The organism is Massilia sp. UYP34 (genome assembly GCF_056279385.1).
This window is the reverse complement of sequence record NZ_JBWBRF010000018.1, coordinates 1-57671: the sequence shown is the minus strand read 5'-3', so window position 1 is coordinate 57671 and position 57671 is coordinate 1. Positions and strand designations below refer to the sequence as shown.

Here is a 57671-nt window from a genome sequence, read left to right as displayed (position 1 = left end):
GCCGGTCGAGGTCTCGACGTTGAAGCGCTGGTCTTCGCGGCGCTGGACGGTCGTGACTTCCTGGCCCAGGTGGAAGGTCGGCTCGAACGGTTCGATCTGCTTGAGCAGGTTGTCGGTCAGTTCCTGGCCGGTGCACACCGGGACGGCAGGGATGTCATAGATTGGCTTGTCCGGATACAGTTCCACGCACTGGCCGCCGACGGCGGGCAGCGAATCGATGACGTGGGCCTTGATTTCGAGCAGGCCGAGTTCGAACACCTGGAACAGGCCAACCGGGCCCGCGCCGATGATCACGGCATCCGCTTCGATGGCGCCGGCGAACGAACTGTTGGGAGCGATGCTGCCCGCTTCGTGGGTGGCACTGATAGTCATGCGCTTACTTCCTGTGATTTTTGATTGGTGAGGCGATGGCAGCCAGCACTGCCATGCAGAACGACCCCGGGCCGGCGCCGAACGGGCGGCGCAGCGGCGGTATCAGCGGGCCAGTTGGTCGAGCTTTTCCTTGACGTCTTTCCAATCGTCCGCGTCTGGCAGGGCCGGCTTGGTCTTGGTGATCGACGGCCAGAAGCGCGCGAGATCGGCGTTCAGCTTGATGAACTGCTGTTGGTCGCTAGGCACGTCTTCTTCGGCATAGATCGCATTCACCGGGCACTCGGCGACACAGACGGCGCAGTCGATGCACTCGTCAGGGTCGATGGCGAGGAAATTCGGGCCTTCCCGGAAACAATCTACCGGGCATACATCGACGCAGTCAGTGTAACGACAACGGATGCACGATTCGGTGACAACGTGGGTCATAACAGTCCTATCAATTGGTGGGATGTCGCGTCGCCGGGCGCGTGACGGGAATTACCCGAAATTGGCCGGCCGGACAGAGCAAAGCACTGTATTTTAGGGCAATTCGGCTTTTCTCACAAACTCGCCTATATACACAATCTACATAAGCAAATGAATGAAAAATCCGCACGAGCGTGCGGTTTTTTTGGCTGTCAAGCTGCCCTGCGTTGGTCGTTGACCGGGATAAACAAACCACCCCGGCAGGTAACGTCACGACCGTGCGTGACCGCCAGATCCGGCCCCGCCGGCCCGGCGCAGGTAGTCGAGCAGGTGTTGCCACTGGCCGCCGCTGCCGTCCTCGTGCAGGGACACCGTGTGGCAGCGCTCGCCGTCCTCGACCGTGATTTCCCAGCGCGGCAGGTCGGCGCCGACCTGGCAGGCGGGGGCGGCGCCGAAGAAGTCGAGGCGCCGCAGCAGCGTCTCGAGCGCCGGCCCGTCGGCCAGGCGGGCCGTATCGAGCTCGTAGGATTCGGCCAGCCCGGCAAAGCCGCCGCAGGCGCGGGCGCTGATCTTCATGCCAGCATCGACGGTTCGGCGGACGAATCGGACGGGGAGGCGGACGGGCCGGGCAGCGCCGGCCCGTGGCGGCCATGCTCGAAGCACCAGCGCGCCAGCAGGCGCGCCTCGCCATCCAGCACGCGCTCGGCGCAATCGTATTCGGCCAGCTGCATGGTGCCGCAGCAGGCGCGCCGGTCTTGGCGCGCGCCGGGGGCGTCGCAGACCCGCGCCGCCAGGGGCAGCCCGGGAACGAAGGACGCCGCCGCGTCGGGGGCGCCGCCATGGCCGGCCTCGACGACTTCGCGCCGGCTGAACTGGTGGCGGATGGCGTCGGCATAGGCGGCCGGCCTGCCGTCGCTGGTGACGGCCTGGAGCATGGCGTTGACCACGTCGGCATAGGTGGCGGCTTCGTCGGGCGCCGCGATCAGGGCGCGCAGCAGCACGCCGCTCAGGTAGCCGGCCACCCGGTGCAGGACGGCGGCGCAGTCTTCGCGTCCGGGATCGCGCTCATGTGCGAACAGGTCGGCCAGCACATCGTAGACGGCGCCGGTGAACACCTGCGAGATGGCGTGCACCTGGGTGCCGGCCTCGCTCAGCTTGAGGTCGTTGTCGGCATTGCGCAGGCCGGTGCTGTTGCCGAGCGCCAGCCCGAACTGCTCGGCGATGTCGGTCAGGAAGGATTTGTCGTGCAGGTCGGCCTTGGTCTGGGCGATCACCGCTTCGCACTGGTCGAGCTGGGACAGGGCCAGGAAGATCGCGGTGAGGTCGCCGAAGGCTTCGTGCAGGCCGCCGGTCTGGGGCGGGGCGTCGGCCTGCAGCCAGCGCGGCTTGATGCCGTCGAGCACCGCGTGGGCGGTCTCGTGCGACACGATGTCGAGCGAGCGGCAGGTGAACACCCGTTCGCTCGCGCCGTTGGGAATGAAGTCGCCGAACTTGAGGCAGGCCTGGTTGCGGCTGTAGAAGGCGTTCATGACGTTCGGCAGGCCGTGCGGGAAGACCAGCAGCGGCTGCGTGTCGGTACTGCTGTTCCATTGCCAGGGCAGCGGCATGGCGCTGCCGGCGGCGGCCAGGGCGCGCTGGTACATGGTGAGCGTCTGGCGCACCACGACGAAGGTATGGACGGCGTCGAACTGCGGCGTGTCGGGCTGGGTGACGAAGTCGCCGAAGGCATTGGGCTCGACCGCAGGAATGCCCGGCTCGCCGGGGGCGATGCGGGCGTCGCGCGGGCCGGCCAGCACCACGCCGGGCAGGAAGGCCTTGCGGGTGCCGATTTCGCTGACCGAGGGATCTTGCTTCCAGATGAGGACGCGGGCGCCGAAGGCGTGCGGCGGTGGTTCAGTGGCCGATGGCGCGGCCGGATCGGGGAGCTCGGGTTCTTCGAGCAGGCGCGCGGCGCGCTGCTGCTGGCGGTAGGGGGCGCTCGGGGTGGGGACAAAGCGCACCGGAGGCTGCGCGACCGGCGGCGCATCGGGGTCGCTCGGCAACAGGCGGTTCGGCTGCACGACGGGGCTTTCCATATTGATTCCTCGCGTAAATGACGGGCTGGCGCCTTCATCCTCGCGCTCCCTGCTGGGCACGCTTTGATACCCGTCAAGCCTGTGTGCGCTCGGGCTGTTGTAGCGAGCTCTGGCATAGCCCGGCCGCAACTGGCATCATGGCGGATTGTTTGCAATCGATTCAGGAAGGATCAGTCAGATGGCGGAAATCAGCATCGTCCAGCAGCACAGCCTGAGCCCGGACGCGGCGCGTTCGGCGGCCGAGAAGGTGGCGCAGCGTATCGCGGCCGAATACGGGCTGGAATGCAAGTGGGACGGCGATGTGCTGCGCTTCGAGCGCAGCGGCGTGGAGGGCATGTTGACCCTGGAAGACCGGCGCGCCGCGATGCGCATCCGCCTGGGCTTCTTCATGGGCGCGTTCGCGCCGGCCATCGAGGCCAAGGTGGCGGAAAAGATGCGCAAGACCTTCGCCGCCGCCGCGTAGGGTCGGCGGCTGCGCCGCCGACGCGGTGATGGTTGGCGGCGAGATCATCCGGCGCGGCGCCGGAGCGGCTGGCAATCGCCGCGTCGGCGGGAAACCCGCCGACCCTACCGGTGCGAACCTGGATAGCGATCAATCCGTGGCGAACGATCAGCCCTTCAGCCCTTCAGCTCGTCGATCAGGTCGACGTACTGCTGCTGGGCTTCCTCTTGCGAGGTGCCCTTGAGGCCGGCCCAGGCGTCGTACTTGGCGCGCGCCACGAAATCGGTCATGCCAGGACGCTCGCCGCTCACGTCGCCGCTCGAGCCCTGCTTGAACAGCGCGTAAATCTTCAGCAAGGTCATGTTGTCGGGACGCTCCGACAGGTTCTTCGAATCGATCTGGGCCTGGTTGAACTGTTCCTGCAAGCTCATGGAAACTCCTGTGATGGTTGATTGCGATATTGTCGCTAGGACAACGCGGCAGGCATCTTAGCCCAGGAGACGGGCGGGCGCGGGACATCGGGCCGCACTTTAGAGGAGATGTTCAAAAGCCGGCGCCAGGACGGCGCACGGAGAAACCGTCGCCCCATGCGCCGTCACGGACGGCGCATGGGGCGCGTTTTACTTTTCAATCACCCGCGCTCAGACGGCCAGCAGGTCGACGTCGAAGATCAGGGTGGCGTTCGGCGGGATCACGCCGCCGGCGCCGCGTGCGCCGTAGCCCAGGCTGGCCGGGATGGTCAGGCGGCGCGAACCGCCGACCTTCATGCCCTGCACGCCTTCGTCCCAGCCGCGGATCACGTGGCCGGCGCCGAGCGCGAACTCGAACGGGTCGTTGCGGTCCTTGCTCGAATCGAACTTGGCGCCCAGGCTGCCGTCGTCGTTGCGCAGCCAGCCGGTGTAATGCACGGTGACGTGCTGGCCGGCCTTGGCCTCGGCGCCGTCGCCGGTGACGAGGTCTTCGTATTGCAGGCCGGAATCGGTGGTGATGGTGGACATGGTCTTCCTTGTTGTTCAGATAGAACGACGATTGTAGTCCATGGGTCCGGAAAGTGCCATCACGTAAAATGGCGGCATTGATCCCATCCCGCCATGCCATCAGGAGAAACCATGCTGCAAAGGAAAGCCCGATGAACGGTGTATTGACTGCCTGCCGGCGCGCCTTGCGCGCGCAGTTCAGCGGCCGCATGCTGCTGCTGTCGCTGGCGCCGCTGCTGCTGGCGCTGAGCCTGTGGAGCGTGGGCATGTGGCTGGGCCTGCAGCCGCTGCTCGACTGGCTGCACGGCATGTTCGTCGAGTACGGCGGTTTCGAGACCAGCGGCAGCATGCTGGAGATGGTCGGCCTGGGCATGCTCAAGGTGATGGTGGTGCCGCTGCTGGCGATCGTGCTGCTGCTGCCGCTCAAGATCGGCTCGGCCCTGCTGTTCGTGGGCGTGGTGGCGATGCCGGCCATCGAAGCCTATGTCGGCAAGCGCCACTTTCCCCAGCTTGCCAGGAAGGAGGGCGGCTCCTTCTTCGGCAGCGTGGCGATCAACCTGGGCAGCGTCGCCGTGTTCGCCCTGCTGTGGTTGTTCACCCTGCCGCTGTACGCGGTGCCGCCGCTGGCCTGGCTGGTGCAGGCCAGCCTGTGGGCCTGGGTGACGTCGCGCGTGATGACCTACGACGCGCTGGCGGCCCACGCCACCCAGGCCGAACGCCTGGCGCTGATGCGCCGCCGCCGCCCGGCCCTGCTCGCCATCGGCTTCGTCACCGGCCTGGCCGGCGCGCTGCCGGGCATCGTCTGGATGGGCGGCGCGGTGCTGTCGATCGTGCTGTTCCCGATCCTGGCCCTGGTGTCGCTGTGGCTGTACGTCATGATCTTCCTGTTCGCCGGACTCTGGTTCCAGTATTACTGCCTGCAAGCACTGGAAGAACTGCGCGCGGAAGCGGCGACGCAGCCCGCGTGATCCCCTTTTCGACATGGATCAAACTTGGCTGTGCACCGAAGGCATTTCCAGCGCGTTAAATATTGGTAGCTATAACTACCGGGGGTGCTTGCTTGAATTGCACGCTTCAATATCACTCAGCCAAGACCTCGTTGTTTTTTTGCGAAAATATTCCAAGCGCAGCAAATTTGTTAAACGGCGCCTCGCGTAGGACGTATTGATGTGGTGGAATATTGCCTACGGATGGTGCGGTCTGGAGTGGGATCGCACCGTACGCGAACTAACAAAGATCACGATCACTCGAACGGACCAGCAGCACCACGGATGGCGAGCAGGTTGGCGGGGATTGCTAGCGTTTTGATTCAGACCGGTTAAGCCATCATGGAAAGTATTCGCCGTCAACGACGGCCAAGCAATGTGTCCGACAAACGTGCCGCCAACGAGCGCAGTGAGCCGACCTTCGAGCCGAGCTTCGGCGAGGCGGTCGCGACTTCCGCGGCGCCGGAGGGCGCCAGTGCCGCGAGCGCGGCCGTGGAGGGCGCGCCTGCGCTCGCGGCCGGCGGCAATGACGTCCCCCTGTACGAAGCCTTTCCGCACCTGGCGGGCAACGGCGGCATTCCCGCCGGCCCGGCGGGCGAACCCGGCGACGACGAGCCAGCCCCGCGCAAGCGGCGCTGGAAGCTGTGGCTGGTGCTCGGCCTGCTGGCGCTGACCGCGCTGCTGGCGGCCTGGGTGGTGCTGGAGACGCGCACCTCGCGCCTGCAGGCGAAAATGTTTGCCGACATGGCCAGCGAGCTGACCTTCCGCATGGAAAACGGTCCCAGCGAGGCGATCCGCTTCCCGGCCGCCAGCCCGTATGACACCCGGCTCGGCTATGCCGGCCTGCCGCGCTACCTCGAGCGGCTGCAGACGCGCGACTATGCGATAGCAAGCCAGGCGCGCATCTCGCCGCAGATGCTCAAGATGGCCGACCTCGGCCTGTATGCGACCTACCACGAGAAAACCAAGGTCGGCCTCGAGATCCTCGATTGCCGCGCGCAGCCGATCTATACCTCGCGCTTCCCCGAGCGCTTCTACGACAAGTTCGACGCCGCGCCGCCGCTGTTGGTGCAGAGCCTGCTGTTCATTGAGAACCGCGAACTGCTCGACGCCAGCAATCCGCGCCGCAACCCCGCGGTCGAATGGGACCGCTTCTCGAAGGCGGTGTTCGACAAGAGCCTGTCCAGCGTCGGCCTGGGCGGCGCCGGCCGCGTGGCCGGCGGCAGCACGCTGGCGACCCAGATCGAGAAGTACCGGCATTCGCCTGAAGGTCGCACCAGCTCGACCACCGACAAGATCATCCAGATGGCCTCGGCCACCCTGCGCGCCTACCAGGACGGCGAAGACACCACCGGTGCGCGCCGCCAGATCGTGCTCGACTACCTGAACACGGTGCCGCTGTCGGCCAAGTCCGGCTATGGCGAGGTGAACGGCATCGGCGACGGCCTGTGGGTCTGGTATGGCCGCGACTTCGCCAAGGTGAACGAGATGCTGAAGGGCCCGATGACGAGCCCGGACGCCGTGCTGGCCTACAAGGAAGCGCTGTCCCTGATGATTGCCCAGCGCCGCCCGGCCTATTACCTGGGCGCCGGCGAGCCCGACCTCGAAATCCTGACCGACAGCCACCTGCGCGTGCTGGCCCAGGCCGGCGTGATCTCGCCCCAGCTGCGCGACGCCGCCCTGAGCGCCAAACTGCAGCCGGCCCTGCACAGCGGCGTGGCGCCGCCGCCGGCCGACGCCTTCGTGTCGCGCAAGGCGGCCAACGCGGTGCGCAACCACCTCGGCTTCCTGATCGGCGACACGCGCCTGTACAACGTCGACCGCCTCGACCTGTCGGTGGTCTCGACCCTGGACGGCACTGCCCAGCAGGCGGTGACGGCGGCCCTGCGCCAGCTGTCCGACGCCGAGCACGCCAAAGCGGCCGGCCTGACCGGCAAGGGCATGCTCGGCAATGGCGACCCGGCCCAGGTGGTGTACAGCTTCACGCTGATGGAGCGGGGCGAGCACGTCAACTACCTGCGGGTCCAGACCGACAACTACGACCAGCCGCTCGACATCAACGAAGGCGCCAAGCTCGACCTCGGCTCGACCGCCAAGCTGCGCACGCTGGTGACCTATCTCGACATCGTCGACCAGCTGCACAAGCGCTTCGCGCCGCTGGACAAGATCGGCCTGCACGGCGTCGAGGTCGATCCGAAGGACCGCCTGTCGCTATGGGCGCTGGAATACTTCCAGACCCTGCCGGACGGCGCCGACCGCGGCCTGAAGCCCATGCTCGACGCCGCCATGGCGCGCCGCTACTCGGCCAGCCCCGGCGAGCGCTTCATGACCGGCGGCGGCCTGCACACGTTCGGCAACTTCAGCAAGCTCGACGACAGCAAGATCATGGACGTGCACCAGGCCCTGCGCCAGTCCACGAACCTGGTGTTCGTGCGCATGATGCGCGACGTGGTGCGCTACTACATGTTCCAGCTGCCGGGTTCCTCGGCCCAGCTGCTGGCCGACGCCAACGATCCGCGCCGCGCCGCCTACCTGGCGCGCTTTGCCGACAACGAAGGCAAGGATTTCCTGGCCAAGTTCTGGAACAAGTACAAGGGCAAGACCCCGGCGCAGATCGAAGCGCTGCTGTTCTCCGGCGTGCGTCCGCTGGCCTCGAAGCTGGCCGCGGCCCACCGCACGGTGGCGCCCAACGCCACGCTGGACCAGTTCGGCGCCTTCATCCACGCGACCCTGCCGTCGGCCAACGAGGTCGATCCGGAACGCATCCCGAAGATGTACGAGATGTACGATCCGCGCAATATGTCGCTGGCCGACCGCGGCTACGTGGCCTCGGTGCATCCGCTCGAACTGTGGCTGGTGAGCTACCTGCGCACCCACCCCAAGGCCACCTGGTCCGAGGTGACGGCGGCCAGCGTCAAGGAGCGCCAGGAAGTCTACCAATGGCTGTTCAAGACCAGCCGCAAGAACGCCCAGGACAAGCGCATCGCCGGCCTGCTCGAGGTCGAGGCCTTCCTCAAGATCCACGCCCAGTGGAAAAAGATGGGCTACCCCTTCGATTCGCTGGTGCCGTCGTACGCGACCACGCTGGGCGCCTCGGCCGACCGTCCGGCCTCGCTGGCCGAGCTGATGGGCATCATCGTCAACGGCGGCGTGCGTAAACCCATCGAGCGCATCGATTCGCTGCACTTCGCCAAGGACACGCCGTACGAAACCCTGGTCAAGCGCAACAAGGGCGGCGGCAAGCAACAGGTGCTGGCGCCCGAAGTCGCGCGCACCGTGGCCGACGCCATCCAGGGCGTGGTCTCGGACGGCACCGCCAAGCGCGTCAAGACCGCCTTCGTGCAGGCCGACGGCAGCGTCATCGCGCTGGGCGGCAAGACCGGCACCGGCGACCAGCGCTTCGACGTGTATGCGCGCGGCGGCCGCCTGGTCGAATCGCGCTACGTGAACCGGTCGGCGACGTTCGTGTTCAATATCGGCGAACGCTTCTACGGCAGCATGACGGCGTATGTGCATGGCCCGCAGTCGGAACACTACGACTTCACCAGCGCGCTGCCGGTGCAGCTGTTGGCGACGCTGGCGCCGAGCCTGATGCCGATGATCGAGCCGGCGCCGCCGGGCGCGACGCCGGCGGCGCCGGCCCAGCGCCAGTGCGTGCGCTGAAGCCAGGCCGGGGCGCGCGCGGCGGCGCGCAGGTGAAAGGCCTGCGCGCGCGCCTGCAGAATTTCAGCATCGTCTCGCTGCGCGACCTGGTCGTGGCCTCCGGCCCGACCATCCTGCTGGTCGGCGCGGCGCTGCTGCTGGCCTACTGGTGGGTCGATCCGGCGCCGCCGCGCAGCCTGCGCCTGGCCACCGGCCAGGAAAACTCCGCCTACGAAACCTTCGGCAAGCAGTACGCCGCCGTGCTCGCGCGCGACGAGATCAAAGTGACGCTGGCGCCGACGCTCGGCTCGCGCGACAACCTGCGGCGCCTGCTGGCGGGCGAGGCCGACGTCGCCTTCGTGCAGAGCGGCTCGACCGACGGCGAGACGATGAACGCCGATGCCGGGGACAGCGCCGGGCGCCAGGACCTGGTGTCGCTGGGCAGCCTGTTCACCGAACCGGTGTGGCTGTTCCTGCGCGCGGACGCCGACATCACGAAGCTGACCGACCTGCGCGGCAAGCGCATCAACCTGGGCCCGGAAGGCACCGGCGTGCCGCGCCTGCTGCGCCAGGTGCTCGACGCCAACGGCATCGCGCCGCTGGAGGTGCGCATCGGCGACCTGGCCGATACGCCGGCCACGGTGGAGCTATTGGCGGGCCGTATCGACGGCCTGGTGTTTGCGTCGGCGCCGGAAGCGCCGCTGATCCAGATGCTGCTGCAGACGCCCGGCGTCAAGCTGTTCGACTTCGCCCAGGCCGAGGCGTACACGCGGCGCCTGCCGTTCCTTACCCACGTGGTGCTGCCGCGCGGGATCGTCGACCTGGGACGCAATATCCCGGACCAGGATTACCACCTGATCGCGCCGACCGCGACCCTGGTGGCGCGCGAGGAAATCCATCCGGCCCTGGTGGGCCTGCTGGTGAAGGCCGCCACCGAGATCCACGGCGGGGCAGGCTGGTTCCAGCAGCAGGGCCAGTTTCCGTCGCCCAAGTACACCGAGATCCCGGTGGCGCCGGAAGCCGCGCGCTACTACCGCGACGGGCCGCCCTTCATGCAGCGCTACCTGAGCTTCTGGCTGGCCAACCTGGCCGAACGCCTGTGGGTGGTGGTGGTGGCGCTCACCGCGCTCCTGATTCCGCTGTCGAAGATCGTGCCGCCGATCTACGTGTGGCGGGTGCGCTCGCGCGTCTACCGCTGGTATGGCGAATTGCGCGCGATCGAGCAGGCGTTCGAGGACAGCGGCGCGGCGCCGGACGACAAGGTGCGCACCGACTTGCAGCGACGCCTGGACAGCCTCGAAGACCGCGTCAACCACATCTCGGTGCCGCTGGCCTACGCGGACGAACTGTACCGGCTGCGCAGCCATATCCACCTGGTGCGCGAACGCGTACGCGGCTGGCAGCAGGATGGCGCGGCCGGCGACGCGGACCGAGAAGCAGACGGAGAAGCGAACCGAGAAGCAGGCCGCGAAGCAGACCAACACGCAGCGCCGGGCCATCCGGCGCGCGGAAACGGCTGATTCGTCCGCTGCCTGCGATCCCCGGCCCGATTAGGCCCAACCCTAGCTGACCCGTTCGTTGCGACGGCGCGGGACGCCGCGCTCGTACCATGCCGGCGCCCCGGGAACGAGCGCTGCGCGCACCTCGCGGCGCAGGGTGGTGGCGGGAATCGCGTCGGCCGCCAGCCGGCGCAGGCGCCGCACGTCGGCGTGCCGGCCGCGCGCCGCCAGCACGTCCAGGATGGCGTTCACGTCCTGCACATAATTGTGGATTTCGGCCGGAATGCTGGGCGCGCCGGTGAACCGCTGGCGGCGCGCGCGGAAGGCGTCCATCAGGTAGTCGGCATGCTGGCGGATGTTTTCTTCCGGGTTCGGCATCAGGCGTTCGGCCAGCGCGGCGTCGCCGGCGGCGATCACCTGCGGCAGCACGACCCGGATGCAGGAAGCGGCCAGCGCCGGCGCCAGCGCTTCCAGCTTCACGAACAAGTCGCGCGTGCGCACCGGCTGGTCGCACGCATGGTCGATCGAGACCACGTCGAGCAGGTGGTCGCGGTTGCCCTGGCCGGCCAGCAGCAGGGCGGTATTGCGCTCGCGTACCGCTTCGAGCGCCACCGCCGCCGGCGGATGGGCCTCGGCCAGCATGGCCCAGTCGGCCAGGGCGTAGGAACGGCGCACGCCTTGCAGGGACGGGTCGTGTTCGAGCGCGTGCTCGTGGAACCAGGCCAGCGCTTGCAGCGCGGCGTCGTAGCGGCCCTGGTCGGCCAGTTCTCGCGCCGTCGCCAGGCGTTCGATGGGGGTGCTCATCCCGACACCGGGCTGCCCGCTCATGCCCCGACCCACGGCAATCCCGCCTTGCACCAGCCGCCGATCGTCTTGCGATGGCCTTCGCCATCCTTGTCGCCCTCGAAGCCCTCGAGAATGTCGAAGGCGTTCGCATAACCGAGTTCGGTCGCCACGCGGGCGCTGTGGCGCGAGCGCACGCCCGAGCGGCACAGGAACAGCAGGGTGTCGTCCTTGTTCGCCACGCGTTCGAGCTGGGCGCCGAAGTCCGGGTTCGGCACGCCGCCCGGATAGGTGGCCCACTGCACCGCCGCGTGCTGGGCGTCGGGGATGGCGACCCGGCCCACCCAGTCGCGTTCGGCATTGGTGCGCACGTCGACCAGCTTGACCTTCGGGCTGCTTTTGAGCAATTCGAACGCCTCTTGCGGGGTCACTGCACCGGCATAGGGCTGGCCTGCGCCACGTTGGCGCGCTTCCTCGAGAATATTTTCTATCGTCATAATGTTGGTTCCGTTTTTGGGCATTCGGTTGCGCTGCACCACGATGGATCAGTGTATCCTGCTCTGGAATGGTGCATCGGCATGTTTTTGCACTTGATTGGTGCATCCAGTCTGCACTGACAATCTTTCGGCAAGTCTGCCGATCGACGCGATTTTATGGGTAAACTGGCCGGTCCCCCAAGAGCGATTTATGCATGGCCTCATGCAAACGAGATGGCACGGGGTGTGTCACCAAGTTGGCATGCTTCCTGCTTCAACATGATGCAAGTTGTCGGTCTCAGGACGCGACATCCTTTTTTCAATTAGGAGATTCCGAATGGCAAAGTCCGCCGCAGATGTAATGCAACTGGTCAAGGATAACGAAGTCAAATTCGTTGATTTACGCTTCGCCGATACCCGCGGCAAGGAACAACACGTCACGGTCCCGGTGTCGCACTTCGACCTGGACAAATTCGAATCCGGCCACGCCTTCGACGGTTCGTCGATCGCCGGCTGGAAGGGTATTGAAGCCTCGGACATGCTCCTGCTGCCGGACCCGAACACCGCCAACCTCGATCCGTTCATGGAAGAGACCACGCTGTTCATGCAGTGCGACGTCATCGAACCGTCGGACGGCAAGGGCTACGACCGCGATCCGCGCTCGATCGCCAAGCGCGCCGAAGCCTACCTGAAGTCGTCGGGCATCGGCGACACCGCCTACTTCGGCCCGGAACCAGAATTCTTCATCTTCGACTCGATCCGCTGGAAGATCGACATGTCGGGCTGCTTCGTCAAGATCGATTCGGACGAATCGTCGTGGGCGACCGACAAGGAAATCGAAGGCGGCAACAGCGGCCACCGTCCGACCGTCAAGGGCGGCTACTTCCCGGTGCCACCGGTCGATTCGTTCCAGGACATGCGCTCGGAAATGTCGCTGATCCTCGAATCGATGGGCATCCCGGTCGAAGTGCACCACCACGAAGTGGCCGGCGCCGGCCAGAATGAAATCGGCACCAAGTTCTCGACCCTGGTCGAGCGCGCCGACTGGACCCAGAACATGAAGTACGTGATCTGGAACGTGGCCCACAGCTACGGCAAGACCGCGACCTTCATGCCGAAGCCGATCAACGGCGACAACGGCTCGGGCATGCACGTGCACCAGTCGATCTGGAAAGACGGCAAGAACCTGTTCGCCGGCGACGGCTATGCCGGCCTGTCGGAAACCGCGCTGTTCTACATCGGCGGCATCATCAAGCACGCACGCGCGCTGAACGCGATCACCAACCCGGGCACCAACTCGTACAAGCGCCTGGTGCCCGGCTACGAAGCCCCGGTCAAGCTGGCCTACTCGGCCCGCAACCGTTCGGCCTCGATCCGCATCCCGCACGTGGCAAACCCGAAAGGCCGCCGCATCGAGACCCGCTTCCCGGATCCGCTGGCCAACGTCTACCTGTGCTTCGCCGCGCTGATGATGGCCGGCCTGGACGGCATCCAGAACAAGATCCACCCGGGCGAAGCCGCGACCAAGGACCTGTACCACCTGCCGCCGGAAGAAGACAAGCTGATCCCGACCGTCTGCGCCTCGCTCGAGGAAGCGCTGGAAGCGCTGGACAAGGACCGCGAGTTCCTGACCCGCGGCGGCGTGTTCAGCGACAGCATGATCGATGCCTACATCGAGCTGAAGATGAACGAAGTGCAGCGTCTGCGCATGACCCCGCACCCGGCCGAATTCGACATGTACTACTCGTCGTGATCGGTTGATCAATACTGTTGTGCCTGCGCATCGCCAAGCTTGACGGCGATGCCACGAAACGCGGGGAAAGCCATGGCTTTCCCCGCGTTTTTTGTTGCTTCGGGTATAGTCGGGCGCGACTACAATGCATCTTCCCGCTGATGCAAGCTACCGAGTGATTGGAATGACAAACATCGTTTTTCACGGCGCCGTGGCCATGTTCGCCCTGCTGTTTGGCGCCTCGGCCCAGGCCCAGATCTACCGCTGTCTCGATGCCAACGGCCGCCCCCTGTACACCGACACCAAGGTCGGCAAATGCCAGCTGATCGACACCGGCTACAGCTCGCCGCCGGCTTCGGCGCCGATCCCGGCCCCGCGTTCGTCCGGCGGGTCGGGTTCGGCCAGCTCGCCGAGCCCGGCCGCCGCCAGCGCCCCGTCGGGTTTCCCGCGGGTGGACAACGTGGTGCAGCGCGCGCGCGACCAGGAGCGGCGCGACATCCTGGGCGACGAGCTGCGCATCGAGGAACGCAAGCTGGCCGACCTCAGGAAGGAATTCAACAACGGCGAGCCCGAGCGCCAGGGCAACGAGCGTAACTACGCCAAGTACCAGGCGCGGGTGGCGTCCCTGCGCGACGAGATCAACCGGACCGAACGCAATATCGAGGCGCTGCGGCGCGAGATCGGCAATATCAGATGACCCTGCCACCTTTGAACGACGCCTCCGCCTTTGACGCGGGCGATCCGGCGCGCTACGCCGGCCTCGACCTGCTGGCCTCGGCCGTGCTGCTGACCGGCGCCGACGGCGAAGTGCTGTATGCGAACGCCGCCGCCGAGAACCTGATGGAGCTGTCGCTCAAGTCGCTGCAGCGCCATCGGCTGCCCGAGCTGTTCCAGAACGGCGCCGAGCTGGCCGCCCTGATCTGCCAGGCGCTGGCCCACCATTACGCCGACCTGCGCCAGGACCTGACCCTGCAGCGCAACAACCGCGAGCCGCTGCACGTGAACAGCATCGTCAGCGCGCTGGGCGACGGCACCCTCCTGATCGAGCTGCGCGAGAACGTGCAGCAGTTGAAGCTCGACCGCGAGGAGCGCATCCTCGACCAGAGCCAGGCCAACAAGGAACTCATCCGCAACCTGGCGCACGAGATCAAGAACCCGCTGGGCGGCATCCGCGGCGCGGCGCAGTTGCTGGAACTCGAACTGCCGCCGCACCACCTGCTCGAGCTGCAGGAATACACGCAGGTGATCATCAAGGAAGCCGACCGCCTGCAAACCCTGGTCGACCGGTTGCTGGCGCCGCACCGCAAGCCCCACATCGTCGGCGACGTCAATATCCACGAGGTGTGCGAGCGGGTGCGCAGCCTGATCCTGGCCGAATTCTCGCAGGGCTTGACGATCAAGCGCGACTACGACGCCTCGATCCCGGAATTTCGCGGCGATTTCGAGCAGCTGATCCAGGTGGTGCTGAACATCGCCCACAACGCCGCCCAGGCCCTGGCGAGCCGCATGGCGCAGGGCGACGCCGAGATCACGTTACGCACCCGCGTGGCGCGCCAGGTCACCCTGGCGAAGGTTCGTTACGGGCTGGCATTAGACTTGCATATCATCGACAATGGACCGGGCATCGCGCCCGATATCCGCGACCGCATTTTCTATCCGCTCGTATCCGGGCGCGACGGCGGGAGCGGCCTCGGGCTGACGCTGGCGCAAACCTTCGTGCAGCAGCACCTGGGGGTGATCGAGTGCGAAAGCCGGCCTGGACTGACGGATTTCCGTATCCTGCTGCCCCTGCCATAAGCGCGGGCGAGCGGGGCGCCGACCAGTCCTTTATTGAATCCATGTTGCGGGAAGCACGAATACATGAAACCAATCTGGATTGTCGACGACGACGCATCGATTCGCTGGGTGCTCGAAAAAGCCCTGGCGCGCGAAAGCCTGGAGACCCGCAGCTTCGCCAACGCGCGCGAGGCCCTGACCGCCTTCGAAACCGACACCCCGCAGGTGCTGGTGTCGGACATCCGCATGCCGGGCGAATCCGGCATCGACCTGCTGCAGGCCGTCAAGGCCCGCCATCCCGGCCTGCCGGTCATCATCATCACCGCCTTCTCGGACCTCGATTCGGCGGTGTCCTCGTTCCAGGGCGGCGCCTTCGATTACCTCGCCAAACCCTTTGACATCGACAAGGCGGTGGCGCTGATCCGGCGCGCCCTGGAGGAAAGCCTGCGCGAGGCCAGCGTCGAGGCGCTGCCGGCCGAGACGCCCGAGATCCTGGGCCATGCGCCGGCGATGCAGGAGGTGTTCCGCGCCATCGGCCGCCTGTCGCAGTCGAACGTGACCGTGTTGATCACGGGCGAATCGGGGACCGGCAAGGAACTCGTGGCGCGCGCCCTGCACAAGCACAGCCCGCGCGCGCAACAGCCCTTCATTGCCCTGAACACCGCGGCGATCCCGAAGGACTTGCTGGAATCGGAACTGTTCGGCCACGAGCGCGGCGCCTTCACCGGCGCCCAGGCGATGCGGCGCGGCCGCTTCGAGCAGGCCGAGGACGGCACGCTGTTCCTGGATGAAATCGGCGACATGCCGTTCGATCTGCAGACCCGGCTGTTGCGCGTGCTGTCCGACGGCCACTTCTACCGCGTGGGCGGCCACCAGCCGGTGAAAGCCAATGTGCGCGTGATCGCCGCCACCCACCAGAACCTCGAGCAGCGCGTGCGCGACGGATTGTTCCGCGAAGATTTGTATCACCGCCTGAACGTGATCCGCCTGCGCCTGCCGAGCTTGCGCGAGCGCAGCGACGACATTCCGGTCCTCACGCGCCACTTTCTGGTGCAGAGCGCACACCAATTGGGCGTCGAGCCGAAGCGCATGAGCGAGCAGGCGATGCGTTTCCTGGCCGGCCTCGAATTGCCGGGCAACGTGCGCCAGCTGGAGAACCTGTGCAACTGGATCACCGTGATGGCGCCCGGCCAGACGGTCGAGATCAAGGACCTGCCGCGCGACCTGACCCAGGGCCAGGCGGGCGCCGGCGCGAATCCGGTGCCGCTGGCCGACGGCGTGGTGGGGACGGGCGCGTTGCCCGTGGCCGGCGCCGGCGTGGGTGCGGGCGGGTATGTGATGCAGGCCGCGGCGCAGGCGCCGGCTTCGCCCGATGGCTGGATCGACCTCCTGGAGCTGCAGGCCGCCGGCATGCTCAGCGCGGGGCAGATGGACGTGATGGACATCCTTGGGCGCCAGTTCGAATCGGCCCTGATCAGGACAGCCCTCAAGCATACGCACGGCCGCAAGAACGACGCCGCGATGCGGCTCGGGATCGGGCGCAACACCATCACGCGCAAGATCGTGGAACTGGGGATCGACGGCGCGCGCGAAGAATAGCCTCGTCGTCAAGCCTGGTGGTGAAAAGGGCGGCCGGTGGTGTAAGCTCCAGCATCGCCTGCTCTACCTTTTCACCTCATTTTTCACCCCATGCTGATCAACTGCGTCGCCTACCAGGAAGGCAAGAAACTATCCGATATCCCGGTCGAGGATATCAGCGAATACCTGAAACAGGACGACACCTTCGTCTGGGTCGCCCTGCGTGATCCGGCGAGCGCCGACATCGCCCTGATGCAGGAAGAATTCGGCCTGCACGAACTGGCGGTGGAAGACGCGATGCGCGGCCACCAGCGGCCCAAGCTCGAGGAATACGGCGACTCGCTGTTCGTCGTGGCCCAGATCGTGGAGCTGGCCGGGGACGAACTGAACGTCGGCCAGCTGGCCGTGTTCGCGGGCGAGAACTACGTGCTGTCGGTGCGGCGCGACGCCAGCCAGGGTTTCCTGGGCGTGCGCGCGCGCGCCGAGCGCGAGCCGCATCAACTCAGGAAGGGCGCCGGCTTCGTGCTGTACGCGCTGGTCGACGCCGTGGTCGACCGCTATTTCCCGGTGGTCGACATGCTCGAATCCGAGCTCGAATCGATCGAGGACCACATCTTCGGCATGCAGGGCAAGCAGCGCGCCAACGTCGAGCGCCTGTACGAACTGAAGCGCAAGGCGCAGATACTGCGCCACGCCGCGGTGCCGCTGATGGACGCCGTCGGCCGCCTGTATGGCGGCCGGGTGCCGGGCGTGGTGGCCGAGACCCAGGATTACTTCCGCGACGTGCACGACCACCTGTACCGCATCGCCGGCCGCCTGGACGCGGTGCGCGACACGATCAACACCGCGATCCAGGTGACGCTGTCGATGGTGGCGATCGAGGAGAACGAAGTCAGTAAAAAGCTGGCATCGTACGCCGCCATCTTCGCCGTGTTCACGGCCTTCGCCGGCGTGTGGGGCATGAACTTCGAGCTCATGCCGGAGCTGAAGTGGAAGTGGGGCTATCCGCTGGCGCTCCTGACCATGGTGGGCGTGTGCGCCTACCTGTACCGCCGCTTCAAGAAGGCCGGCTGGCTGTGATGAACGCGTGGACGGCTCTGCCGGTCAGCGTCGATCGGCCGTCGCCGCCGCGCCGGCGCAGGCCAGCGTCACCAGCGCGATCGCCAGCCATTGCACGGTGGTGAGCCGTTCGCCCAGCAGCAGGAAACCCGCCAGCGCCGCCACCGCGGGGCCGGCGCTGACCAGGATGCCGAACACGCGCCGCGGCAGGCGCCTGAGCGCCTTCATCTCGAGCGTATAGGGCAGGGCGGACGACAGCAGCGCCACCGCCAGGCCGCCGCCCAGCACCGCGGGCGTCAGCAGGTCGCCGCCGGCGTGGATCACGCCGAACGGCACCACGAACACGCAGGCCGCCAGCAGCCCCCAGGAGACCGCCTGGCCGCCGTCCAGCATGGATACCCGCTTGCCGAACACGATGTACATCGCCCAGCAGAACGCCGCCGCCAGCGCATAGACCACGCCGGCCGGGTCGAGCGCGGTCGCCGCGTTCGCCGCGTCGCGCACCGGCAGCAGCAGCCACAAGCCCGCGCCGGCGAGGATCACCCACAGGAAGTCGCGCGCATGGCGCGAGGACAGGATGACCACCGCCAGCGGCCCGGTGACTTCGATCGCGACCGCGATCCCGAGCGGAATGCGTTCGAACGAGCGGTAGATGAACAGGTTCATCGCCCCCAGCATCACGCCGTAGATGACGAGATCGGGCACATCGGCGCGGCGCAGCGAAAAGCGCCACGGCCGCACGATGGCCAGCAGGATCAGGGCCGACAATCCGACCCGCAGCGCCACCACGCCGGCGCTGCCGACCGCCGGGAACAGGCCCTTGGCCCAGGCGGCGCCGGCATTGACCGACACCAGCGAACCCAGGATCGCCAGCGCCGGCGCAGCGACGCCCTGGGCGCTGGCGGCGCGGTCGCTCACCTGCTCGTTCACCTGGCCGCCATCGCCCTGGCCACCGCCTCGGCCACGCGGATGCCGTCCACCGCGGCCGACATGATGCCGCCGGCATAGCCGGCGCCTTCGCCGGCCGGGAACAGGCCGCGCGTGTTCAGGCTTTGCAGGTCGTCGTTATTGCGCTTGATGCGGATCGGCGACGAGGTGCGGGTCTCGACGCCGGTAAGCACCGCGTCTTCCTTGTAGTAGCCCTTGATCTGCTTGTCGAAGGCGACGAAGGCTTCGCGCAGCGCCAGGATCGCGTAATCCGGCAGCGAGGTCGCCAGGTCAGTCAGGTGCACGGCCGGCCGGAACGACGGCGTCACCGAACCGAACTCGGTCGAGGGCCTGCCTTTGACGAAGTCGCCCATCAGCTGGCCCGGCGCGTCATAGGTGCCGCCGCCCAGCACGAAGGCGCGCGATTCGAGCTCGCGCTGGAAGTCGATCCCGGCCAGCGGGTGGCCCGGATAGTCGTCGGGCGTGATGCCGACCACGATCGCGCTGTTGGCGTTGCGCTCGGCGCGCGAATACTGGCTCATGCCGTTGGTGACGACGCGGCCTTCCTCGCTCGAGGCGGCGACCACGGTGCCGCCCGGGCACATGCAGAAGCTGTAGACCGAGCGGCCGTTCGAGGCGTGGTGCACGATCTTGTAGTCGGCCGCGCCGAGCAGCTTGTTGCCGGCGTTGGGGCCGAAGCGGCAGACGTCGATCAGCGACTGCGGGTGCTCGACCCGGAAGCCGATCGAGAACGGCTTGGCTTCGACGTACACGCCGCGCTCGTACAGCATCTGGAAGGTGTCGCGCGCGCTGTGGCCGATCGCCATCGTCAGGTGGCGGGTCGCGATCTCTTCGCCGCTGGCCAGGCGCACGCCGACCACCTGGCGCACGCCGCCGGTCTCTTCGATCAGCACGTCGTCCACGCGCGTCTCGAAACGGATCTCGCCGCCCAGGCGGACGATCTCGGCGCGCATCTGCTCGACCATCTTGACCAGGCGGAAGGTGCCGATGTGCGGCTTGCTGACGTACATGATTTCTTCCGGCGCGCCGAAGCGCACGAACTCGGTCAGCACCTTGCGGCCGTGGTGCAGCGGGTCCTTGATCTGGCTGTACAGCTTGCCGTCCGAGAAGGTGCCTGCGCCGCCCTCGCCGAACTGCACGTTCGACTCGGTGTTGAGCTTGCGCTTGCGCCAGAAGCCGAAGGTATCGACGGTGCGCTCGCGCACGACCTTGCCGCGCTCCAGGATGATCGGGTTCAGGCCCATCTGCGCCAGGACCAGCGCCACGAACAGGCCGCAGGGGCCGGTGCCGACCACGATCGGACGCGGGGTGCCGGGGGCCGGCTTGTTCACCTGCACGAACTTGTAGCCGACGTCGGGCGAGGGCATCACGTGCTGGTCGGTCGCAAGGCGCGCCAGCACGGCCGCTTCATCACGCACGTCGGCGTCGATCGAATAGGTCAGCACGATGGCGGCCTTCTTGCGCGCATCGTAGCTGCGCTTGTAGACGCTGAAGTCGACGAGGTCGGCGTCGGGCACGCCGAGGCGGGCCAGGATGGCGTCGCGCAGGGCCGCTTCGGGGTGGTTCAGGGGGAGTTTGAGTTCGTTGATACGGAGCATGGGGAGTGGTTGCTGGTGAGGCAACAAGATAGGGGGCGAACAAAAGCGTCATTTTACTTGCCGTCATCAAAGCCGTGTGGGGAAAGCGGCGGCCATGGATGGCCCTGGCGCGGGGCCGGGGATCCGGCGTGACCCCCGACATGAGACTGGGTAGCGCGTGAGCGTAAGGACGGACCTTCTTTCCCTTGATTTGGTCGTAGAACAAATATACTTATGCTGGAAACGATGATCGAAATGCAACAAAAATTAGTCAAATTCGATATTTGTCCGAACAATATTTGCATCTGAATACGCGTCTGCAATGTAAATACGGCGTTTATATGCCGAGACTTACTTTTGACAGAATATTGCGAGAAGGCCCAGGTTTGGTGCGTCAGGCGGCCAACATTGTGCGTCTTTGCACCAGTTTGGCTGAATTTAATTTGCAGGCATTTTGTTGTCACAGGGGGAGTGTTGTATATATGCATACTGTCAATGTGTGTCATTGACACAATAAGTTATGCCATGGTCTTATGAATTTAGGCAATTCCACGGCGTTATCAAATAAATGAATATGTCGTCAGTTGCCTAGAGAGAGAAAAGTTACGAATGCAGTAACTGTAGGATTACAACTAAAAACCAACACCAGCCGCTTCACGAGGGCGGCCGACAAGAGGACAGGAAAATCGCATGTTGAAAAAAACCGTATTGGTCCACGCGCTGAGCATCGCCTTCGGCGGCGCCGCACTGGGCCTGGCCGTGATGTCGCCCGCGATGGCGCAGTCGAACGCTTCCGGCAGCGTGTTCGGCACCGTCGCTCCGGGCAGCAATGTCCAGATCCTGATCGAGAACCCGGACATCGGCATCCGCCGCACGCTGACCCCGGACGCCCAGGGCCGCTTCGTGGCCAGCTCGCTGCCGAGCGGCGTCTACCGCGTGACGCAGGTGCGCGACGGCGCCAACGTGGCGACGGTCGACGTCGAAACCGGCATCGGCCGCAACGGCGAGGCGATTTTCGCCAGCGCCCCGGCCGCCGGCGGCACCCAGGTCGTGCAGGTGAGCGGCCGCCGCGCCACCATCGACACCAGCAGCGCCGGCAGCAGCGCCACCTTCAACGCCCGCGAGCTCGCCTCGCTGCCGATCGGCCGCAACGTTGAATCGATCATCCAGCTGGCCCCGAATACCACCACGGCCGACACCCGCTTCGCCGGCGGCGCCTCGTTCGGCGGCGGCGCGGCCTCCGAGAACTCGTACTACATCAACGGTTTCCCCGTCACCAATCCACTGACCGGCCTGGGCGCGGCCCAGCTTCCGTTCGGCGCGATCGCCGAAGCGCAGGTGCTGACCGGCGGCTTCGGCGCCGAGTTCGGTCGCTCGATCGGCGGCGTGGTCAACATCGTCACCAAGAGCGGCACCAATACCTGGGAAGCCGGCGGCCTGGTGACCTGGGAGCCGAAATCGCTGCGCGCGACGCCGTATGACATCTACTACGGCCGCACCGGCACCCCGAACAACGCCGCCACCGACGGCACCCTGCGCCTGGCGCGCGCCGAGAACACCGTCGACCGCAAGGTGTATGGCGCCTACGTCGGCGGCCCGATCATCAAGGACAAGCTGTTCTTCTTCGCCGCGGCCGAAAAGCACGACACCGAAGAAGGCCTGGTCAACGGCTTCCGCGTCGCCACCAACAACGGCGCCGTCGGCTGGCGCGACCGCGACACCAAGGTCGAGCGCTACATGGCCAAGCTCGACTGGAACATCAGCGACAACCACCGCCTCGAATTCACCACGATGGGCGACACGCCCGAGGTGATCCGCGCGGACAGCGGCTTCGACTACGCCACCCGCACCCGCACCGGTGTCGTCTCTTCGACCCAGCGCCTGGTCAACGTCGACAACAACGGCGCCAAGCTCAACACCCTGCGCTACGTCGGCAACCTGACCGACGACCTGACCGTCACCGCGCTGTATGGCCGCGCCAAGTCGCCGCACGAGAACTACTTCACCGGCTACAGTCCGGACCTGTTCCAGATCTCGTCGACCGTCGACGCGCGCGCGCCGGGCCTGAGCTATGCGAATCCGCAAAACATCAGCGGCAACATCCTGGCCCCGGGTTCGGAAGACATCGTCGACTCGGGCCGCTTCGACGTCGAATGGCGCCTCGGCCGCCACACCCTGCGCGGCGGCTTCGACCAGACCAAGGTCGAGTCGGTCGCGGCGGGCGATCTGCGCGCCGGCGGCGGCATGTGGACCTACTTCCGCGCCTCCAACCCGAACGCGCAGATCGCGGGACCGAGCGGCGTGCTGATCCCGTCGCCGGCCAGCACCGGCAGCCCGCTGGGCAGCCAGGGCTACTACGTGACCCGCGACCTGTTCTCGACCGTCACCAATTCGTTCGGCGAGCAGAGCGCCTGGTACCTGGAAGACCGCTTCCAGGCGACCCCGAACCTGCTGCTGACCCTGGGCGTGCGCAACGAATCGTTCAAGAACCAGAACGACACCAAGACCACGTTCCTGGAGATGAAGAACCAGATCCAGCCGCGCCTGGCCGCGGTGTGGGACGTCAACGGCGACGCCAGCCTGAAGGTGTACGGCACCCTGGGCCGCTACTCGGTCCCGATCCCGACCCATATCTCGGTGCGCGGCGCCGGCCGCTCGACCTACACCGCCCAGTACTTCACCTATACCGGCACCGACGCCAACGGCGCGCCGACCGGCCTGGTGCAGCTGAGCCAGCCGCTGTCGAGCAACAACGAGTACGGCCAGGACAAGGTGGTCGAGACCCTGGCGGCGCGCGACATGGATCCGCAATACCAGGACGAGCTGACCTTCGGCTTCGAGAAGGCCTTCTCGCCATCGCTGAACTTCGGCGCCAAGGGTATCTACCGCAAGATGCGTTCGACCATCGACGACTTCTGCGACGTGCGTCCGTTCGAGCGCTTCGCCGAAGCCAACGGCATCGCGATCACGAACCCGCTGTGGGGCAACACCTGCCAGACCTTCAACCCGGGTGAAGACAATGAGTTCCTGGTCGACTTCGCGGGCGACCCGTCGCGCCTGACCCAGGTGAACCTGACCGCGGCCGACCAGGGCTTCGACAAGCCGAAGCGTACCTACAAGTCGATCGAGACCTTCCTGGAGCATCCGTTCCGCAATGGCTGGTACGCCAAGGCCAGCTATACCTGGTCGAGCAACAAGGGCAATACCGAAGGCCAGGTGCGTTCGGACAACGGCCAGGCCGACGTCGCCGTCACCTCGTCGTGGGACTATCCGGAGCTGATGGAAGGCGCGTACGGCTACCTGCCGAACCACCGCAAGCACCAGCTCAAGGCCTTCGGCTTCTACGAAGTCACGCCAGAGATCGTCGTCGGCGCCAACGTGCTGATCGCCTCGGGCCGTCCGCGCAGCTGCATCGGCAGCGCCGCCAATCCGGGCGACTCGCCGAACTATGCGAACCAGACCTTCTACTGCGGCGGCCTGACCCGTTCGCAGAACGTGCTGACCCCGCGCGGCACGGTGGGCAACCTGCCGTGGGAACACCGCTACGACCTGAACGTGGCCTACAAGCCCAACTTCGTCAAGGGCCTGCAGTTCCGCGTCGACGTGTTCAACGTGTTCAATAGCCAGGTGGTGCGCAACGTGACCGAGGCCTACAACAACGGCGCCAACGTCAGCGGCCTGTACCAGACCCCGCTGTCGCTGACCTCGCCACGTTATGCACGCTTCTCGCTGATGTACGACCGCAAGTTCTGATCCTGAGCGGCGGCCGCGAGGCCGCCGCCAGCCAGCGGGCCGCTCTCCGGGGCGGCCTTTTTCATGGCGTCGTCGCGTTCGCCATCGGCGACCAGCCGCCGCGTCGATCATGGCCGATCGGCGTCACCGCCCCTTCCTGCTGCATCCCACTGCTCGCCCCATTGCCATGCATCGCTATTGGCATGCCAAATCGACGCACTTCGTTTTTGCGTTGGATCAACAAATCACGTTTTCATTCTTGCAATTCCAGTGGCCGGCCGTACCGGAATCGGGCGCCGGCAGCCGAGTCGCGCTTTCCTTCGCAATGCACGATGAGTAGGGAGAATGTCCTTTATTGCCTAATGGTAAATTAAAATAACAAAATTATCTTTATGCGACATTGCTCCAAACCTTATGCGGCCGAAGTATCGATTTCCCCTTGTCTGTACTGCTTGCCAAGCCGGTCTTGCGGTGACGAAACAATCTGTCTTTTCATCTGCGATTTGGGGCGACTGATGGCCAATTGTGTGCGTTGATGCGCAATTTTGGCGACGTTTATTCGGTTGGCGTAATTCTTCGCGGTTTGCCAGAGCTAGTGTTGTTTGTATGCATACCAAAGGAAGCTGTGTCATTGACACAATAAGTTTCTGCGTGGTTCCATCCGAAAGTGCCTTTTGGTCGAAACATGCGCTAAATGAATATTTCGTCAGTGGGCCCAAGAGAGGAAAGGCAGCCAAGGCTGCCGAGATCGTGATTCGTATCCAACCATCCGGGGCCGTTCGACCAGAACAGCCGGGAATAAAACAGGAAATCACACATGTTCAAGAAAACCGTTCTAGTCCACGCCCTGACGCTGGCATTCGGCGGCGCCGTGCTGGCCATCGGCGCCATGGCGCCGGCCATGGCGCAGTCGAATGCCACGTCGGTGGTGTACGGCACCGTCGCCCCGGGCGCCGACGTGCGCATCGTGCTGGAAAACCCGGCCACCGGCCTGCGCCGCAGCGTGACGCCCGATGCGCAGGGCCGCTTCCAGGCCACCGCGCTGCCCACCGGTTCGTATACCGTCACCCAGTACCGGGGCGATGCCGTGGTGGGCACGACCAGGGTCGAAACCAGCATCGGCCAGAACGCCGAGGCGGTCTTTACCGGGGCGGGCGTGCAGACGGTCGAAGTGACCGGCCAGCGCCGCAACATCGACGTCACCTCGACGTCGTCCGGCGCGACCTTCAATGCCCGCCAGCTGGCCGCGCTGCCGGTGACGCGCGACATCCAGGGCATCATCCAGCTGGCGCCCAACACCACCCGCGTGGACTCGCGCTTCGCCGGCGGCGCCTCGTTCGGCGGCGGCGCGGCCTCCGAAAACTCGTATTACATCAACGGTTTCCCGGTCACCAATCCACTCACCGGCCTGGGCGCGTCGCAGCTGCCGTTCGGCGCGATCGCCGAAGCACAGGTGCTGGTCGGCGGCTTCGGCGCCGAGTTCGGCCGCTCGATCGGCGGCGTGGTCAACGTGATCACCAAGAGCGGCACCAATACCTGGGAGGCGGGCGCCCAGGTCACGTACGAGCCGAAGCGCTGGCGCGCCAGCGAGAACGATATCTATTACGCCAACACCGGCTACAACCCGCTCACCGACGGCACCTTGCGCCGCGCCCAGCGCGAGAACACGCGCGAGCAGAAGACCTATGGCGCCTATGTCGGCGGCCCGATCGTCAAGGACAAGCTGTTCATCTACCTGGCCGGCGAGATGATCGAGAACGAGCGCGGCTACGTCGAGGGCTTCCGCACCGGCACCTCGAACGCCCAGAACGGCTGGCGCGACGACGAGCGCGAAATCGCCCGCTACATGGGCAAGATCGACTGGAACATCACCGATCACCACCGCTTCGAACTGACGGCGCTCGGCGACAATCCAAAGCGTACCTACACGGACAGCGGCTACGACTACGCCACCCGCACCCGCAACGGCGTCGTCACCTCGACCGCCACCCGCCGCAATGTGGACGACAACGGCGGCCGCTCCGCGATGCTGCGCTACATCGGCAACCTGACCGATGACCTGACCTTCACCGCGCTCTACGGCCGTAGCGAGCTCAAGCACGAGAATGCATTCAGCAACTACCAGCCCGACATCTTCTCGACCACCTCGTCGCCGGAAAACCGCGCCCCGGGCTTCACCTATGCCAACCCGCAGGCGATCACCGGCAATATCCTGGCGCCGGACGCGAAGGACAAGGTCGATTCCGGCCGCCTGGACCTCGAGTACCGCATCGGCGACCACAACCTGCGCGCGGGCTACGACCGGACCGACGTCGAATCGCTCAATGCGGGCGTGTTCAAGGCGGGCGGCGGCACCTGGGCGTATTTCAAGACCGCCAATCCGAGCCGCCCGATCGGCGTGGCCGGCGGCACGGTGCCGGCGCCCGCGAGCGGCGGCGGCCTGGGTACCCAGGGTTACTATGTATCGAAGCGCCTGTTCTCGACGGTGACCGATTCCTATGCCGAACAGAGCGCCTTCTATATCGAAGACCGCTGGCAGGCCACCAGGAACCTGCTGCTGACCATCGGCGTGCGCAACGAATCGTTCAAGAACCAGAACGAATCGAAGGTGACCTTCCTCGACATGGACAACCAGATCCAGCCGCGCCTGGCGGCGGCCTGGGACGTCAACGGCGACGGCCAGACCAAATTGTTCGCCACACTGGGCCGCTATTCGGTGCCCATCCCGACCCACATCTCGGTGCGCGGGGCCGGCCGCTCGACCTTTACCAACCAGTATTACACCTATACCGGCGTCGACGCCAACGGCGCGCCGACCGGGCTGGTGCCGCTGACCGAGCCGCTGTCGGGCAACAACGAGTTCGGCCAGGAGAAAGTGGTCGCGACCCTCGCCGCCCTCGACATGAAACCGGCCTACCAGGACGAGGTCACCATCGGTCTCGAGCGCGCCATCACGCCGCGCCTGACCTTCGGCGCCAAGGCGACCTATCGCGAGCTGAAGGAAACCATCGACGACTTCTGCGACGTGCGTCCGTTCGAGCGCTACGCCGAAGCCAACGGCATCGAGATCACGAATCCGTATTGGGGCAACACCTGCCAGACCTTCAACCCGGGCCGTAACAATACCTTCATGGTCGATTTCTCGGGCGACCCGGCGAACCTGACCAGGGTGCCCCTGACCGCCGCCGACCAGGGCTTCACGAAGCCGAAGCGGACCTACGCCGCGGTCGACCTGTTCCTGGAGCACCCATACCGCAACGGCTTCTATGGCAAGGTGAACTACACCTGGTCGCGCAACAAGGGCAATACCGAAGGCCAGGTGCGCTCCGACAACGGCCAGGCCGACGTCGCCGTGACCTCGACCTGGGATTATCCCGAGTTGATGGAAGGCGCCTACGGCCTGCTGCCGAACGACCGCAAGCACCAGGTCAAGGCGTTCGGCTTCTATGACGTCACGCCGGAGATCTCGGTCGGCGGCAACGTGCTGCTGGCCGCCGGCCGCCCGCGCAGCTGCATCGGCACCTCGGCCAATCCGGGCGATTCGCCGAACTACGATAACCAGAGCTTCTGGTGCGGCGGCGCAGAGGTCCCGCAAAACCGCATCGTGCAGCGCGGCACCGTCGGCAACCTGCCATGGGACAAGCGCCTGGACCTGAACCTTGCCTATCGTCCGGCCGCGCTCAAGGGCCTGCAGCTGCGCCTCGACGTGTTCAACGTGACCAACGAGCAGGTCGTGCAAAACGTGACCGAAGCCTACAACAGCGGCGACGCGGTCTCGAGCCTGTACGAGACCCCGCTGTCGCTGACTGCGCCGCGCTATGCGCGAGTTTCGGTGTCCTATGATCATAAGTTCTGATCAGTAAGCCGCCAGCAAAAAAGCCCGCCGGCAGCGCTGCCGGCGGGCTTGCTTCTTATAGACAGCGCATCGCGCCTACATGCCGCCCCAGGCCCCGGCCAGCACCGCCAGCGCGGCCAGGCCGGCCGTCTCGGTGCGCAGCACGCGCGGTCCCATCGACAGGGACAGGGCGCCGGCGGCGACGGCCGCGGCTTCTTCTTGCGGGGTGAGGCCGCCTTCCGGGCCGATCAGCAAGGTGACGGCTTGCGGCGTATTGGCGCGCGCCCAGCCGGCCAGCGATTCGGTCGCGCGTGGGCTGAGCAGGATGCGCACGCCCGCGGCCGGGGCCGCCAGCCACGGCTGCACCTCCAGCAGCGGATGCAATTGCGCCAGCCGATTGCGTCCGCTCTGTTCGGAAGCGGCCACGATCACGCCCTGCCAGTGGGCATGGCGCTTGTCAAGCCGCTCGCCGGCCAGGCGCACCACGCTGCGCTGGGCCGCCAGCGGCTGGATCGCCGTCACGCCCAGTTCGACCGCCTTCTCCACGATCCAGTCCATCTTCGCGCCTTCAGGCAAGCCCTGGGCCAGGGTGACGGGGTAGGGCGCCTCGGTCTCGACATCCTCGAAGGCGTCGACCGTCGCCGTGGCGCGGCGCTTGCCGGTCTCGCTCAGGGTGGCGCGGTACTGGCCTCCCTCGCCGTTGAACAGGGTCAGGTCGGCGCCCGGCTGCAGGCGCACCACGTGCAGGTGGTGGGCGACGGCTTCCGGCAGGCCGACGCTCGCGCCGACGGCGAGCGGCTGGGGGCAATAAAAACGGGGCATTCTGTGGGGGCGCAGCATGGGCTTGCGCTAAGGGAATAAACCTGCATTTTAAATCGGCAGCACCCCGGTCTGGTAGAATAACGGGCTACGGCCTCGCGGGCCATCGCTTTCCAATCCCTGATCCACGATCTCCATGAAATCTACGCAAACCACCACCCTGATGGCCAACGCGATCCGCGCGCTGGCGATGGACGCCGTCCAGAAAGCCAACTCTGGCCACCCGGGCATGCCGATGGGCATGGCCGAGATCGCCGTTGCGCTGTGGGACAAGCACTACCGCCACAATCCGGCCAATCCAGGCTGGTCGAACCGCGACCGCTTCCTGCTCTCGAACGGCCACGGGTCGATGCTGCACTATGCGCTGCTGCACCTGGCCGGCTACGACCTGACGATGGATGACCTGCGCGACTTCCGCCAGATGCACTCCAAGACCCCGGGCCACCCGGAAGTCGGCATCACCCCGGGCGTGGAGACCACGACCGGTCCGCTGGGCCAGGGCATCGCCAACTCCGTCGGCATGGCGCTGGCCGAATGGCTGCTGGGTAACGAATTCAATCGTCCGGGCTACGATGTGGTGGATCACTACACCTACGCCTTCCTGGGCGATGGCTGCCTGATGGAAGGCATCTCGCACGAAGTGGCGTCGCTGGCCGGCACCCTGCGCCTGAACAAGCTGATCTGGCTGTACGACGACAACGGCATCTCGATCGACGGGCGCGTGGAAGGCTGGTTCACCGACGACACCCAGAAGCGTTTCGAAGCGTATGGCTGGAACGTGATCCCGAAGGTCGACGGCCACAACGTGGCGGACGTCTCGGCAGCCATTGAGAAAGCCAAGCAATCGGATCGTCCGACCCTGATCTGCTGCAAGACCATCATCGGCAAGGGCGCCCCGAACCTGGAAGGCGGCGACAAGGTCCACGGCGCGCCGCTGGGCGACGCCGAGATCGCCGCCGTGCGCAAGCACCTGATCTGGGATCCGATCCCGTTCGACATCCCGGCCGAGCTGTACCAGGCCTGGGACGCGAAAGCGCGCGGCGCGCAGTTCGAGACCGAGTGGAACACGCTGTTCGACGCCTACCGCGGCGCCTACCCCGAGCTGGCCGCCGAATTCGAGCGCCGCATGAAGGGCGACCTGCCTGCCGATTTCAGCAAGACTCTGGACGCAGCGATCGCCGCCTGCATCGACAAGGCCGAGACCATCGCCACCCGCAAGGCCTCGCAGAACGCGATCCAGGCGCTGGCCCCGGTGCTGCCTGAATTCCTGGGCGGCTCGGCCGACCTGACCGGCTCGAACCTGACCAACTGGAAGGAATCGGTGCCTGTGCGCTCGGGCATCGCCGGCAACCACATCAACTATGGCGTGCGCGAATTCGGCATGTCGGCGATCCAGAACGGCGTGGCCCTGCACGGCGGCTTTATCCCGTTCGGCGCGACGTTCCTCACCTTCTCGGACTACAGCCGCAACGCCCTGCGCATGGCTTCCCTGATGAAGATCCGTTCGATCTCGGTGTTCACCCACGATTCGATCGGCCTGGGCGAAGACGGCCCGACCCACCAGTCGATCGAGCACGTCTCGTCGCTGCGCCTGATCCCGGGCCTGGACAACTGGCGTCCCTGCGACACCGTCGAATCGGTGGTGGCATGGGGCGCGGCGGTGCAGCGCAAGGATGGCCCGACCACGCTGATCTTCTCGCGCCAGAACCTGCCGTTCATGGCGCGTGAGGCGGCGCAAGTGGCCGACATCGCCAAGGGCGGCTATGTGCTGCGCGACGCGCAGGACGCCAAGGTCATCCTGATCGCCACCGGTTCCGAAGTCGAACTGGCGGTCAAGGCAGCCGAGGCGCTGGCGCTCGAGGGCATCGCCGCGCGCGTGGTCTCGATGCCGTCGACCGACGTGTTCGACCGCCAGGAGGCGAGCTACAAAGCAAGTGTCCTCACCAAAGGCATTCCTCGTGTCGCCATCGAAGCCGGCGTGACCGCCTTCTGGTACAAGTACGTGGGCCTGGAAGGCGCGGTGGTCGGCATCGACACCTTCGGCGAATCGGCGCCGGCGCCGGTGCTGTTCAAGCACTTCGGCTTCACCGTCGACAACGTCGTCGCGAAAGCAAAAGAAGTTATCGCATAAGCATTCGCTGTATGCGGGCTGCTCCTTCAAGGGCGGCCCGTTTTACTATGTTCGTTACGAAAAAAGTTTTTTTCTAATCAGGAGCACAGCATGACGATCAAAGTTGCAATCAATGGTTATGGCCGCATCGGCCGCAATGTCCTGCGCGCCTTCTATGAAGGCGGCAAGAAGCAGGACATCCAGATCGTGGCGATCAACGACCTCGGCAACGCCGAGTCGAACGCCCACCTGACCCGCTACGACACCGCCCACGGCAAGTTCCCGGGCACCGTCACGGTCGAGGGCGACAACATGATCGTCAACGGCGACAAGATCCGCGTGTTCGCGCAGCGTAATCCAGCCGAGATCCCATGGGGTGAACTGGGCGTGGACGTCGTTCTCGAGTGCACCGGCTTCTTCACCACCAAAGAGAAAGCATCGGCCCACCTGAAGGGCGGCGCCAAGAAGGTCATCATCTCGGCCCCGGGCGGCAAGGACGTCGACGCGACCGTCGTGTTCGGCGTGAACCAGGACGTGCTCAAGTCGACCGATACCGTGATCTCGAACGCCTCGTGCACTACCAACTGCCTGGCCCCGCTGGTCAAGCCGCTGCATGACGCCATCGGCCTGGAAACCGGCCTGATGACCACCGTGCACGCCTACACCAACGACCAGGTGCTGACCGATGTGATGCACGAAGACCTGCGCCGCGCCCGTTCGGCCACCCAGTCGATGATCCCGACCAAGACCGGCGCCGCCGCCGCGGTCGGCCTGGTGCTGCCGGAACTGAACGGCAAGCTGGACGGCTTCGCGATCCGCGTGCCGACCATCAACGTGTCGATCGTCGACCTGTCGTTCATCGCCAAGCGCGACACCACGGTCGAGGAAATCAACGAGATCATGAAGAAGGCCGCAGCCGAAGGCCCGCTGAAGGATATCCTGACCTACAACACCGATCCGCTGGTCTCGGTCGACTTCAACCACAACCCGGCATCGTCGAACTTCGACGCCACGCTCACCAAGGTCTCGGGCCGCCTGGTGAAGGTGACCTCGTGGTACGACAACGAGTGGGGCTTCTCGAACCGCATGCTCGACACCACCGTCGCGCTGATGAACGCCAAGTAATCCGTTCCCGACCCCTGGAGCCCTGGACGCCGCACTGGCTTCCAGGGTTTTTTTGCGCCTGCAGTCAGGGGCGGATGGCGTGCAGATCCTGCGACAACCCGGCTGATGCCGGGTTTTTTTGTGTCGGCGGGAGCGGCCCTTCACCTCATCCGGATGCCTTCTCTCCGAACAAACATTATTTTGGTTGCGATTGCACAACGAAATGTTTCGTGATTCGTTTAGATATCGCAAAAAAATGCTGCGCCGCGATTATTCGTTTTAAACCAGTTTGGGCGAGGTTGCGGGGGAGTTGGGCGAAATAGATTTAAAGATCCCCCGAAATGCGTGGCAATGCAACGTTACATTCAGGATAAATTGCGTTACATAAACTTACCTGAATTGCATAATCAGGGTGCGTCGTGGCGCTGGGGCAGGGGAGACGCGTCCCGAGCGTCGCGAGCGCGTCTTATCACCGCAAACAGTAGAAAGATGCCAATGATGTTGAAAGAAAAAATGGGTGCGCGCGCAGTGCGGCTCGCCTTCGGCCTCGTCGCCGGACTCGCAGTGACCCAAGCAGTTGCCCAGGATGCGCCGATCCAGCGCGTCGAAGTCACCGGTTCCGCCATCAAGCGGATCAACGTCGAGGGCGCGCTGCCGATCCAGACCCTGAGCCAGGAAGCGATCGCCAAGACCGGCGCCACCAGCGTCGCCGAACTGATCCAGACCCTGCCAGCCATGCAAGGCTTCACCATCGGCGCCATTGCCGCCGGCACCAACTCGGGCGGCCGCGTTTCGGCATCGATCCACGACATCGGCGAATCCTATACCCTGGTGCTGCTGAACGGCCGCCGCCTGGCGCCGCAAGGCTCGGGCAGCACGGTCAACCTGCAGGCGATCCCGATGAGCGCCGTCGAGCGCGTCGAGATCCTGACCGACGGCGCCTCGGCGCTGTACGGTTCGGACGCCATCGCCGGCGTCATCAACTTCGTGCTGAAGAAGAACCAGCAGGGCGGCGACATCGAAGCCAACTACAGCCAGCCGACCGCCGGCAAGGACGGCGGTTCGCGCTACGTCGCGGCCACCTACGGCTTCGGCGACCTGGACACCGACGGCTGGAACGTGCTGGTCAGCTACCGCCGCGACGAACAGGACAAGATCCTGTCGACCAAGCGCGACTTCGCCAACACCGCCTTCCGCCGCTTCTCGCGCGATGGCGTCAACTACGTCTACGACAACACCAGCACCGCCTCGGCGCCGGCCAACGTCACCGTGGCGTTCCGCAACCCGGCCGGCGTGCCTGCGCTGCCGTCGATCGGCTTCTCGCCCTATCTCCTGGCCAATGGCGGCTGCCCCGACCTGAACGTGGTCAGCATCAACAACAACGGCACCACCGCCCGCAACTGCACCTTCGACTACATCCAGACCGTCGAGATGGTCCCGGAAAACAAGCGCGACAGTTTCTTCGTCAAGGGCACCAAGAAGCTCGGCGACAACTGGGAAGCGTTCACCGACATCGCCTACTCGCGCTTCGACCTGACCGCCCGCATCGCGCCGAACACCGCGCCGTTCTCGATCGCCGCAGGTTCGGCGCAGTTCAACCAGTACGTGGCGCCTTACCTGAGCGCCGAGCAGCGGGGCCGCGTCAACACCGTGTCGGGCAACTACCGCGCCTATGACTGGGGCACCCGCGACAGCCAGACCATCACCGAATCGAAGCACGCGGTGGCCGGCCTGGACGGCGAGATCGCCGGCTGGACCGTGAGCGGCGCGCTGACCTGGTCGGAAAACTCGATCGACGAACGCTACGTCGGCGGCTACATGAAGAACGCCGAATTCCGCTCGATGCTGGCCACCAATGCCTTCAACCCGTTCACCCCGATCGGCCAGCAGAGCGAAGCGACCCAGCAGCTGATCGAAAACTCGATCTTCCACGGTTCGATCCGCGAAGCCTCGACCACGCTGAAGGCGGCCGACGTACGCGGTTCGCACGAGCTGTTCGGCATGAAGGGCGGCGTCGCGCAACTGGCCATCGGCGCCGACTACCGCGAGTACCACTACCAGCAGGACCCGTCGGCCGATGCGGTCAACGGCATGATCTACAACTTCAACGCCCCGGCACGCTACGACCTGACGCGCGACAATGCCGGCGCCTTCGCCGAAGTGCTGGCGCCGATCACCAAAGAGATCGAAGTGACGGCCGCGCTGCGCTACGACACCATCTCGGCGATCGACAATGGCGTTAGCAAACGCAAGGTCGGCAGCGACCAGTCGAAGACCACCTACAAGGTCTCGGCGCGCTACCAGCCTTCGCAACAGCTGCTGTTCCGCGGTTCGTACGGCACCGGCTTCAAGGCGCCTGACATGCTGGACATCGCTTCGCCGATCGTCAACGCCGGTTTCACCGCGTCGTCGTGGCGCTGCCCGATCCAGGATCCGACCCTGTGCCGTCCAGGCACCACCCAGTACAACGTGCTGTCGACGGGTAACGAGAACCTGCGTCCGGAAACCTCGAAGCAGTTCACCGTCGGCATGCGCTTCGAGCCGTCGTCGCGCTTCTCGGCCGGCCTGGACCTGTGGGACGTGAAGATCAAGGATGCGGTGAGCTCGGTGAGCGAGCAGCAGGCCTGGGGTAACCCGGAGCAGTTCCGCCAGCTGTTCAGCACTTATACCGAACCGGCGACCGGCAACACCTACTGGGCCTTCATGCGCTCGTCGGTGAACATCGGCCAGACCCACAATCGCGGCATCGACTGGGACCTGACCGGCCGCCACCGTTTCGGCTTCGGCAACCTGACCGCGACCCTGAACGGCACCTACATGCTGAAGGCGGACTACACCCGCGCCGGCACCGCCAACGACTGGACCAACAGCCTGAACTACTTCGGCACCAACAACGCCGTCACGTTCCGCCACATCGTCCGCCTGTCGACCACCCTCGACACCGGCAAGCTGTCGAACTCGCTGATCGTCAACTACCGCAACGGCTACACCGACGCGGCAGCGACCGTGCGTAACCTCGACACCGGCGTCAACATTCCTGGCTTCCGCCTGGACGTGCCGTCGTTCACCACCTTCGACTGGCAAGGCCGCTACGCGTTCACCGATGCCTTCACGCTGCGCGCCGGCATGAAGAACATCTTCAACCGCCAGCCGCCACTGTCGCTGCGTGCATCGTCGGGCCACCAGGTCGGCTTCGACCCGCGCTACGCCGATCCGCTCGGCCGTCAGCTGTACGTGACCGGCAACTACAAGTTCTAAGCCGGATATGAGAAGGGCCGGATTCCTCGGGGAATCCGGCCCTTTTTTCGTTAACGCGTGACCTGCCGGAGGCAAGGCCACCCCTGGTGCATCAAATCGCGGGTAAATGCATGCGACACGCATGTTCGGTTGACAGTGCTTTATGCATATGCGAATTTTGCTGCTCGTCATCTCGAACCGGAGTGGTCAATGCCTGCGAAACTCGCCAGGACGATGGGGTCCTATCTGCTCATGCTTGCCCTTGGTTCAGGCATAGGATTCAGCGTCCCTTACCTGGTCAAGGCATGGAAACCCGCTTACGCCACGGGCGACTACAGCGCTTATTATCCGGATAAAAAAACCAATGTCGTCCTTTACGGTACGACCTCATGTCCCTATTGCATCCAGGCGCGATCGTTTCTGAGAGAACGAAATATCGCCTTTATCGATCATGACGTCGCCAGTTCCGACCAGGGCCGTCGTGAATTCGCCCGGCTCGGCAAAGAGGCCGTCCCGGTGATCCTCGTCGGCGGACGCATGCTCACGGGATTCAACCGGGATCATCTCGAAGCCGCCCTTGTCGAGGCAGGCCACATCGCACGACGTTGAAGGTCTGGCCTGAAGTCTTTCGTATTGTCGTGCCGGGATGGTCGCTGAAGGCGGCGCGACTCCCGGAGTGTCATGCCCGTCATTCTTACATCCAGGAGAGATTCATGAGCAAGAAGATCGCAGTGCTGTTGTTCGCAATCGGGCTCGGTAGCGCAGCCTCGGTATCGGCTTTCCAGCAAGACATGGGCCAGTGCGCATGGACATGTCTCAGGGGGTACCAGGCGTGCGTGGCGAATGGGTATGATGAAACCCAGTGTGATATGGACCGTACGGATTGCTACGCCCGTTGCGGCATCTGAACTGAATTCGGGGACATGCCGCATCGCTGTCGATGCGGCATGTTCTGACTCGACGTTTTCAGGCGCTTACTTCGCCTCTGGCCAGGGCGTCAGGATCTCGTAGCCGTTCTTCGTCACCACGATCATGTGTTCCCACTGCGCCGACAGCGAACCGTCGCGCGTCAGCACGGTCCAGCCGTCATCGAGCTGGATCACGTCTTCCTCGCCAATATTGATCATCGGCTCGATCGTGAAGGTCATGCCTTCCTTGAGCAGCAGGCCGGTGTCCGGGCGGCCGTAGTGCAGCACTTGCGGCTCTTCGTGGTAGACGCGGCCGATGCCGTGGCCGCAATAGTCGCGCACCACCGAGTAGCCGGCGCCTTCGGCCAGCTTCTGGATCGCATGGCCGACGTCGCCCAGGCGCGCGCCCGGACGCACGGCGCGGATGCCGGCCATCATCGCGTCAAAGGTCGTGTCGACCAGCTTCTTCGCCTCAGGACTCGGGGTGCCGGCGAAATACATGCGGCTGGTGTCGCCGTGCCAGCCGTCCTTGATCACGGTGACGTCGATGTTCACGATGTCGCCATCGTTCAGGATGTCCTTGTCGCTCGGGATGCCGTGGCAGACCACGCCGTTGATCGAGGTGCACAGCGTCTTGGGAAAGCCGTGGTAGCCGACATTGGCCGGCGTGGCCTTCTGCACCTTGCGGATGTAGTCGTGGCAGCGGCGGTCGAGTTCTTCGGTGGAGATGCCGGGCACGACGTATTCCTTGATCATTTCCAGCACTTCGGCGGCGAGGCGGCCGGCGACGCGCATCTTGGCGATGTCCTTGTCGTTCTTGAGTTTGATGGTCATATAAAGGGGATCGGGTGCTGCGTGCTGCAGGCAAACCGCCATGATACCGGGTCGGACGCGGGAGGTGGTCTGTGCAAGTAAAAATGCCCGCCCGGCAAAGCCGGGCGGGCATCAGGGAACTCGTCGGGAGGGGGCGCGCAGGCCCCGTTCCATCAGAAGTTCTGGGTGTAGCGGACGTAGAAGAAGCGGTCCAGCGACATGTCGGCATCAACCGACGACGCCGATGCCTGGGTGCTGTACACGATGCGCGGCGACTTGTCGAAGAGGTTGTTGATACCGAACAGGATGCGGGCATCCCAGTTGGTCTTGTAGCCAACGCTCAGGTCATGGATGACAACCGAACCCAGCTTGTTGGCGCCGGTACCGAACGTTGCTTCGTAGTCAGGCATATTGCATTCGAACTCGTCGTAGCAGATGTCCTTGACCGGGCTGTAGTAACGGAAGCCCCAGGTTGCGTTCCAGTTGCCCAGTGCCCAGTCGAAGCTGGTGTTCGACTTCACGCGGTTGTAGAAGTACTCGCCGGCGTAGTTGTTCCACTCCGAATCGGTGCCGCTGCGGGTACGGAACTTGTCGACATACGAGGTTTCGTTACGCATGCTGAACTGGCCGTACGAAGTGCGTGGCAGGCGATACGAGACCGACAGATCCAGGCCTTCGGTTTCCATATTGCCCAGGTTGGCGTTGCCGCGCGACAGGGTGGTGATCTGGCCGGAGACCGGGTCACGACGAATCGCCGAGCAGAAGTTCGGGCTGTTGTTGATGAAGCACTCGTTGGCAACGTAGGTCGCGCTGATCGCGGTGATACGGTTCTCGATCTGGATGTTGTACCAGTCCAGGCCAACGCTCAGGCCAGGCACGAACGACGGGCTGTACACGAAGCCCACGGTCCTGGTCTTGGCGGTCTCTGGCTGCAGGAACGCATTGCCGGCGCCGGAGTTGAAGGCGACGGTCGACTGGGTGCCGTTGGCGCCACCGATCGCGGCGCCAGCCTGGTTCACCTGGCGGTAGTTGGCGAAGGTGCCCGAAGCAGCGCAACGTGCCTGGACGGCCGGGTTACGTGCAGCTTCGCCGAACACGGTGTCGCATGGATCCAGGAAGGTGTCGAACGACTGCGAGCCGCCACCGAAACTGTCACCCAGGGTCGGGGCACGGAAGCCTTCAGCCCAGGTACCGCGGACCAGAACGTCCTTGTGCGGCTTGTACATGAAGCTGGCCTTGCTGTTGTTGGCCACGCCGAAGTTGCTGTAGTCCGAATAGCGGTGCGCCAGGTTGAAGCTCAGCAGGTCTGCGAACGGCATGTCTTTCAGGACAGGAATGTTCAGCTCTGCGTACGCTTCACGCACGGTGTAGCGACCGTAGGTGGCATTGCCTGCCAGGTCGGTCGAGTAGCCCGATTGCTCGAACTGGCCTGGGACTTCCTGGCCCTTCACTTCGCGGTGTTCGAGACCGACTGCCAGACCCAGCGCGCCCGCTGGCAGCTGGAACAGCTCACCAGCCAGGTCGGCGGTGGCGCTGTTGACGGTCGAACCGTAGGTCGACTGGCCGGTCGAGTTAACATAAGCCAGCGCCTCAGGGGTCGAGGCCGATGGGCCGCCCAGGATGTTGAACGGTACGCACGACGTCAGGCCGATCGGCGCGTTAGGGGTGCCGCACTGCACGACGCCGCTGGCATTCATGAACGACGGACCCAGGGCGCGCTTCAGATTCAGCAGGTTGATATTGCCGGTGCCAAATTGCGAGCCGGAGACTTTGTTGTGGTTGTAGCCAGCGCTCCAGTTCCATGCGAGATCCTTCACCATGAATTCACCTTCGAGGGTGGCGTCGATGTGAAGGGTGCGGTTCTCGGTTTCGGTGTTGCGGGTCAGCTCGATGGTGCGGCGGGCGAAGAACAGGTCCTGGCCATTGCCGGCGCCGGCAACCTGGTTGCCGTACGGGTTCCAGTAGCTGTCCTTGTCGACGTAGACCGGATAGCTGGCCTGCGAAGTCGAGGTCAGCGGATAGCCTGCGATCTGCTGGTTCGACTGGCGCTGCGAGTACATCGCGGTGGTCTTGAGGCGCATGTCTTTCGGCAGCGCGATCTCGCCCTTGACGAACATGGTGTCCAGCTTGCTCGGGATGAGCAGGTCCATGTCCTGGGTCGAGTTGTACTTGTCTGCCTGAATCGCGTTCGAGAAGGCGTGATAATTGTTCGGGTTGCGCGGATCTGCGCCGACGCCGACGCCGTCGTAGGTGCCAGTGTGGTTCAGGACGCGGTTGAAGCCGTTCGGGCCGGTGGTCAGCGAGCCGCCGTTGGCCGGGTTGACCGCGGTGATGCGGCCCCATGGACCGGCGCCCAGGCCGTCGAACGCGTGGTCAGGGCCATTGCCGAACGCGGTGATCGCGCGGGTCTGGGTGCCCACACGGCCCTGCTCGGTGTGCGACAGGCCGAACATCAGCGAAGCCTTGTCATCGCCGGCGCCGTAGGTCAGCGAGAAGTCCTTGTTCTTGCCGTCGTTCTTTTCGTTCTGGCCGGTGTACAGCGACAGCTGGCCACCCTGCATGTTCTTCTTCAGGATGATGTTGATCACGCCTGCGATCGCGTCCGAGCCGTAGATCGACGAAGCGCCATCCTTCAGGATTTCCATGCGCTCGATCATGGCCGACGGGATGGTCGACAGGTCGGTGAAGCCATCGACCGACTGGGTCCAGCGCTTGCCATCGACCAGGACCAGCAGGCGGTTGGAGCCCAGGTTGCGCAGGCTGACGTACTGGCCGCCGATTTCGCTGTTCGACGTCAGCGAGCCGGAGCGCGAGAAGTCAGGGGCGCCAGCCGACGACAGGTTGTTCAGGATGTCGCCAACGGTAACCAGACCGGTTTTCGCGATCTGTTCCGCGTTCATGATCTGGATCGGCTGTGCGGTTTCCAGGTCGACTTGGCGAATACGCGAACCGGTCACTTCGACGCGTTGCAGTGGCGCCGAAGCTTCCTGTGCGATCGCAGCGGTCATGCCGAGGGTCATGCCGCCGAGGCAGATGGCACGAACTGAGCGGGACAAGAGTGTTTCCATCATGTTGCAAAACTCCTAGGGGTGAAAGCGCGGCGGCACCGTGGGAAGGGCACTGCCACCGAAAATGTCGCGATGCGACTCGCTGAAAAAAGGCCAACGAAATGATCAATTGACTTTTCAAGGCAGCAATAAAAACACTCGGCATGCATGACTGTCAATGCGTATGCGCTAGCACGGTGAATGTGTTGCAGAAATGTGTATTTATAGGTTGCGGATTTGACACGTAATTGACCTATTGGTCAGCAACTGATCTAAAGTCGGCAGGACGAAAAAAACCCGCCCGGCTTGCGCCGGACGGGTTTTTTAAGCAATTAAATTGCTTAGAAGTTCTGGTTGTAGCGGACGTACACGAAACGGTCCAGCGGCAGTTCCGGATTCACCGAACCCGACGACGATCCACCACCGTAGCTGCTGTTCGCGCTGTAGTTGATGATTGGCTTCTTGTCGAACAGGTTGTTCGCGCCCATCAGGATCTTCGCGTTCCATGGCAGGGCATAGCCCAGCGACAGGTCGGCGAACCACATTTCCTTGTGGCGGTTGTAGCCGGTGCCCCAGGTCACGCGGTCGGTCGGGTTCGAGCAGTCGACGGCCGGGTTGACCGTCCAGCAGCGGTTCTTCTGGCTGCTGTAGAAGCGGCTGGCCAGCGTGGCGTTCCAGTTGCCGAGGCTCCAATCGAGCGCCATGTTCGACTTCACACGGTAGATGTCGTACTCGCCGGCGTATTCGGTCCAGGCGGCAGTGGTGGTGCTGCGGCTACGCCAGGAATCGACGTAGGTGGTTTCGGAACGGAACGCGAACTGGCCGTACTGCGAGCGTGGGAAGCGATACGACAGGCTGACGTCGACGCCTTCGGTTTCCATCTGGCCCAGGTTGGTATTGCCGCGCTGCAGATTGGTGATCTGGCCGCTGATCGGATCGCGACGCAGCTGGCTGCAGAATTGCGGCACGCCCGACACGTAGCACTGGTTGATCACGTAGGTCGCGGAGATCGCGGTGATGCGATTCTCGACCTGGATGTTGAACCAATCCAGGGCCAGCGAGAAGCCTGGCACGGATGCCGGGCTGAACACGATGCCGGCGGTGCGGGTCACCGCGGTTTCCGGAGTCAGGTTCGCATTGCCGGCGCCGGCGTTGAACGGCGTCGGCGACTGGGCGGCGGCGGTGACCTGCGAGCCGGCCTGATTGACCTGGCGGAAGTTGACCGGAACGCCAGCTGCGTTGCAGCGTGCCTTGGTGGCGGCATTGGTCGCGGCATCGCCGAAGCGGCTGTCGCAGGCGTCGAGATAGCTGTCGAACGATTGCGAGCCGCCGCCGAAGGTGTCGCTCAGGGTCGGGGCGCGGAAGCCTTCGGCCCAGGTGGCGCGCACCAGGACGTCCTTGATCGGTTTCCACATCAGGCTGGCCTTGCTGTTCGTGGTCGAACCGAAGTTCGAGTAGTCCGAATAGCGCGACGCCAGGTTCAGGCTCAGCAGATCTGCCATGAACACGCCCTTGAGCAGCGGGATGTTGGTTTCGAGGTAGGCCTCGCGCACGGTGTAGCGGCCGCGGGTGGTGTTGGCAGCCAGGCCCGACGAGTAGCCCGACTGTTCGAACTGGCCCGGGGCATCGTAGCCGCGCACTTCGCGGTATTCCAGGCCGCCGGCGACGCCGACCGCGCCGGCCGGCAGGGTGAGGAGCTCACCGCTGAGGTCGGCGTTGGCGTTGCTGATGGTCGAGCCATACGAACCCTGGCCGGTCGACATCACGTAGGCCAGCGCTTCCGGGGTCGACGCCGATGGGCCGCCCAGGATGTCCCATGGGGTGCACTGGGTCAAGGCGATCGGCGCGCCCGGCGTACCGCACTGGACCGTGCCGGAGGCGTTCATGAACGACGGGCCGAGCGCGCGCTTCAGGTTCAGCAGGTTGAGGTCGCCGGTGCTGGTGGTGGTGCCGTCGACCTTGTTGTAGTTGTAGCTGATCGACCAGTTCCACGGCAGGGTGCGCATTTCGAATTCGCCTTCGAGGGCGGCATCGATATGCAGGGTGTTGCTGCGGTTATCGGTCGAACGCGGCACTTCGATCGTGCGGCGCGCGAAGAACAGGTCCTGGCCGCGGCCCGGGCCGGCCACCTGGTTGCCGTATGGATTGTAGTAGTTGTCCTTGTCGATATAGACTGGATACTGCGACTGGCTGGTCGAGCTCAGCGGATAGCCGGCGATCTGGCGGGTCGAATCGCGCTGGGCGAACATCGCGGTGGTGGTCAGGCGCGTGTTGCCCGGCAATGCGATCTCGCCCTTGGTGAAGATCGAGGTCAGCTTGTTCGGCGACGCCAGGTGCATCTGGTCGGTCGAGTTGTACACGTCGGCGTCTGCGCCGGTGTAGGCATGGTAGTTGTTCGGATCGCGCGAATTCGCGCCGACGCCGTCACCAAGGTAGCTGCCGGTATGGTTCAGGATACGGTTGAAGCCACCGGCGGCTGCCGAGGTGTTCGAGCCACCCGACGCGTTGACCGGCGTGATGCGGCCCCATGGCGAGGCGCCGAGGCCGGCAGCGTAGCGCTGCGGGCCAAAGGTGAACGACGTGACTTCGCGGGTGTTGGCCCAGACCTCGCCCTGCGTGGTATGGGTCAGGCCGAACAGCATGCTGGCCTTGTCGTCGCCGGCGCCGTAGGTGAGCGAGAAGTCCTTGTTGGTGCCGTCGCCTTTTTCGTTCTGGCCGACGTAGGCGCTGGCGGTGCCGCCTTGCATTTCCTTCTTCAGGATGATGTTGACCACGCCCGCGATCGCGTCGGAACCGTAGATCGACGAGGCGCCGTCCTTGAGCACTTCGATACGGTCGATCAGCGCCGCAGGCACGGTCGACATATCGGTGTAGCCGCCGGTACTTGCGGTCCAGCGCTTGCCGTTGACCAGCACGAGCAGGCGCTGCGCACCGAGGTTACGCATATTGATGTACTGGCCGCCCTGTTCGCGATTCGAGGTCAGGACCGAGCCGCGGCTGAACGCTGGGGTGCCGACCGACGACAGCTGGTTGACGATGTCGCCAACGGTCACGAGACCACTCTTCTGGATTTGTTCGGCGTTGACGACCTGCACCGGTTGTGCGGTTTCCAGGTCGACCTGGCGAATACGGGAACCGGTCACTTCGACGCGCTGAAGTGTTTCCTGCGCGATGGCGGTCAGTGAGGGCAGCGCGAGGGCGACTGCCAATGCGATCTTGGTACGTTGTTGCATGTGCTCTCCATCCTGCGTCCCGCCAGTAGCGGAACGACCTTTATGATTAATAATTGCAACCCGTGCGCATGCGGATACCCGTGGATAACGGGCTGTTCCGTAGTGCATACACATCCGTATAAAACCATTCTGCGTTGATTAGTGTCAACGCGTTACCAACGGGTTTTGGTGGCAAAAACAACAGTTATCAAAAAGAAATTAAATGACCAAAAAGTCAGCAATTTCAACAGCTTACTGATGGTGCAATACAGGTGAATTGCCGAGTAGTTTTGGTGCGCGGGTCGAGCATGCGCACCGGGGGAGTGCGCATGCAAATCGATGGGAGGGGAGAGAAGGAGGGAAGAAAAAGTGCGCCGGTTCAGGCGCCGAAACAGGCTTGCCACAGGCGTTGCACGCTGTCCGGGTGGTGGCCGACCAGGCCGGGTTCGACCCGGGTCTTGTCCTGGCCCTGCAGCCGCACGCCGTGCTGGAGCTTGCGCATGGCGCGGTAGGCGCCGCCGACTGCGGCCGCCAGGCCGGCGTCGATCAGTCCCAGTTCGCCGCAGACGCGCAGCAGGGCGATGTTGCCGGCGTTGGCGGTCAGCTGCGGGTAGGTTGACGCGTGGCGCAGCACCAGGTATTGCACGATGAATTCAATGTCGATCATGCCGCCCGCGTCGTGCTTGAGGTCGAAGAGTCCGCTGCGATTGACGTTGGCGTCGCGCATGCGCTGGCGCATGCGCACCACCTCTTCCTTCAGCCGCGCTTCCTGGCTGGAGCGGTCCTTGCGCAATACCTGCTCGCGGATCGCCTCGAAACGCGCGCCGATGGCGGGTTCGCCCGCGCAGAAGCGGGCGCGCGTCAATGCCTGGTGCTCCCACAGCCAGGCCGAATCGTTCTGGTAGCGCTCGAAGGCGGCGACCGACGACACCAGCATGCCGCTGGCGCCGTCCGGACGCAGGGCGATGTCGACGTCGAACAGGATGCCGGCCGCGGTATGGGCCGTCATCCAGGTGATGAAGCGCTGGGCCAGGCGCGCATACAGCGGCGGCGCGTCCTGGTCCTCGTCGTCGTACAGGAAGATCACGTCCAGATCCGACACATAGCCCAGCTCCTTGCCGCCCAGCTTGCCGTAGGCGATGACGGCGAAGCGTGGTTCGTCGCTGTGGCGTCCGTTGACCGTGCGCCAGGCATGCTTGACCACGGCGCCGACGATGGTGTCGGCCAGCGCCGACAGGTGGTCGGCCAGGCGCTCGACCGACAGCTCGCCGGCCAGGTCGAGCGCCAGCAGGCGAAACAGCTGCGCATGGTGGGCTTCGCGCAGGATGTCGAGCTGGCGCTCGGTGTCGCCCGCCGCCTCGTCCAGGTGTTCGTCCAGCAGCGCGGCCAGCTGCCCGAGGTCGCCGGCGCCGGCATTGCGATCGTCCAGCAATTCGTCGAGCAGGATCGGGTGCTGGGTGAGGAAGGTGGCGGCCCAGCCGCTGGCATTGATCATCCGGATCACGCGCTCGAGCGTGTGCGGGTATTCGGTCAGCAGGGACAGGTAGGCCGAGCGGCGCGCGATCGCCTCGAACAGGTCGAGCAGGCGCCCCAGGGTGGCGGCGTGGCTGCCGATCCCGGCCTCGGCCACCACGGTGACCACCAGCGGCAGGGCGGCTTCCACCAGCGCTTGCAGCCGTGCCCGGCTGGCGTCGGGCAGGTTCGACAGGCGCGGACCTTGCAGGGTGGCGGCCAGGCGGCTGGCGGCGGTGCGGGCGTCGTCGAAGCCGAACGCGGCCAGGCGGCCAGAGAGCGCATCCATATTGTCCAGTTCGTCGGCCAGGGCCGGGGCATCCGGGTTGTCGTCGGGTTTTTCCTTGTCGGCGAAGATGGCGTCGAACTGCCCGGCCACGTAGCTGCGCTGGGCGTCGAGCTGCTCCAGCAGGCCGGCTTCGTCCGCGCAGCCCATCATGCGCGCCACCGCCAGCCGGTCGTCGGCACTGGCCGGCAGGGTGTGGGTCTGGGCGTCTTCCAGGTATTGCACCCGGTGCTCCAGATTGCGCAAGAACACATAGGCTTGCAGCAATCGCTCGACCGTCTCTTGCGGCAGCAATTCGCGCTCGGCCAGCAGCAGCAGGGTCTTGCGGGTGGAGCGCTCGCGCAGGGCCGGATCGCGTCCGCCGCGGATCAGCTGGAAGACCTGGGCCAGGAACTCGATTTCGCGGATGCCGCCGCGCCCCAGTTTGACGTTGTGGCTGCGCTCGGGATGCAGGCGCTCCTGGCGCTTCACCTCGGCGCGGATCTGGGCGTGCATGTTGCGGATCGCGTCGATCACCCCGAAGTCGAGGTAGCGCCGGAACACGAAGGGCCGCACGATGGCGTCGAGCGCCGCGATGTCGTCGGGCGCGCCGGTGACGGCGCGCGCCTTGACCCAGGCATAGCGCTCCCATTCGCGGCCCTGGACGATCAGGTATTCCTCGACCATGCCCAGGCTGGCCGCCAGCGGGCCCGACTTGCCGTTGGGACGCAGCGCCATGTCGACCCGGAACGTGAAGCCATCCTCGATCACCTCGGACAGGGCCGCGTTCAGGCGCCGCCCCAGGCGCACGAAGAACTCGTGATTCGACAACTGCCTCTGGCCCGGGCCGGCCGCGGTCTCGCCGTCTTCCGGGTAGACGAAGATCAGGTCGATGTCCGACGAGACGTTGAGTTCGCCGCCGCCCTGCTTGCCCATGGCCAGCACCATCAGGTGCTGGGGGCGGCCGGATTCCTCGCCCGTCGGCATGCCGTGGCTGGCCACCAGCTCGTCGGTGAGGGCGGCGACGTGGGTCTGGATCGCGAAGTCGGCGAACGCCGTCATCGCCGTGACCACCTCGTCGAGGTCGGCCTGAGCGCCCAGGTCGCGCGCCACGATGGTCGACACCAGCAGGTTGCGCACGCGGCGCATGGCCCGTTCCAGCGGCAGGCCCTGGGCCAGTTCGCGCTCCAACAGCGCGCGGAAATCGGCGCCGCCCAGCGATAATGATGACAATGCGGCCAGTTGGGCGGCGCGTTCGGGAGCGGCGTCGAGCCAGCGCTGGACGAAGCGCGAAGCGCAGGCGGGGGAAACTGTGGTCATTGTCGATCCTGTTGGATGCCGGGTCAGTGCCGCCCGGCAGGGAGGGGTTTTAAGGCTCGGCTCATAGGCGATGCGGTAGAATGGCCCGCTCATCGGCACGATACGCTGCCTGGGTCAGCACCGATGGTAAGGTAGACGCCGCAACTGTTGCAAGCGACCTGTTTTATTGAAGAGTTAAATTTACGGCGAGCCTTTGTTATTAGCACCTTGATGCACAACCCGGATCCGCAGGCGTCCACTGCGGCATCGCCGCTCGCCGTGCGCTGGCGGCGACTGCGTGCGGCCTACCGCATGGCCAACCTGGCCTCGCACCACGTGCTCGGCTTTACCATCAAGCTCGTGCTGCTGGTGTATTTCGCGCTCGCCGTGCTGTTCCTGGTGCTGCGCTACGCCATCCTCCCGAACATCGACCTGTACAAGAGCGACATCGAGCGCATGGCCGGCAATGCCCTCGGCAGCCGGGTCACGATCGCGCGCCTGGCCGCGTCCTGGCACGGCCTGCGGCCGGCCCTGGCGCTTGGCGAGGTGCGCCTGCACGACCGCGCCGGGCGCCAGGTGCTGGCGTTGCCGCAGGTCGAGGCGACCCTGGGCTGGTGGAGCGTGGCCGCCTTCGAGCCGCGCTTCGCCTCGATCGAGATCAAGGGGCCGCGCCTGGCCGTGCGCCGCGGGCCGGACGGCGTGATCGAGGTCGCCGGCGTGCGGCTCGACCCCAGCGAGGCCGGCGGCGGCGGCGGCGACTGGCTGCTGCGCCAGCGCGAGATCGTGATCCGCGACGGCCGGGTCGACTGGACCGACGAATTGCGCGGCACGCCGCCGCTGGTGCTGGAAGGCGTGACCCTGGCCCTGCTCAATCGCTGGGGCGCCCACCACTTCGCGCTGCAGGCCACGCCGCCGCGCGCGCTGGGCAGCCCGATCGACGTGCGCGCGCAGTTCCGCCACCGGTTCGGCGAACGGCCGTCGGACGTGCTGCGCTGGAAGGGCGAGCTGTACGCCGACCTGCGCGACGTCGACCTCGGCGCCTGGAAACGCTTCGTCGACTATCCGATCCAGCTCGAGCGCGGCCGCGGTTCGCTGCGCGCCTGGCTCAGCTTCGACCAGGCGCGCCTGGCCGGCTTCACCGCCGACCTGGCCCTGGCCGGCGTCAATGCGCGCCTGGGCAAGGACATCGCGCCGTTGCAACTGGCGCGCGTGACTGGCCGCCTGTCGGCGCGCGAGGAATTGCTGCCGAACGGGGCCGACGGCAAGCCGACCTTCGGCGCCCACGGCCACACGATCCGCCTCGACCACTTCGCCGTGGTGGCGCAGGGCGGCCGCGCGCTGCCGCCGGCCACGCTGGAACAGACCTGGCGTCCCGCGCAGGGCGGCCAGCCGGAACGGGGCGCCCTGCGGGCGCGCGGACTTGACATCGGCGCGCTGGCGGCGCTGGCCCAGTACCTGCCGGTCACGCCGGTGCAGCGCCAGCTGCTGGCCGACTATGCGCCGCGCGGCATGCTGCAGGACGTCAGCGCCGAATGGGACGGGCGCTATCCGAACGTGAGCGGCTGGCGCATCCGCGGCGACGTCGCCGATCTGGCCCTGAACGCCGTCGCCGCGCGCCCGGCGCGAAACGCCCAGGGCGGCGTCCCGGCGTTGCCGGCGCGGCCCGCCACGCCCGGCTTCGAGCACCTGAGCGGCCATATCGATGCGAACGAACGCGGCGGCAGCGTGGCGCTGGACTCGAAGGGACTGGCGCTGTTCATGCCGGCCTGGTTCGCCGAGCCGCGCATGCCGTTCGACCGGCTGGCGCTGAAGGCCGGCTGGAAGCTCGAGCCCGGCAAGCAGTTGCAAGTCGAGGTCGACGAACTGACGTTCCGCCAGGGCGAGTTCAGCGGCGAGGTGACGGGCCGCCACGTGCTGCCGCTCGAGCCCGGCCACGGCCCTGGAACCGCCGACTTCCGCGGCAGCCTGGACGGCTTCGCGATCGGCCAGATCGGGCGCTACCTGCCGCTGGCCACCCCGCACAGCCTGCACGAGTGGCTGGTCGGCGCGCTGCAGGGCGGACGCCTGCGCGACGCGAGCCTGCGCCTGCGCGGCGACCTGGCCCATTTCCCGTTCCACGCCGCCAACGCCGCCGAGCGCGCGCGCGGCGAATTCCGTGTGGCTGGGCGGCTGGAAGGGGCGCGCCTCGAATACGCCCCCGGCCACCGGCATCCGGACGGCACGCCGCTGTGGCCGCTGGCCGAGGCGATCGACGGCAGCATCGCGTTCGACCGGGCGCGCATGGAGATCCACGGCAAGACCCTGCGCACCCTGGGTGTGACGCTGTCGAACGTCAAGGCGGTGATCCCCGACCTCGGCGCCCACGACAACATGATGCTCGAGATCGACGGCCAGGGCGTCGGGCCGCTGCAGGAATTCCTGCGCTATGTGGCGGTGACGCCGGTGCTGGACTGGACCGGCCACTTCACCGAGGATACGCGCGCCAGCGGCAACGCCAGGCTCGGCCTCAAGCTGCGCATGCCGCTGTCACACATGGCGGACACCAAGGTGCAGGGCAGCCTGCAATTGCAGAACAACGACGTCAGCCTGTTCCCCGAACTGCCGACCCTGCGGGCGGCCCAGGGCCGGATCGATTTCCATGACCATGGCTTCGGCCTGGAGGCGATCCGCGCGAACTTCCTGGGCGAACCGGTCACGGTGGCCGGCGGCACCCAGCGCGACGGCAGCACCCGGGTGCTGCTCGACGGCGTGCTGTCGGCCGAGGGCATGCGCCGCACGGCGCCGGCGCCGGCGCTGGGGCGCCTGGCCGAGCGCCTGTCGGGCAGCACCCACTACACCGGCACGATCGTGCTGCGCGAAGGCCGGCGCACGATCGCCATCGACTCCAGCCTGTCGGGCCTGGGCATCGAATTGCCGCAACCGTTGAACAAGGCGGCCGGCGCCAGCCTGCCGCTGAGCTTCGTGCTGGAAGGCGCGCCGGCCATGGCCGGCCTGGGGCGCGACGAGATCCGCGTCGGCGTCGGCCCGAACCTGGCGGCGCGCTACCTGCGCGAGAAGCAGGGCAAGGGCCCATGGCGGGTGACCCAGGGCGGTATCGGCGTGAACGTGCCGGCGCCGCTGCCGGACGAAGGCATGATGGTCCACGTCGACTCCAAGGCGCTCAATATCGACCACTGGCTCGCGGCCGGGCGCGCCATCGCCGGCGCGGACGCGGGTGCGGACGCCGGCGCCGCCTTGCCGGCGCCGGGCGCGATGGCCGGACCGGCGGCCGGCGCCGGCAGCGGCGCCGACTTCACCCAGTACATCCTGCCGACCGTGCTGGCCGGACGCATCAGCGAACTGACCATCGGCGAACGGCGCGTGGCCGACGTGGTGCTCGGCGCCACCCACACGCGCGACACCTGGCAGGCGAACCTGCATTCGCGCCAGGCCAGCGGCTACCTCACCTGGACCGAGACGCCCAGCGGCCTGGGCAAGGTCACGGCGCGCCTGGCTTCGCTCACGATTCCCGCATCGGCCCAGGCCGACGTCAAGGACCTGCTGGAGTCGAGCCGGGGCGCCAGCGCCACCATCCCTTCGCTCGACATCGTGGCCGAACAGTTCGAGCTGTTCGACAAGCGCCTCGGCCGGCTGGAGCTGCGCGCCAGCAATGTGCGCGCGCTGGCGGGCCGCGAATGGCGCATCGACCGCGTCCTGCTCGCCAATCCGGACGGCCAGCTGAAGGCCAATGGCCGCTGGCTGACCAAGGATGGCAAGAGCAATACCAGCCTGAATTTCGCGCTCCACATGGACGACGCCGGCAAGCTGCTGGACCGCCTGGGCTTTCCCGGCACGATCGGGCGCGGCAACGGCACCCTGACCGGCGACGTCTCATGGGCCGGCCTGCCGTATGCGATGGACATCCCGAGCCTGTCGGGCCAGATCGAGATGAACGTGGAGTCGGGCCAGTTCCTCAAGCAGGACCCGGGCGCCGCCAAGCTGCTGGGCGTGCTCAGCCTGCAAGCGCTGCCGCGCCTGCTCAAGCTCGATTTCCACGACGTGTTCTCGGAAGGCCTGGCGTTCGACGGCATCAGCGCCAACGCCATGATCCAGCGCGGGGTGGTGCGCACCGACAACCTTAGAATGCATGGGGTGGCGGCCACCGTCCTGATGAACGGCAGCGCCGACATCGCCAACGAATCGACGAACCTGCGCGTGGTGGTGATTCCGGAATTCAACCTGGGCACCGGGCCGCTGGTGTATGGCCTGGCGGTCAACCCGGTGATCGGCCTGGGGGGCTTTCTGGCCCAGCTGTTCCTGCGCGCGCCGGTGATGAAGGCGCTGACCTATGAAATGCAGGTGACGGGGCCGTGGAAGGCGCCGACCATCACGAAAATCGACAACCCGGCGGCGCCCGCCGCCGCATCAGCCACGAAGGAGTGATATGACGACCGTAGCCGCGATCCAGATGGTTTCCACCCCCGAGGTCGGCGCGAACCTGGCCACCGTGCGCCGCCTCGTGGCCGAGGCCGCCGGCCGTGGCGCCACCCTGGTGGCCCTGCCCGAATACTGGCCGATCATGGGCATGCATGACGCCGACAAGGTCGCGCACGCGGAGCGGCCGGGCAGCGGCCCGATCCAGGATTGCATGGCCGCGCTGGCGCGCGAACACGGGATCTGGCTGGTCGGCGGCACCTTGCCGCTGGTCTCGCCAGAAGCCGGCAAGGTACTCAACACCACCCTGGTGTACGACCCGCAGGGCCAGGCGATGAGCCGCTACGACAAGATCCACCTGTTTGGCTTTAACAAGGGGACCGAATCGTATGACGAGGCGCGCACCATCGTGCCGGGCGAGACGGTAGGGGTGTTCGATGCGCCGTTCGGCCGGGTCGGCCTGTCGGTGTGCTACGACCTGCGTTTTCCCGAACTGTACCGCGCGATGGGCGAGTGCGCCCTCATCATCGTGCCGGCCGCCTTCACCCACACCACCGGCCGCGCGCATTGGGAAGTGCTGCTGCGCGCGCGCGCGATCGAGAACCAGTGCTATGTGCTGGCCGCGGCCCAGGGCGGGCTGCACGTCAACGGCCGCCGCACCTATGGCCACAGCATGCTGGTCGACCCCTGGGGCGAGGTCAAGGCGGTGTTGCCGGAAGGCGAGGGCGTGGTCGCCGGCGAACTCGATCCGGCCTACCTGGCCGGGGTGCGCGAAAGCTTGCCGGCATTGCGCCACCGCAAGATGTAACGGATGGCAGGGACGCGTCCAGCATGCGTCCAATGTGAAAACACTGGATATGGCACAATGACCTATCCCAGAAAATACCGAACGCCAACATGACTCCATTCGAACCGAACCTTTCCTCCATCGCCGTCGCCCGCGACGTGCTGTTGACGCCATTCGGCCTCGACGAGGGCAAGCTGCTGCGCGCGCTGGGGACGATGTTCACGCACAAGGTCGATTACGCCGACCTGTACTTCCAGTTCACCAAGAGCGAAGGCTGGAGCCTGGAAGAGGGCATCGTCAAGACCGGCAGCTTCTCGATCGACCAGGGCGTCGGCGTGCGCGCCATCTCGGGCGACAAGACGGCGTTTTCGTATTCCGACGAGATTTCCGAGCGCGCGCTGCTCGACGCCGCCACCGCTACCCGCACCATCGCGCGCGCCGGCGCCGGCCGCATCAAGGTGGCCGGCAGCGCGCTGCCGACCGGCGGCCGCTCGCTGTATTTGCCCAACGACCCGCTGGCTTCGCTCGACGCGACCGCGAAAGTGAAACTGCTCGAGCGCGTGGAAAAGATGGCGCGCGCCAAGGATCCGCGCGTGGTGCAGGTGATGGCGGGCCTGGCCGGCGAATACGACGTGGTGCTGGTGGTGCGCAGCGACGGCGTGCTGGCGGCCGACATCCGTCCGCTGGTGCGCGTGTCGGTCACCGTGATCGCCGAGCAGAACGGCCGGCGTGAAGTCGGTTCCTCGGGCGGCGGCGGCCGTTTCGACTATGCCTATTTCAGCGACGAGGTGCTGGACCGCTACGCCACCGAGGCCGTCAAATCGGCCTGCGTCAACCTCGAGGCGCGTCCGGCCCCGGCCGGTCCGATGACCATCGTGCTGGGACCGGGCTGGCCCGGCGTGCTGCTGCACGAGGCGGTCGGCCACGGCCTGGAGGGCGACTTCAACCGCAAGGGCTCGTCCTCGTATGCCGGCATGATCGGCCAGCGCGTGGCAGCCAAGGGCGTGACCGTGGTCGACGACGGCACCTTGCAGGACCGCCGCGGTTCGCTGAACATCGACGACGAGGGCAACCCGACCCAGTGCACCACGCTGATCGAGGACGGCATCCTGAAGGGCTATATCCAGGACACGATGAATGCGCGCCTGATGAAGATGCCGGTCACCGGCAATGCGCGCCGCGAATCGTTCGCCCACCTGCCGATGCCGCGCATGACCAACACCTATATGCGCGCCGGCGACAAGGACCCGCAAGAGATCCTGGCCTCGGTCAAGAACGGCCTGTACGCGGTGAATTTCGGCGGCGGCCAGGTCGACATCACCAACGGCAAGTTCGTGTTCTCGGCCAGCGAGGCCTATATGATCGAGGACGGCAAGATCACCTATCCGGTGAAGGGCGCGACCCTGATCGGCAACGGCCCGGAGGTGATGAACCGCATCTCGATGATCGGCAACGACATGCGCCTGGATTCGGGCGTCGGCGTGTGCGGCAAGGAAGGCCAGAGCGTGCCGGTGGGCGTCGGCCAGCCGACCCTGCGCATCGATGGGGTGACGGTGGGCGGCACGGCCTGATCCGGCTTTCGCCACGTCGATAACGAACGCCCGGCCGCGCGCCGGGCGTTTTGCCTTTCGCACTGTTGCATCAGAATGAGTAGCGCGCCCCCAGCGTGAAGAAGCGGCCGATCGCGCCGTAATAGTCGAGCGGGTTGTACGACACCGCGCCATAGGTCAGCGGATCGAGCGGCGCCTGCTTGTCGAACACGTTCTGGATCGAGCCGAAGACTTCCCAGCGCGCCTGCGGCTTCCAGCGCAGCACCAGGTCGACCGTGGTGAACGAAGCCAGTTCGCAATCGCTCGGCGCGTCGTCGCCGTTGGCGAACTGGCTGGCGCAGCCTTCGGGATCGTCCTTGAAGAAGGTGTTGTCGATCGAACCCCGGTAGTTGAGGTTGGCCGACACGCGCCAGTTGGCGCGTTCCCAGGTCGCGCGCAGGTTGGCCTTGTGGTCCGGCGTGCCCATGCAGTTGCTGACGTCGCAGTTGCCGTGGGTGCCGGCATAGTCGCGCGTGGTGCCGTCCCGCTCGGTGCGTTCCCATCGGTCGAGGAAGGTGTACTTGACGTCGAAGGTCAGGGTACCCCAGTTGTTCGGCAGCCCGAAGCCCTGGCGCGCGTCGAGGTCGATGCCGCGCACCTCGGTCTCGGCCGAGTTCACGTATTGCGCCAGCACCGCCGTGATCGCGCCCGGGTCGCCAGGAATCGTCGGCACCGCCGTGCTCGGATCGCGCGCCACGTTGCCGGCGGCGATCGAGGCATCGATCTGCTCCTGGTTGATTTCGTTCTTGCGCTTGATGTTCCAGAAATCGATCGAGAAGCTGGTGCGCGGCAGCGGATCCCAGATCGCGCCGATGTTCCAGCTCTTCGAGCGTTCCGGGCTCAGGTCCTGGTTGGGCGAGGTGATGACCGCCACCGAGGCCGGGCTGCAGGCGGTCTGCACGCCCAGCGCGCAGCGGGCCGGATCGGTGGCGTTGGCGAAGGCGGCCAGGCCGCCTTGGCCGTTCTCTGCCGGGTTCGGGGCGCGGAAGCCCTTGGCCCAGGTGGCGCGCAGCGCCAGCTCGCGGCGCGGGGTCCACTTGACGCCAACCTTCGGGGTCCAGGCGTCGCCGACGTCGGTGAAGTGGTCGTAGCGCATGGCGCCGGTGAGTTCGACGCCCGGCCATACCGGGGCCAGCACTTCGCCGTACAGGCCGGTCACGTTGCGCTGGCCGTCGTAGGCCGAATAGCCGAGGCCGATGATGTTGCCGCGCTCGGTGCCGGTGGTCGGTTCGAGCCACGCCGATTCGTGGCGGAACTCGGCGCCCAGCGCCACGCCGACGGGGCCGCCAGCCAGCTTGCCGATCTCGCGCGTGGCCTTGAAGTCGACCTGGGCGATCTCGGTTTCGGCGTCGTTCGAGATGGTCGGCGACAGGGCGGCGTACACGGCCGGCGAATTCAGGCCCGCGCTCTCGGCGATGCGCCAGTAGGTGCCGCCCGGCAGCGCGCGGTAGCCGGGATTGGCCTGGGCCGCCGCCACGTTCTCGGGCGACGGATCGAGCAGGGCGAAGGTGGCGTCGCGCTGCAGGTAGCCGCTGCGCTCGCTGTCGACCTTGCTGCGCGAATAGAGCAGCGAAGTATCCCAGTCCCAGGCGCCGCTGGTGCCGCGCGCGCCGAACAGCGCGCGGACGAAGGTAGAGGAGATGTCGTTCTGGCGCGGACCGACGTCGAAGGGCAGGTAGCGCAGCCGGGCGGGGCGGCCGAAATACGGGTTGTCGGGGTGCTCGGCGCCGAGCTGGACGCCGGCGTTGCTGACCGGGCCGCCCGGATAGCCGACGTTGGCCGCGATCGGGTTGGGGGTGGTGCTGGACTGGGCCAGGCTGTCGTACAGATTGAACTCGGCATAGGCCTCGGTATTGTTCTGCAGCCGGAGCGTGCCGCGGCTGTACAGTGTCAGGTATTCGCTGTCGGGCTGGATCTGGTTGTACAGGAAGGCCGAATCGACCAGGCAGCCGCCGCCCGGATCGCCCTGCGGGTGGTTGGTGAAATTGCTGCACGCGGCGCCCGGGAAGGTGCGCGTGAACCCGGTCCCGGCCAGGTTGCCGCGGTTGTAGTAGTCGAACGTGTCGGGATTGCGCACATTGCCGTTGATGGCGTTGCCCGACTGGTTGTTGCCGGTGATGGCGCCGGTGCCGCCGAAGCCTTCCTGGGCCGAATAGCCCCAGGGCCGCAGGTCGACCTTGCCGATGTAGTCGCGGTTGCCGCGGTCGCGGTACCAGATTTCTTGCGTGTGCTTGTACTCGACGTTGAACAGCACGTTGTAGCGATCGGTCTCGAGGTCGCCGATGCCCCAGGCCAGGGCCAGGTTGTGTTGCTGGCCGTCGCCGGCTTCGCCGGTGCCGATCAGCGCGCGCGCGCTGGTGCCCTGGAAGTTGCGGCGCAGGATGATGTTGACCACGCCGGCGATCGCGTCCGAACCATAGATGGCCGAGGCGCCGTCCTTGAGGATCTCGATGCGCTCGACGGCGTCGGTGGGGATCACGTTGAGGTCGGCGAACACCTTCTGGCCGTCGTCGGCCAGGCCGTAGGGCGCCATGCGGCGGCCGTTGAGCAGCACCAGGGTCGATGACGTGCCCAGGCCGCGCAGCGAGATGCCCGAGGCGCCGGCCGCGAAGCCGCTGCCAAAGCTCATCGGCACCGAGCCCTGGTTGTCGACCGCCAGGGTCTGCAGCAGCTCGGCCACCGAGGTCTTGCCCGAGCGCTCGATGTCGCTGCGGTTGACGGTGAGTACGCTCGACGCGGTTTCTGCCTGGGCGCGGCGGATGTTCGAGCCGGTGATCTCGACGCGGGCCACGGGAGCGGCCTCTTGCGCGACGGCAGGGTGGGGCAGGGCCAGCAGCACGGGGCCGGCGAGCGCCAGGCCGGCGGCGCCGCCCCCCGCGAACAGGCGGCGCACGGAACGGGAAAGCAGGGTTTCAGTCATGGTCCGACACTCCAGTGGATGGAAGGATCCGGATCGCCCGCGGGTGGATGGCTTGACCCTTATCGCAGATCAATTTCCTTGGCACCTCTTAGTACCTGTTCATGTCTGCGATCAACACACGCGGCAGCCGGGCTTGAATTGACTGTTGCATCGGCAGCCATGGCCGGGCTGAGGTAACGCAAGCTGCGCGCAAGATGAGGGGGTGCGGATGCGCAGGCTCCGATCGGCATGTCAGTTTGCTGCAACCGATTGTTGTCTGTACAACTGTGGAACGCGCGACAAAAGGCTTGCCAACTTTCATGCCTTGTTGTTATAGTCGATTCGACCTAACCCGGACGACACCATGCGCCACGCTTTCTTTACCCGCTTTTTTTACTTTAGCCATTCCAGCCCCTGGCGGTGGAGTAGCGGCGGGTACGCGCAGTAGAACGTCCCGGCAGCATCCAGACAAACCGCCAGCGATGGCGGTTTTTTTATGTCCAGTCCTGAACAACACACGCACAGAACAGCACGAAAGGGAGTCCCAGCATGCCCCGCACCGACGATTTACGCATCCGTGAAATGAAGGAACTGACGCCGCCCTCGCACCTGATCCGCGAGTTCCCGGTGACCCCGCAGGCCGAGCAGACCGCAAGCGGCGCGCGCGTCGACCTGCACCGCATCCTGCACGGCCAGGACGACCGCCTGATGGTGGTGATCGGGCCTTGCTCGATCCACGATCCCAAGGCGGCGCTCGAGTATGCGCGCAGGTTGGTGAAAGAACGTCAGCGCTTCGCCGGCGAGCTCGAGGTCGTGATGCGGGTCTATTTCGAGAAGCCGCGCACCACGGTCGGCTGGAAGGGCCTGATCAACGACCCGTACATGGACAACAGTTTCCGCATCAACGACGGCCTGCGCATGGCGCGCGAGCTGCTGCGCGACATCAACGAGATGGGCCTGCCGGCCGGCACCGAGTTCCTCGACGTGATCAGTCCGCAGTACATCGCCGACCTGGTCAGCTGGGGCGCGATCGGCGCCCGCACCACCGAGTCGCAGGTGCACCGCGAGCTGGCTTCGGGACTGTCGTGCCCGGTCGGTTTCAAGAACGGCACCGACGGCAATATCAAGATCGCGACCGAGGCGATCAAGGCCGCGTCGCAACCGCACCATTTCCTGTCGGTGACCAAGGGCGGCCACTCGGCCATCGTCTCGACCTCGGGCAACGAGGATTGCCACATTATCCTGCGTGGCGGCAAGGCGCCGAACTACGATGCCGCCAGCGTCGAGGAAGCATGCCGCCAGATCGCCGCGCTTGGCCTGGCCAGCCGCCTGATGATCGACGCCTCGCATGCGAACAGCTCCAAGAAGCCCGAGAACCAGGTGCCGGTGTGCGCCGACATCGCGGCCCAGATCGCGGGCGGCGACGACCGCATCGTCGGCGTGATGATCGAGTCGCACCTGGTGGCCGGTCGCCAGGATCTGGTGCCGGGCAAGGAACTGACGTATGGCCAATCGGTGACCGACGGCTGCATCGACTGGGACACCAGCGTGGGCGTGCTGGAAGGCCTGGCGGCGGCGGTGCGCCAGCGCCGCTTGCGGCAGGAATAAACACGAGCAATAAATACGAGCAATAAGCACGAGCACGACAATGAAAAACGGCGCACCGAGTGAACTGACCCCGTAAAGTTGGACGGTTGGTCTCAGTGAAGTGCCGAGGGCTGGGTTCTGTATTGAACAGGACTCAGCCCTTTTAGCTTCATCTT

At 65.7% G+C, this 57671-nt stretch carries 36 protein-coding genes (1 of these 36 running past the window's edge); 20 read left to right on the top strand and 16 right to left on the bottom strand.

The features are described from left to right. The 4 genes from ACZ9AQ_RS20320 to ACZ9AQ_RS20305 form a co-directional block, all read right to left on the bottom strand. Positions 1–372 carry the 5' end (the start) of an NAD(P)/FAD-dependent oxidoreductase gene (locus tag ACZ9AQ_RS20320; protein ID WP_429206525.1) on the bottom strand. Its footprint begins 726 nt before the window's first position, so the window shows 372 of its 1098 coding nt (coding positions 1–372); it begins with the start codon at positions 370–372; its stop codon lies off the left edge, out of view. A gap of 102 nt (positions 373–474) precedes the next feature. Further along, on the bottom strand, positions 475–798 hold the full coding sequence (gene fdxA, locus ACZ9AQ_RS20315; protein WP_429206526.1) for a ferredoxin FdxA: 324 nt from the start codon (positions 796–798) through the stop codon (positions 475–477). Between the two features lie 249 nt (positions 799–1047). Next, on the bottom strand, positions 1048–1353 hold the full coding sequence (locus ACZ9AQ_RS20310; RefSeq protein ID WP_429206527.1) for a protealysin inhibitor emfourin: 306 nt from the start codon (positions 1351–1353) through the stop codon (positions 1048–1050). Beyond that, positions 1350–2852 (bottom strand): gluzincin family metallopeptidase, encoded by a 1503-nt coding sequence (locus ACZ9AQ_RS20305; protein WP_429206528.1) that lies wholly within the window; start codon positions 2850–2852, stop codon positions 1350–1352. The genes ACZ9AQ_RS20310 and ACZ9AQ_RS20305 overlap by 4 nt, the downstream gene beginning before the upstream one ends. Positions 2853–3030: 178 nt before the next feature. Between ACZ9AQ_RS20305 and ACZ9AQ_RS20300 the strand changes: the two genes are divergently transcribed. Next, positions 3031–3315, top strand: coding sequence for a polyhydroxyalkanoic acid system family protein (locus tag ACZ9AQ_RS20300; protein ID WP_429206529.1), 285 nt, complete (start codon positions 3031–3033; stop codon positions 3313–3315). A 155-nt stretch (positions 3316–3470) separates the two neighbouring features. On the opposite strand, the gene ACZ9AQ_RS20295 is transcribed toward ACZ9AQ_RS20300, so the two are convergent. Then, positions 3471–3725, bottom strand: coding sequence for an acyl-CoA-binding protein (locus ACZ9AQ_RS20295; RefSeq protein ID WP_429206530.1), 255 nt, complete (start codon positions 3723–3725; stop codon positions 3471–3473). 210 nt (positions 3726–3935) lie between these two features. Beyond that, the gene (locus tag ACZ9AQ_RS20290) at positions 3936–4292 is read right to left on the bottom strand and encodes an FKBP-type peptidyl-prolyl cis-trans isomerase (protein ID WP_429206531.1); all 357 of its coding nucleotides are present in this window, start codon (positions 4290–4292) and stop codon (positions 3936–3938) included. A gap of 131 nt (positions 4293–4423) precedes the next feature. Here ACZ9AQ_RS20290 and ACZ9AQ_RS20285 point away from each other — a divergent pair, with 131 nt between their 5' ends. The 3 genes from ACZ9AQ_RS20285 (at position 4424) to ACZ9AQ_RS20275 (ending at position 10419) form a co-directional block, all read left to right on the top strand. Beyond that, on the top strand, positions 4424–5239 hold the full coding sequence (locus tag ACZ9AQ_RS20285) for an EI24 domain-containing protein (protein WP_429206532.1): 816 nt from the start codon (positions 4424–4426) through the stop codon (positions 5237–5239). Positions 5240–5599: 360 nt separating this feature from the next. Next, positions 5600–8920: a transglycosylase domain-containing protein gene (locus tag ACZ9AQ_RS20280; RefSeq protein WP_429206533.1), complete on the top strand. Its 3321-nt coding sequence runs from the start codon at positions 5600–5602 to the stop codon at positions 8918–8920. Further along, positions 8917–10419: a TAXI family TRAP transporter solute-binding subunit gene (locus ACZ9AQ_RS20275; protein ID WP_429206559.1), complete on the top strand. Its 1503-nt coding sequence runs from the start codon at positions 8917–8919 to the stop codon at positions 10417–10419. The genes ACZ9AQ_RS20280 and ACZ9AQ_RS20275 overlap by 4 nt, the downstream gene beginning before the upstream one ends. A 42-nt stretch (positions 10420–10461) precedes the next feature. Here ACZ9AQ_RS20275 and ACZ9AQ_RS20270 read toward each other — a convergent pair whose 3' ends face one another. Further along, positions 10462–11202: a hypothetical protein gene (locus ACZ9AQ_RS20270; protein WP_429206534.1), complete on the bottom strand. Its 741-nt coding sequence runs from the start codon at positions 11200–11202 to the stop codon at positions 10462–10464. A 20-nt stretch (positions 11203–11222) separates the two neighbouring features. Next, entirely contained in the window at positions 11223–11678 is a 456-nt protein-coding gene (locus ACZ9AQ_RS20265; RefSeq protein ID WP_429206535.1) for a rhodanese-like domain-containing protein, read from the bottom strand. A gap of 316 nt (positions 11679–11994) precedes the next feature. On the opposite strand from ACZ9AQ_RS20265, the gene glnA reads away from it, so the two are divergent. From glnA to corA, 5 genes are all read left to right on the top strand, one after another. Beyond that, positions 11995–13410 carry a type I glutamate--ammonia ligase gene (gene glnA, locus ACZ9AQ_RS20260; protein WP_429206536.1) on the top strand — a complete coding sequence of 472 codons (1416 nt, stop codon included), beginning with the start codon at positions 11995–11997 and terminating at the stop codon, positions 13408–13410. A gap of 163 nt (positions 13411–13573) precedes the next feature. Further along, on the top strand, positions 13574–14086 hold the full coding sequence (locus ACZ9AQ_RS20255) for a DUF4124 domain-containing protein (protein WP_429206537.1): 513 nt from the start codon (positions 13574–13576) through the stop codon (positions 14084–14086). After that, entirely contained in the window at positions 14083–15186 is a 1104-nt protein-coding gene (gene glnL / locus ACZ9AQ_RS20250) for a nitrogen regulation protein NR(II) (RefSeq protein ID WP_429206538.1), read from the top strand. The genes ACZ9AQ_RS20255 and glnL overlap by 4 nt, the downstream gene beginning before the upstream one ends. A gap of 63 nt (positions 15187–15249) precedes the next feature. Then, complete coding sequence (gene ntrC / locus ACZ9AQ_RS20245; protein ID WP_429206539.1) at positions 15250–16764, top strand: nitrogen regulation protein NR(I); 1515 nt, start codon at positions 15250–15252, stop codon at positions 16762–16764. Positions 16765–16854: 90 nt separating this feature from the next. Next, positions 16855–17823: a magnesium/cobalt transporter CorA gene (corA, locus tag ACZ9AQ_RS20240; protein ID WP_429206540.1), complete on the top strand. Its 969-nt coding sequence runs from the start codon at positions 16855–16857 to the stop codon at positions 17821–17823. Between the two features lie 24 nt (positions 17824–17847). Here corA and ACZ9AQ_RS20235 read toward each other — a convergent pair whose 3' ends face one another. Both ACZ9AQ_RS20235 and ACZ9AQ_RS20230 read right to left on the bottom strand, forming a co-directional pair. Continuing rightward, positions 17848–18732 carry an EamA family transporter gene (locus tag ACZ9AQ_RS20235; protein WP_429206541.1) on the bottom strand — a complete coding sequence of 295 codons (885 nt, stop codon included), beginning with the start codon at positions 18730–18732 and terminating at the stop codon, positions 17848–17850. Further along, positions 18729–20348, bottom strand: a complete 1620-nt coding sequence (locus ACZ9AQ_RS20230) for an NAD(P)/FAD-dependent oxidoreductase (RefSeq protein ID WP_429206542.1) — start codon at positions 20346–20348, stop codon at positions 18729–18731. Before ACZ9AQ_RS20230 ends, ACZ9AQ_RS20235 begins: the two co-directional genes overlap by 4 nt. A 669-nt stretch (positions 20349–21017) precedes the next feature. On the opposite strand from ACZ9AQ_RS20230, the gene ACZ9AQ_RS20225 reads away from it, so the two are divergent. After that, positions 21018–24080, top strand: a complete 3063-nt coding sequence (locus ACZ9AQ_RS20225) for a TonB-dependent receptor (RefSeq protein WP_429206543.1) — start codon at positions 21018–21020, stop codon at positions 24078–24080. 796 nt (positions 24081–24876) lie between these two features. Beyond that, on the top strand, positions 24877–27915 hold the full coding sequence (locus ACZ9AQ_RS20220) for a TonB-dependent receptor (protein ID WP_429206544.1): 3039 nt from the start codon (positions 24877–24879) through the stop codon (positions 27913–27915). Positions 27916–27990: 75 nt separating this feature from the next. Here ACZ9AQ_RS20220 and ACZ9AQ_RS20215 read toward each other — a convergent pair whose 3' ends face one another. Next, positions 27991–28716, bottom strand: coding sequence for a 16S rRNA (uracil(1498)-N(3))-methyltransferase (locus ACZ9AQ_RS20215; RefSeq protein ID WP_429206545.1), 726 nt, complete (start codon positions 28714–28716; stop codon positions 27991–27993). 133 nt (positions 28717–28849) lie between these two features. Here ACZ9AQ_RS20215 and tkt point away from each other — a divergent pair, with 133 nt between their 5' ends. The 5 genes from tkt to ACZ9AQ_RS20190 all read left to right on the top strand — a co-directional run bounded on the left by tkt (position 28850) and on the right by ACZ9AQ_RS20190 (position 36072). Continuing rightward, complete coding sequence (gene tkt, locus ACZ9AQ_RS20210; protein ID WP_429206546.1) at positions 28850–30844, top strand: transketolase; 1995 nt, start codon at positions 28850–28852, stop codon at positions 30842–30844. Positions 30845–30934: 90 nt separating this feature from the next. Further along, on the top strand, positions 30935–31948 hold the full coding sequence (gene gap, locus ACZ9AQ_RS20205) for a type I glyceraldehyde-3-phosphate dehydrogenase (RefSeq protein WP_109344797.1): 1014 nt from the start codon (positions 30935–30937) through the stop codon (positions 31946–31948). Positions 31949–32491: 543 nt separating this feature from the next. Beyond that, positions 32492–35185 (top strand): TonB-dependent receptor, encoded by a 2694-nt coding sequence (locus ACZ9AQ_RS20200; RefSeq protein ID WP_429206547.1) that lies wholly within the window; start codon positions 32492–32494, stop codon positions 35183–35185. A 189-nt stretch (positions 35186–35374) separates the two neighbouring features. Continuing rightward, a complete protein-coding gene (locus tag ACZ9AQ_RS20195; RefSeq protein ID WP_429206548.1) occupies positions 35375–35773 on the top strand; it encodes a glutaredoxin family protein in 399 nt (132 codons plus the stop codon). A gap of 104 nt (positions 35774–35877) precedes the next feature. Further along, positions 35878–36072, top strand: a complete 195-nt coding sequence (locus ACZ9AQ_RS20190) for a hypothetical protein (RefSeq protein WP_429206549.1) — start codon at positions 35878–35880, stop codon at positions 36070–36072. Positions 36073–36138: 66 nt separating this feature from the next. On the opposite strand, the gene map is transcribed toward ACZ9AQ_RS20190, so the two are convergent. The 4 genes from map to glnE form a co-directional block, all read right to left on the bottom strand. Beyond that, on the bottom strand, positions 36139–36906 hold the full coding sequence (map, locus tag ACZ9AQ_RS20185; RefSeq protein ID WP_429206550.1) for a type I methionyl aminopeptidase: 768 nt from the start codon (positions 36904–36906) through the stop codon (positions 36139–36141). Between the two features lie 152 nt (positions 36907–37058). Then, entirely contained in the window at positions 37059–39941 is a 2883-nt protein-coding gene (locus tag ACZ9AQ_RS20180) for a TonB-dependent receptor domain-containing protein (protein WP_429206551.1), read from the bottom strand. 332 nt (positions 39942–40273) lie between these two features. Continuing rightward, complete coding sequence (locus ACZ9AQ_RS20175) at positions 40274–43165, bottom strand: TonB-dependent receptor plug domain-containing protein (RefSeq protein ID WP_429206552.1); 2892 nt, start codon at positions 43163–43165, stop codon at positions 40274–40276. Between the two features lie 358 nt (positions 43166–43523). Continuing rightward, positions 43524–46241: a bifunctional [glutamate--ammonia ligase]-adenylyl-L-tyrosine phosphorylase/[glutamate--ammonia-ligase] adenylyltransferase gene (glnE, locus tag ACZ9AQ_RS20170; protein ID WP_429206553.1), complete on the bottom strand. Its 2718-nt coding sequence runs from the start codon at positions 46239–46241 to the stop codon at positions 43524–43526. A gap of 210 nt (positions 46242–46451) precedes the next feature. On the opposite strand from glnE, the gene ACZ9AQ_RS20165 reads away from it, so the two are divergent. The 3 genes from ACZ9AQ_RS20165 (at position 46452) to tldD (ending at position 52991) form a co-directional block, all read left to right on the top strand. Beyond that, positions 46452–50642 (top strand): YhdP family protein, encoded by a 4191-nt coding sequence (locus ACZ9AQ_RS20165; RefSeq protein WP_429206554.1) that lies wholly within the window; start codon positions 46452–46454, stop codon positions 50640–50642. Position 50643: 1 nt separating this feature from the next. Beyond that, positions 50644–51441 (top strand): carbon-nitrogen hydrolase family protein, encoded by a 798-nt coding sequence (locus ACZ9AQ_RS20160; protein ID WP_429206555.1) that lies wholly within the window; start codon positions 50644–50646, stop codon positions 51439–51441. An 89-nt stretch (positions 51442–51530) separates the two neighbouring features. After that, positions 51531–52991, top strand: a complete 1461-nt coding sequence (tldD, locus tag ACZ9AQ_RS20155; RefSeq protein WP_429206556.1) for a metalloprotease TldD — start codon at positions 51531–51533, stop codon at positions 52989–52991. Positions 52992–53061: 70 nt separating this feature from the next. Here the strand turns inward: tldD and ACZ9AQ_RS20150 are convergent, their stop codons facing one another. Then, positions 53062–55929, bottom strand: coding sequence for a TonB-dependent receptor (locus tag ACZ9AQ_RS20150; protein ID WP_429206557.1), 2868 nt, complete (start codon positions 55927–55929; stop codon positions 53062–53064). 528 nt (positions 55930–56457) lie between these two features. Here ACZ9AQ_RS20150 and aroG point away from each other — a divergent pair. After that, on the top strand, positions 56458–57516 hold the full coding sequence (gene aroG / locus ACZ9AQ_RS20145; protein WP_429206558.1) for a 3-deoxy-7-phosphoheptulonate synthase AroG: 1059 nt from the start codon (positions 56458–56460) through the stop codon (positions 57514–57516). The last annotated feature ends 155 nt before the right edge of the window (positions 57517–57671 follow it).

Excerpts from the sequence above, each read along its gene's own strand:
- fdxA (WP_429206526.1), bottom strand. The coding sequence starts at position 798 with ATGACCCACGTTGTCACCGAATCGTGCATCCGTTGTCGTTACACTGAC.
- ACZ9AQ_RS20310 (WP_429206527.1), bottom strand. The coding sequence starts at position 1,353 with ATGAAGATCAGCGCCCGCGCCTGCGGCGGCTTTGCCGGGCTGGCCGAA.
- ACZ9AQ_RS20305 (WP_429206528.1), bottom strand. The coding sequence starts at position 2,852 with ATGGAAAGCCCCGTCGTGCAGCCGAACCGCCTGTTGCCGAGCGACCCC.
- ACZ9AQ_RS20300 (WP_429206529.1), top strand. The coding sequence starts at position 3,031 with ATGGCGGAAATCAGCATCGTCCAGCAGCACAGCCTGAGCCCGGACGCG.
- ACZ9AQ_RS20295 (WP_429206530.1), bottom strand. The coding sequence starts at position 3,725 with ATGAGCTTGCAGGAACAGTTCAACCAGGCCCAGATCGATTCGAAGAAC.
- ACZ9AQ_RS20290 (WP_429206531.1), bottom strand. The coding sequence starts at position 4,292 with ATGTCCACCATCACCACCGATTCCGGCCTGCAATACGAAGACCTCGTC.
- ACZ9AQ_RS20285 (WP_429206532.1), top strand. The coding sequence starts at position 4,424 with ATGAACGGTGTATTGACTGCCTGCCGGCGCGCCTTGCGCGCGCAGTTC.
- ACZ9AQ_RS20280 (WP_429206533.1), top strand. The coding sequence starts at position 5,600 with ATGGAAAGTATTCGCCGTCAACGACGGCCAAGCAATGTGTCCGACAAA.
- ACZ9AQ_RS20270 (WP_429206534.1), bottom strand. The coding sequence starts at position 11,202 with ATGAGCACCCCCATCGAACGCCTGGCGACGGCGCGAGAACTGGCCGAC.
- ACZ9AQ_RS20265 (WP_429206535.1), bottom strand. The coding sequence starts at position 11,678 with ATGACGATAGAAAATATTCTCGAGGAAGCGCGCCAACGTGGCGCAGGC.
- glnA (WP_429206536.1), top strand. The coding sequence starts at position 11,995 with ATGGCAAAGTCCGCCGCAGATGTAATGCAACTGGTCAAGGATAACGAA.
- ACZ9AQ_RS20255 (WP_429206537.1), top strand. The coding sequence starts at position 13,574 with ATGACAAACATCGTTTTTCACGGCGCCGTGGCCATGTTCGCCCTGCTG.
- glnL (WP_429206538.1), top strand. The coding sequence starts at position 14,083 with ATGACCCTGCCACCTTTGAACGACGCCTCCGCCTTTGACGCGGGCGAT.
- ntrC (WP_429206539.1), top strand. The coding sequence starts at position 15,250 with ATGAAACCAATCTGGATTGTCGACGACGACGCATCGATTCGCTGGGTG.
- corA (WP_429206540.1), top strand. The coding sequence starts at position 16,855 with ATGCTGATCAACTGCGTCGCCTACCAGGAAGGCAAGAAACTATCCGAT.
- ACZ9AQ_RS20230 (WP_429206542.1), bottom strand. The coding sequence starts at position 20,348 with ATGCTCCGTATCAACGAACTCAAACTCCCCCTGAACCACCCCGAAGCG.
- ACZ9AQ_RS20225 (WP_429206543.1), top strand. The coding sequence starts at position 21,018 with ATGTTGAAAAAAACCGTATTGGTCCACGCGCTGAGCATCGCCTTCGGC.
- ACZ9AQ_RS20220 (WP_429206544.1), top strand. The coding sequence starts at position 24,877 with ATGTTCAAGAAAACCGTTCTAGTCCACGCCCTGACGCTGGCATTCGGC.
- ACZ9AQ_RS20215 (WP_429206545.1), bottom strand. The coding sequence starts at position 28,716 with ATGCCCCGTTTTTATTGCCCCCAGCCGCTCGCCGTCGGCGCGAGCGTC.
- tkt (WP_429206546.1), top strand. The coding sequence starts at position 28,850 with ATGAAATCTACGCAAACCACCACCCTGATGGCCAACGCGATCCGCGCG.
- gap (WP_109344797.1), top strand. The coding sequence starts at position 30,935 with ATGACGATCAAAGTTGCAATCAATGGTTATGGCCGCATCGGCCGCAAT.
- ACZ9AQ_RS20195 (WP_429206548.1), top strand. The coding sequence starts at position 35,375 with ATGCCTGCGAAACTCGCCAGGACGATGGGGTCCTATCTGCTCATGCTT.
- ACZ9AQ_RS20190 (WP_429206549.1), top strand. The coding sequence starts at position 35,878 with ATGAGCAAGAAGATCGCAGTGCTGTTGTTCGCAATCGGGCTCGGTAGC.
- map (WP_429206550.1), bottom strand. The coding sequence starts at position 36,906 with ATGACCATCAAACTCAAGAACGACAAGGACATCGCCAAGATGCGCGTC.
- ACZ9AQ_RS20175 (WP_429206552.1), bottom strand. The coding sequence starts at position 43,165 with ATGCAACAACGTACCAAGATCGCATTGGCAGTCGCCCTCGCGCTGCCC.
- glnE (WP_429206553.1), bottom strand. The coding sequence starts at position 46,241 with ATGACCACAGTTTCCCCCGCCTGCGCTTCGCGCTTCGTCCAGCGCTGG.
- ACZ9AQ_RS20165 (WP_429206554.1), top strand. The coding sequence starts at position 46,452 with ATGCACAACCCGGATCCGCAGGCGTCCACTGCGGCATCGCCGCTCGCC.
- ACZ9AQ_RS20160 (WP_429206555.1), top strand. The coding sequence starts at position 50,644 with ATGACGACCGTAGCCGCGATCCAGATGGTTTCCACCCCCGAGGTCGGC.
- tldD (WP_429206556.1), top strand. The coding sequence starts at position 51,531 with ATGACTCCATTCGAACCGAACCTTTCCTCCATCGCCGTCGCCCGCGAC.
- ACZ9AQ_RS20150 (WP_429206557.1), bottom strand. The coding sequence starts at position 55,929 with ATGACTGAAACCCTGCTTTCCCGTTCCGTGCGCCGCCTGTTCGCGGGG.
- aroG (WP_429206558.1), top strand. The coding sequence starts at position 56,458 with ATGCCCCGCACCGACGATTTACGCATCCGTGAAATGAAGGAACTGACG.